The organism is Methylobacterium sp. AC433, assembly GCF_979253015.1.
This window is the reverse complement of sequence record NZ_CEEDBN010000002.1, coordinates 387203-443184: the sequence shown is the minus strand read 5'-3', so window position 1 is coordinate 443184 and position 55982 is coordinate 387203. Positions and strand designations below refer to the sequence as shown.

At 70.7% G+C, this 55982-nt stretch carries 53 protein-coding genes (2 of these 53 running past the window's edge); 28 read left to right on the top strand and 25 right to left on the bottom strand.

The window, feature by feature from the left end; genetic code table 11:
- The 4 genes in view from AC0IWM_RS05585 to AC0IWM_RS05570 are tightly spaced (at most 43 nt apart) and all read left to right on the top strand, a layout consistent with a single transcriptional unit that may run on beyond the window.
- Positions 1–633: the 3' portion of an extracellular solute-binding protein gene (locus tag AC0IWM_RS05585; RefSeq protein ID WP_471753442.1), read on the top strand. 1227 nt of this gene lie to the left of the window's left edge; 633 of the gene's 1860 nt are visible here — the last part of the coding sequence; its start codon lies off the left edge, out of view; the stop codon is at positions 631–633.
- 9 nt (positions 634–642) lie between these two features.
- A complete protein-coding gene (locus AC0IWM_RS05580; RefSeq protein ID WP_056212538.1) occupies positions 643–1746 on the top strand; it encodes a microcin C ABC transporter permease YejB in 1104 nt (367 codons plus the stop codon).
- On the top strand, positions 1743–2246 hold the full coding sequence (locus AC0IWM_RS05575) for a GNAT family N-acetyltransferase (RefSeq protein ID WP_471753441.1): 504 nt from the start codon (positions 1743–1745) through the stop codon (positions 2244–2246). Before AC0IWM_RS05580 ends, AC0IWM_RS05575 begins: the two co-directional genes overlap by 4 nt.
- Before the next feature lie 43 nt (positions 2247–2289).
- Complete coding sequence (locus AC0IWM_RS05570) at positions 2290–3180, top strand: alpha/beta fold hydrolase (RefSeq protein WP_471753440.1); 891 nt, start codon at positions 2290–2292, stop codon at positions 3178–3180.
- A gap of 4 nt (positions 3181–3184) precedes the next feature.
- Here the strand turns inward: AC0IWM_RS05570 and AC0IWM_RS05565 are convergent, their stop codons facing one another.
- The 4 genes from AC0IWM_RS05565 to AC0IWM_RS05550 are packed head-to-tail and all read right to left on the bottom strand — an operon-like array spanning position 3185 to position 10071.
- Positions 3185–5269 carry a hypothetical protein gene (locus AC0IWM_RS05565; RefSeq protein ID WP_471753439.1) on the bottom strand — a complete coding sequence of 695 codons (2085 nt, stop codon included), beginning with the start codon at positions 5267–5269 and terminating at the stop codon, positions 3185–3187.
- Between the two features lie 28 nt (positions 5270–5297).
- Entirely contained in the window at positions 5298–8117 is a 2820-nt protein-coding gene (locus tag AC0IWM_RS05560) for a DUF4159 domain-containing protein (RefSeq protein WP_471753438.1), read from the bottom strand.
- 10 nt (positions 8118–8127) lie between these two features.
- Complete coding sequence (locus AC0IWM_RS05555) at positions 8128–9063, bottom strand: DUF58 domain-containing protein (protein WP_471753437.1); 936 nt, start codon at positions 9061–9063, stop codon at positions 8128–8130.
- 3 nt (positions 9064–9066) lie between these two features.
- Positions 9067–10071, bottom strand: coding sequence for an AAA family ATPase (locus tag AC0IWM_RS05550; RefSeq protein WP_056466955.1), 1005 nt, complete (start codon positions 10069–10071; stop codon positions 9067–9069).
- A 258-nt stretch (positions 10072–10329) separates the two neighbouring features.
- Between AC0IWM_RS05550 and AC0IWM_RS05545 the strand changes: the two genes are divergently transcribed.
- The 4 genes from AC0IWM_RS05545 to AC0IWM_RS05530 are packed head-to-tail and all read left to right on the top strand — an operon-like array spanning position 10330 to position 13073.
- Entirely contained in the window at positions 10330–10908 is a 579-nt protein-coding gene (locus AC0IWM_RS05545; RefSeq protein WP_471753436.1) for a DUF1285 domain-containing protein, read from the top strand.
- Entirely contained in the window at positions 10905–11546 is a 642-nt protein-coding gene (locus tag AC0IWM_RS05540; protein WP_471753435.1) for a CoA pyrophosphatase, read from the top strand. Before AC0IWM_RS05545 ends, AC0IWM_RS05540 begins: the two co-directional genes overlap by 4 nt.
- Positions 11547–11580: 34 nt before the next feature.
- A complete protein-coding gene (locus tag AC0IWM_RS05535; protein ID WP_471753434.1) occupies positions 11581–11838 on the top strand; it encodes a DUF6111 family protein in 258 nt (85 codons plus the stop codon).
- Positions 11835–13073 (top strand): CCA tRNA nucleotidyltransferase, encoded by a 1239-nt coding sequence (locus AC0IWM_RS05530; RefSeq protein WP_471753433.1) that lies wholly within the window; start codon positions 11835–11837, stop codon positions 13071–13073. Before AC0IWM_RS05535 ends, AC0IWM_RS05530 begins: the two co-directional genes overlap by 4 nt.
- Before the next feature lie 21 nt (positions 13074–13094).
- Here AC0IWM_RS05530 and atpC read toward each other — a convergent pair whose 3' ends face one another.
- The 8 genes from atpC to AC0IWM_RS05490 all read right to left on the bottom strand — a co-directional run bounded on the left by atpC (position 13095) and on the right by AC0IWM_RS05490 (position 20180).
- Positions 13095–13496, bottom strand: coding sequence for an ATP synthase F1 subunit epsilon (atpC, locus tag AC0IWM_RS05525; RefSeq protein WP_056466941.1), 402 nt, complete (start codon positions 13494–13496; stop codon positions 13095–13097).
- Positions 13497–13577: 81 nt separating this feature from the next.
- Positions 13578–13826, bottom strand: a complete 249-nt coding sequence (locus AC0IWM_RS05520; protein WP_447678337.1) for a hypothetical protein — start codon at positions 13824–13826, stop codon at positions 13578–13580.
- Positions 13827–13830: 4 nt separating this feature from the next.
- Entirely contained in the window at positions 13831–15291 is a 1461-nt protein-coding gene (gene atpD, locus AC0IWM_RS05515) for a F0F1 ATP synthase subunit beta (RefSeq protein ID WP_471753431.1), read from the bottom strand.
- 45 nt (positions 15292–15336) lie between these two features.
- Complete coding sequence (locus AC0IWM_RS05510; RefSeq protein ID WP_056466933.1) at positions 15337–16212, bottom strand: F0F1 ATP synthase subunit gamma; 876 nt, start codon at positions 16210–16212, stop codon at positions 15337–15339.
- A gap of 115 nt (positions 16213–16327) precedes the next feature.
- Positions 16328–17857, bottom strand: a complete 1530-nt coding sequence (gene atpA, locus AC0IWM_RS05505) for a F0F1 ATP synthase subunit alpha (RefSeq protein ID WP_471753430.1) — start codon at positions 17855–17857, stop codon at positions 16328–16330.
- A 69-nt stretch (positions 17858–17926) separates the two neighbouring features.
- Positions 17927–18499: a F0F1 ATP synthase subunit delta gene (locus AC0IWM_RS05500; protein ID WP_471753429.1), complete on the bottom strand. Its 573-nt coding sequence runs from the start codon at positions 18497–18499 to the stop codon at positions 17927–17929.
- A gap of 259 nt (positions 18500–18758) precedes the next feature.
- Positions 18759–19469 carry a DsbA family protein gene (locus tag AC0IWM_RS05495; protein ID WP_471753428.1) on the bottom strand — a complete coding sequence of 237 codons (711 nt, stop codon included), beginning with the start codon at positions 19467–19469 and terminating at the stop codon, positions 18759–18761.
- 84 nt (positions 19470–19553) lie between these two features.
- On the bottom strand, positions 19554–20180 hold the full coding sequence (locus AC0IWM_RS05490; RefSeq protein ID WP_471753427.1) for a DsbA family protein: 627 nt from the start codon (positions 20178–20180) through the stop codon (positions 19554–19556).
- Between the two features lie 208 nt (positions 20181–20388).
- On the opposite strand from AC0IWM_RS05490, the gene AC0IWM_RS05485 reads away from it, so the two are divergent.
- Positions 20389–21630 carry an argininosuccinate synthase gene (locus AC0IWM_RS05485; RefSeq protein WP_056466919.1) on the top strand — a complete coding sequence of 414 codons (1242 nt, stop codon included), beginning with the start codon at positions 20389–20391 and terminating at the stop codon, positions 21628–21630.
- 44 nt (positions 21631–21674) lie between these two features.
- Here AC0IWM_RS05485 and AC0IWM_RS05480 read toward each other — a convergent pair whose 3' ends face one another.
- The 4 genes from AC0IWM_RS05480 to mtgA all read right to left on the bottom strand — a co-directional run bounded on the left by AC0IWM_RS05480 (position 21675) and on the right by mtgA (position 24789).
- Positions 21675–22571 (bottom strand): NAD(P)H-hydrate dehydratase, encoded by an 897-nt coding sequence (locus tag AC0IWM_RS05480; RefSeq protein WP_471753426.1) that lies wholly within the window; start codon positions 22569–22571, stop codon positions 21675–21677.
- Positions 22568–23332, bottom strand: coding sequence for a histidine phosphatase family protein (locus AC0IWM_RS05475; protein WP_471753425.1), 765 nt, complete (start codon positions 23330–23332; stop codon positions 22568–22570). The genes AC0IWM_RS05480 and AC0IWM_RS05475 overlap by 4 nt, the downstream gene beginning before the upstream one ends.
- Before the next feature lie 92 nt (positions 23333–23424).
- Entirely contained in the window at positions 23425–23991 is a 567-nt protein-coding gene (locus AC0IWM_RS05470; RefSeq protein ID WP_471753424.1) for a hypothetical protein, read from the bottom strand.
- A 99-nt stretch (positions 23992–24090) separates the two neighbouring features.
- Positions 24091–24789, bottom strand: a complete 699-nt coding sequence (gene mtgA / locus AC0IWM_RS05465; protein ID WP_471753521.1) for a monofunctional biosynthetic peptidoglycan transglycosylase — start codon at positions 24787–24789, stop codon at positions 24091–24093.
- A gap of 118 nt (positions 24790–24907) precedes the next feature.
- Between mtgA and AC0IWM_RS05460 the strand changes: the two genes are divergently transcribed.
- Positions 24908–25870, top strand: coding sequence for a polyprenyl synthetase family protein (locus tag AC0IWM_RS05460; RefSeq protein WP_471753423.1), 963 nt, complete (start codon positions 24908–24910; stop codon positions 25868–25870).
- Between the two features lie 62 nt (positions 25871–25932).
- A complete protein-coding gene (leuB, locus tag AC0IWM_RS05455; protein ID WP_471753422.1) occupies positions 25933–27039 on the top strand; it encodes a 3-isopropylmalate dehydrogenase in 1107 nt (368 codons plus the stop codon).
- Between the two features lie 89 nt (positions 27040–27128).
- Here the strand turns inward: leuB and AC0IWM_RS05450 are convergent, their stop codons facing one another.
- On the bottom strand, positions 27129–27536 hold the full coding sequence (locus AC0IWM_RS05450; RefSeq protein ID WP_056466896.1) for a hypothetical protein: 408 nt from the start codon (positions 27534–27536) through the stop codon (positions 27129–27131).
- A gap of 103 nt (positions 27537–27639) precedes the next feature.
- Positions 27640–28524, bottom strand: a complete 885-nt coding sequence (locus AC0IWM_RS05445; protein WP_471753420.1) for a hypothetical protein — start codon at positions 28522–28524, stop codon at positions 27640–27642.
- 229 nt (positions 28525–28753) lie between these two features.
- On the opposite strand from AC0IWM_RS05445, the gene AC0IWM_RS05440 reads away from it, so the two are divergent.
- The 5 genes from AC0IWM_RS05440 (at position 28754) to AC0IWM_RS05420 (ending at position 33005) form a co-directional block, all read left to right on the top strand.
- Complete coding sequence (locus tag AC0IWM_RS05440; RefSeq protein ID WP_471753419.1) at positions 28754–29767, top strand: LLM class flavin-dependent oxidoreductase; 1014 nt, start codon at positions 28754–28756, stop codon at positions 29765–29767.
- 268 nt (positions 29768–30035) lie between these two features.
- Entirely contained in the window at positions 30036–31070 is a 1035-nt protein-coding gene (locus AC0IWM_RS05435; RefSeq protein WP_471753418.1) for an aspartate-semialdehyde dehydrogenase, read from the top strand.
- Between the two features lie 501 nt (positions 31071–31571).
- Positions 31572–31850, top strand: coding sequence for a hypothetical protein (locus AC0IWM_RS05430; protein ID WP_471753417.1), 279 nt, complete (start codon positions 31572–31574; stop codon positions 31848–31850).
- A gap of 13 nt (positions 31851–31863) precedes the next feature.
- A complete protein-coding gene (locus tag AC0IWM_RS05425; protein WP_471753416.1) occupies positions 31864–32313 on the top strand; it encodes a hypothetical protein in 450 nt (149 codons plus the stop codon).
- Positions 32310–33005 carry a hypothetical protein gene (locus AC0IWM_RS05420; RefSeq protein WP_471753414.1) on the top strand — a complete coding sequence of 232 codons (696 nt, stop codon included), beginning with the start codon at positions 32310–32312 and terminating at the stop codon, positions 33003–33005. The genes AC0IWM_RS05425 and AC0IWM_RS05420 overlap by 4 nt, the downstream gene beginning before the upstream one ends.
- A 356-nt stretch (positions 33006–33361) precedes the next feature.
- On the opposite strand, the gene AC0IWM_RS05415 is transcribed toward AC0IWM_RS05420, so the two are convergent.
- On the bottom strand, positions 33362–34036 hold the full coding sequence (locus AC0IWM_RS05415; RefSeq protein WP_471753413.1) for a CatB-related O-acetyltransferase: 675 nt from the start codon (positions 34034–34036) through the stop codon (positions 33362–33364).
- 299 nt (positions 34037–34335) lie between these two features.
- Between AC0IWM_RS05415 and rimP the strand changes: the two genes are divergently transcribed.
- The 11 genes from rimP (at position 34336) to AC0IWM_RS05360 (ending at position 46307) form a co-directional block, all read left to right on the top strand.
- Positions 34336–35133, top strand: coding sequence for a ribosome maturation factor RimP (rimP, locus tag AC0IWM_RS05410; protein ID WP_471753412.1), 798 nt, complete (start codon positions 34336–34338; stop codon positions 35131–35133).
- A gap of 75 nt (positions 35134–35208) precedes the next feature.
- Positions 35209–36810, top strand: coding sequence for a transcription termination factor NusA (nusA, locus tag AC0IWM_RS05405; RefSeq protein ID WP_056466876.1), 1602 nt, complete (start codon positions 35209–35211; stop codon positions 36808–36810).
- 74 nt (positions 36811–36884) lie between these two features.
- Positions 36885–37628 (top strand): RNA-binding protein, encoded by a 744-nt coding sequence (locus AC0IWM_RS05400; protein ID WP_471753411.1) that lies wholly within the window; start codon positions 36885–36887, stop codon positions 37626–37628.
- 73 nt (positions 37629–37701) lie between these two features.
- Positions 37702–40617, top strand: a complete 2916-nt coding sequence (gene infB / locus AC0IWM_RS05395) for a translation initiation factor IF-2 (RefSeq protein WP_471753410.1) — start codon at positions 37702–37704, stop codon at positions 40615–40617.
- 102 nt (positions 40618–40719) lie between these two features.
- Positions 40720–41493: a DUF1868 domain-containing protein gene (locus AC0IWM_RS05390; protein ID WP_471753409.1), complete on the top strand. Its 774-nt coding sequence runs from the start codon at positions 40720–40722 to the stop codon at positions 41491–41493.
- A gap of 344 nt (positions 41494–41837) precedes the next feature.
- On the top strand, positions 41838–42272 hold the full coding sequence (gene rbfA / locus AC0IWM_RS05385) for a 30S ribosome-binding factor RbfA (RefSeq protein WP_471753407.1): 435 nt from the start codon (positions 41838–41840) through the stop codon (positions 42270–42272).
- Positions 42273–42404: 132 nt separating this feature from the next.
- Positions 42405–43433 carry a tRNA pseudouridine(55) synthase TruB gene (truB, locus tag AC0IWM_RS05380; protein ID WP_471753406.1) on the top strand — a complete coding sequence of 343 codons (1029 nt, stop codon included), beginning with the start codon at positions 42405–42407 and terminating at the stop codon, positions 43431–43433.
- A gap of 260 nt (positions 43434–43693) precedes the next feature.
- The gene (locus AC0IWM_RS05375) at positions 43694–45166 is read left to right on the top strand and encodes a pilus assembly protein TadG-related protein (protein WP_471753405.1); all 1473 of its coding nucleotides are present in this window, start codon (positions 43694–43696) and stop codon (positions 45164–45166) included.
- Positions 45163–45393: a TadE/TadG family type IV pilus assembly protein gene (locus AC0IWM_RS05370; protein ID WP_471753404.1), complete on the top strand. Its 231-nt coding sequence runs from the start codon at positions 45163–45165 to the stop codon at positions 45391–45393. Before AC0IWM_RS05375 ends, AC0IWM_RS05370 begins: the two co-directional genes overlap by 4 nt.
- A gap of 45 nt (positions 45394–45438) precedes the next feature.
- Entirely contained in the window at positions 45439–45744 is a 306-nt protein-coding gene (locus tag AC0IWM_RS05365; RefSeq protein ID WP_471753403.1) for a hypothetical protein, read from the top strand.
- Positions 45738–46307 carry a TadE/TadG family type IV pilus assembly protein gene (locus AC0IWM_RS05360; protein WP_471753402.1) on the top strand — a complete coding sequence of 190 codons (570 nt, stop codon included), beginning with the start codon at positions 45738–45740 and terminating at the stop codon, positions 46305–46307. Before AC0IWM_RS05365 ends, AC0IWM_RS05360 begins: the two co-directional genes overlap by 7 nt.
- Positions 46308–46320: 13 nt before the next feature.
- On the opposite strand, the gene AC0IWM_RS05355 is transcribed toward AC0IWM_RS05360, so the two are convergent.
- From AC0IWM_RS05355 to AC0IWM_RS05330, 6 genes are all read right to left on the bottom strand, one after another.
- Positions 46321–47493, bottom strand: coding sequence for a M20 aminoacylase family protein (locus AC0IWM_RS05355; RefSeq protein ID WP_471753401.1), 1173 nt, complete (start codon positions 47491–47493; stop codon positions 46321–46323).
- A 91-nt stretch (positions 47494–47584) separates the two neighbouring features.
- Positions 47585–48145 carry a Cu(I)-responsive transcriptional regulator gene (gene cueR, locus AC0IWM_RS05350; protein WP_471753400.1) on the bottom strand — a complete coding sequence of 187 codons (561 nt, stop codon included), beginning with the start codon at positions 48143–48145 and terminating at the stop codon, positions 47585–47587.
- Positions 48142–50631 carry a heavy metal translocating P-type ATPase gene (locus tag AC0IWM_RS05345; RefSeq protein WP_471753520.1) on the bottom strand — a complete coding sequence of 830 codons (2490 nt, stop codon included), beginning with the start codon at positions 50629–50631 and terminating at the stop codon, positions 48142–48144. Before AC0IWM_RS05345 ends, cueR begins: the two co-directional genes overlap by 4 nt.
- A 103-nt stretch (positions 50632–50734) precedes the next feature.
- Positions 50735–51730 (bottom strand): helix-turn-helix domain-containing protein, encoded by a 996-nt coding sequence (locus tag AC0IWM_RS05340; protein ID WP_471753399.1) that lies wholly within the window; start codon positions 51728–51730, stop codon positions 50735–50737.
- 209 nt (positions 51731–51939) lie between these two features.
- Positions 51940–54294, bottom strand: a complete 2355-nt coding sequence (locus tag AC0IWM_RS05335; RefSeq protein WP_471753398.1) for a PBP1A family penicillin-binding protein — start codon at positions 54292–54294, stop codon at positions 51940–51942.
- An 87-nt stretch (positions 54295–54381) separates the two neighbouring features.
- Positions 54382–55026, bottom strand: coding sequence for an HdeD family acid-resistance protein (locus tag AC0IWM_RS05330; protein ID WP_471753397.1), 645 nt, complete (start codon positions 55024–55026; stop codon positions 54382–54384).
- Positions 55027–55246: 220 nt separating this feature from the next.
- Here AC0IWM_RS05330 and AC0IWM_RS05325 point away from each other — a divergent pair, with 220 nt between their 5' ends.
- On the top strand, positions 55247–55982 hold the 5' portion of the coding sequence (locus tag AC0IWM_RS05325; RefSeq protein ID WP_471753396.1) for an HlyD family secretion protein. The gene runs 533 nt beyond the window's last position; only the first 736 of its 1269 coding nucleotides appear in the window; it begins with the start codon at positions 55247–55249; its stop codon lies beyond the right edge, outside the window.

The following is a 55982-nucleotide window of genomic DNA, read 5'->3' as shown; positions in this document are numbered from 1 at the left end:
CCGAGTTCCGACGGCTCGGGCCAGGACCGCGCCCTGCTCAGCCGCGCCGTGGCCCTGCTCCGCGAGGCCGGCTGCACCCGCGACGGCGGCGTCGTCCGGCTCCCCTCCGGCAAGCCGCTGGAGATCGAGTTCCTCGACAACGACCCGGTGTTCCAGCCGGTGACGCAGCCCTTCATCCGCAACCTTGGGCTGATCGGCATCCGCGCCAGCATCCGGCTGGTCGATCCCTCGCAGTACCAGGCCCGGGTCAAGGACTTCGACTTCGACCTCACCGCCCGCCGCTTCGGCAGCGGCCTCACGCCCGGCCCGGAACTGCGCGAGGCCTACGGCTCCCGCAGCGCCGGCACGCCCGGCTCGAACAACCTCGCGGGCATCGCGAGCCCCGCCATCGACGCGCTGATCGAGAAGGTGACCGAGGCCACGTCCCGCACCGACATGGTCCACGCGGCGCGCGCCCTCGACCGGGTCCTGCGGGCCGGCCGCTACTGGGTGCCCATGTGGTACAAGGCCGATCACCGGCTGGCCCTCTGGGACGTCTATGGCCGCCCGGCCAGGGGGCCGACCTACGATCTCGGTGTGCCGAGCGTCTGGTGGTACGATGCCGCCAAGGCGCGGCGCATCGGCCGAACCTGAGGGACACCCGTGCTCGGCTATATCCTGCGCCGCATCGCGCTCATGGTCCCGACGATCTTCGGGATCATGCTGATCACCTTCGTCATCGTGCAGTTCGCCCCCGGCGGCCCCGTGGAACGGGTGCTGGCGCAGCTCCAGGGCCAGAACGAGGGCAGCCTGTCGCGGGTGACCGGCGGGGCCGGCGACCTCGGCGGCGCCGCACGCAGCGGAGGCGGCGGGGAGGCCAATGCCCGCTACCGCGGAGCGCAGGGCCTCGACCCCGCCTTCATCAAGAAGCTCGAGCAGCAGTTCGGCTTCGACAAGCCGGCCCCCGAGCGCTTCGCCAAGATGATCTGGGACTACGTCCGGTTCGATTTCGGCAACAGCTATTTTCGCGACGTTTCCGTCCTGCAGTTGATCCGCGAGCGGCTGCCGGTGTCGATCTCGCTCGGCCTCTGGATGACGCTGATCTCCTACGCGATCTCGATTCCGCTGGGCATCCGCAAGGCGGTGCATGACGGCTCGCGCTTCGATCTCTGGACCTCGACCGTGGTCATCATCGGCTACGCGATCCCGAGCTTCCTGTTCGGCATCGCGCTGATCATCCTGTTCGCCGGCGGCTCCTTCGTGCAGATCTTCCCGATCCGGGGCCTGACCAGCGAGAACTTCGAATCCCTCAGCCTCTGGGGCAAGGTCGTCGACTATGCCTGGCACATGACCCTGCCGCTGGCGGCCCTGGTCCTCGGCGCCTTCGCGACCTCGACGCTGCTGACGAAGAATTCCTTCCTCGACGAGATCCGCAAGCAATACGTGCTCACGGCCCGGATGAAGGGCCTCTCCGAGCGCCGGGTGCTCTACGGCCACGTCTTCCGCAACGCCATGCTGATCGTCATCGCGGGCTTTCCGGCGGCCTTCATCTCGGCCTTCTTCACCGGATCGCTGCTGATCGAGACGATCTTTTCCCTCGATGGGCTCGGGCTCCTGTCCTTCACCTCCATCGTCGGGCGCGACTACCCCGTGGTGTTCGCGACCCTGTACATCTTCTCCCTGCTCGGGCTGGCGGTGAACCTGCTCTCCGACCTGATCTACACCTGGATCGACCCGCGCATCGACTTCTCGGCCCGGGCGACGTGACCGCCCTTCCCCTGGTCATCCGCCACGAGCACGCGGGCGATGCCGAGGCCATCGAGCGGCTCCATGCCCGCGCCTTCGGCCCGGGCCGCTTCGCCCGCACCGCCTATCGCCTGCGCGAGGGCACGGTGCCGGTGGCCGAGCTCTGCTTCACCGCCCTGGTGGCGACCTACCTCGTGGGGTCGGTGCGGGTGGGGCCGGCCGAGGCCGGCGGACCGCTGCTGGTGCTCGGACCGCTCACCGTCGATCCGAGCTTCGAGGGCCGCGGCATCGGCGCCGCCCTGATGACGGCCTGCCTCGACGCGGCGGCCGCCGCCGGCCACGGCCTCGTCATCCTCATCGGGGACGCGCCCTATTACGGGCGCTTCGGCTTCTCGCCGATCCCGCCCGGGCGCCTCGTGCCGCCCTCCCCCGTCGATCCGGCCCGCTTCCTCTGGCGCGAGTTGAAGGCCGGCGCGGCCGCGACGGTCTCGGGGAACGTCACCGCCCTGCGCCGGCGTTGAACCGCCGGAGGCGCCGATCGGGCGCCGGCAGGGACCAAACCCGATGGACGATTCGGCGATCCGGCACGACACGATCACGGCCAATGGCGTCGCGCTCCACGTGGCGCGGCTCGGGCGCGGCCGCCCCCTGGTGCTGCTGCACGGCTGGCCGGAATTCTGGCTGACCTGGGAGCCGGTGATGCGGCGCCTCGCCGACCGCTTCGAACTGATCGCACCGGACCTGCGCGGCTTCGGCGCCAGCGAGAAGCCCGACCTTCGGCCCTCCGACGCCGCCGGCGCCGACGTCCATGCCGCCGACGTCGTCGCACTGCTGGATGCCCTCGGCCTGGCCCGGGTCGGCATCGTCGGCCACGATGTCGGAGCCTACGTGCTCCAAGTCCTCGGGCGGACGGTACCGGAGCGGTTGAGCGGGCTCTTCGCCTTCGACTGCCCCTATCCGGGCATCGGCCCGCGCCTCGCCGCCCCCGAGATGCTGGCCGAGATCTGGTACCAATCCTACCACGTCAAGCCGTTCGCGGCGGCGCAGGTCGGCGCCTCGCGCGAGGGCTGCCGGCTCTATATCGGCCACTTCCTGCGCCACTGGGCCGGCGACAACCCGGCCGCCTTCGACGACGCGCTGGAGGCCTTCGTCGACAACTTCCTGGCTCCGGGCAACCTGCAGGGCGGCTTCAACTGGTATGTCAGCGCGCAGGCCGGACGTCTCGCCATGATCCGGGGCGAGGCCCCGCGCCTGCCGCCGGTCACCGTCCCGACCTGCATCCGCTGGGGCGATTCCGACCCGCTGTTCCCCTTCGCCTGGACCGACCGCCTCGGCGAGACCTTCTCGGATCTCGACCTCGCCGAACTGAAGGGCGTCGGCCACTTCCCGCATCGGGAGGATCCGGATCGGGCAGCCGCCGAGATCGCGCGGTTCTTCGAGCGGCTTCCGGGATGAGCCCTCAGGCCGCCCGGCCGCGTCGCCCTTCGACGAGCCACATCGCCAGCACGGCGGCCGCCAGGGCAGCCAGAGCCCACAGGCCGAGGGCCAGGGGATAGACCTCGACGCCGCGGATGTTCGCGCTGTCGCTCGGGCGGAAGCCGATCCAGTCGGCGCCGGCGAGTCGGCCGCTGCGCACGGATTGGAGGCGCGGCACCACGGTGCCGCCGCCGGCCTCGGCGACCCGACGGATGGAGCCGCCGGTGCCCTCGGCCAGGGCCTTCAGGCGCTCGGTGTCGCTGAAGACGTCGGCGAGTTCGCGCGGGTTCGGCGGACCGACGCTGACGAAGGCGACGAGGCTGCCCGAGCGCAGGGTGTGCAGGCCGAGTTCGGTCGCCTCGAAGGTCGCCGCGAACAGGCCCGGCTCGCCCTGCACGAGGGTCAGGGTTCGCTGGCTGCCGGTGGGACCCGTGACGGTGACGGGCTCCACCGTGTCGGCCATTGTCTGGCGCTCGACGCGGACCTCGCGGCCATGACCGGTGGTCTGAGCCCGCAGGGCCTCCTCCTCCAGGGCCGGCTCCTTCATGAGCCAGTGCCCGAGCCGGCGCAGCAGGTCGAGATAGGGGCCGCCCTCCTGGTAGCCGCGGGCCCAGAGCCAGGCGTGATCGGACAGCAGCAAAGCCACCCGGCCCTTCTCCTCGCGCGACAGGGCGAGCAGCGGCAGGGCGTTCGGCCCCTGCAGGATCGGCTGGATGCCGGGCTTCACCTGAGCGGAGACGATGCGCAGCCAGTCGCCCCAGGCCGGGGGCGAGGCCTCGGACCCGGGCAGCGCCCGGGTGACGGGGTGGCGGTTGCCGACGCCCGTGAGGGCCGCCTTGTAGGGCTGCTCGACCACGCGCCCATTGGGCTCGCCGGGCAGGATCGCGGCCAGGCGCGTGCGCGACAGGCTGGTGGGCGAGGCGAATTCGGGGCCGGCCGCGATCAGCAGGGCGCCGCCCTCGCGGACGTAGCGGACGATGTTGTCGAAATAGGCCGAGGGCAGCACGCTCTGGTTGGCGTAGCGGTCGAAGATGATCAGGTCGAAATCCTTGATCTTCTGGACGAACAGCTCGCGCGTCGGGAAGGCGATCAGGGAGAGTTCGGAGATCGGCGTGCCGTCCTGCTTCTCCGGCGGGCGCAGGATGGTGAAGTGGACGAGGTCGACGTTGGCATCGGACTTCAGGAGGTTGCGCCAGGTCCGCTCGCCCTGGTGCGGCTCGCCCGAAACCAGGAGCACCCGCAGCTTCTCGCGGATCCCCTCGATGGGCAGGACCGCGCGGTTGTTGATGGTGGTGAGTTCGCCCGGCAGAGGCTCCACCTCGATCTCGACCACGTTCGGGCCGCCGTGCTCGATCCGCATGGTCAGGGAGAAGGGCTGCCCTGTCGGGAAGGTCCGGCGGCCGACCTCCTCGCCGTCGCGGCGCACGGTGACGGTGGCGCTGCCCGTGCCGCCGCGCTCCATCACCTCGGCCCGGATGGTGAGGTCGCGCCCGACGATGCCGAAGCGCGGCGCCTCGATGAGCTTGATCTGCCGGTCGCGCTCGTCCGGATGGCCGGTGACCAGGACGTGGAGCGGGCCCTTCAGCCCCAGGGCCGCCACCGAGGCCGGGATGTCGTGCACGACGCCGTCGGTCAGCATGACGACGCCCGCCAGCCGCTCGGCCGGCACGTCGGCCAGCGCCTGCGACAGGGCGGTGAACAGCCGGGTGCCCTCGTCGCCCTCCTTGGCGTCGGGCACGTCGATGAAGCGCGGCTCGATGTTGGTCAGGGCTCCGAAGCGGCGCTGCAGCTCGGCGCGGACGGCGTCGGTCATGGCCGGACGGTCGCCGAGCGCCTGCGAGCCCGAGCGGTCGACCACGATCGCGGCGATGTCCTTCACCGGCTCGCGGTCCTCGCGCACCAGGGACGGATTCGCGATCGCCAGGAGGACCAGGGCCAGGGCGAGCGCCCGGAGGATCGCGGTGCCCCCCCTTGCAAGGAAGGCCAACCCGGCGAAGACCGCGACGAGGATTCCGAGGCCGATCAGCACCGGCCAGGGCACCAGGGGGGTGAAGCTGAGGCTCAGCATGGGCGCGGGGCCTCCGGTGCAGGGTACGTCACTGGCCCAACCGCTCCAGCAGTGCCGGAACGTGGACCTGATCGGCCTTGTAGTTGCCGGTGAGCGTGTAGATCACGAAGTTGATGCCGCCGCGGAAAGCCATCTCGCGCTGACGCTGGTCGCCGCCGACGATGGGGTAGAGGGGCTCGCCGCGCTTGCCCACGGCCCAGGCGGCGGCGAGGTCGTTGCTGGTGATGACGATGGGCGAGACGCCGTCGCCGGCCCGGGCCGGACGGCGCTCGGAGCCCTCCCCGGCCGGCGGCAGGGTCTCGACCCAGGTCTGGCCGGTGGCGTAGCGGCCGGGGAAGTTGTCGACGAGGTAGAAGGCCTTTGTCAGCACGTGGTCCGGCGGCACCGGCTCGAGCTCGGGCACCTCCAGGGTCGCCAGCATCTTGCGCAGATAGGCCCCCTCGGGCGTCGGCGGACCGCCCGGCCGCGCAGTTAGCGCGTCGCGGGTGTCGAAGATCACGGTGCCGCCGTTGCGCATGAAGGCGTCGATGCGCCGGATCGCGGTCTCGCTCGGCTGCGGCCGCCCGGCGACGATGGGCCAGTAGATCAGCGGATAGAAGGCGAGCTCGTCCTTGGCGGGGTCGATCCCGATCGGGTCGCCGGGCTCCAGGGCGGTGCGGCTCGCCAGCATCTGGGTTAGGCCGGAGAGGCCGGCCCGGCTCGCGGTGTCCGCCGCCTCGTCGCCGGTCACCACGTAGGCGAGCCGGGTCGCCAGCGCCGAGTCGAAGGCGCCCGCACGGGCCGGGGCGGCCGATTGGGCCTGCACCGGCTGGGGTGCGCCGACCAGGGCACCAAGGGCGAGGCCGGCCAGGAGGATCGCGGCAGGGCGCGAAACGAAGCCCCGGGCGCGCCGGAGGAAGCCGCCGAGCCAGAGGCCCGCGAGGGTGTCGAGGATGAGGAGCATCAGGGCCAGGGTGAAGAGGGTGGCTCGCAGGTCGAGGGTCTCGGCACCGGCGAGCGACCCGAGGCGGGCACCGGACAGGGCCGCGAAGTCGAGGGGCTTCAGACGGTCGGTCACCCCGAGGGCGTTGACCGCGATGCCGCCATCGGCCGGTCCGTAGAAGCCCGGCGGGTGCTCCAGGGTGGCACGGTCGCCGGTATCGGCGGAGACCGCGGTGGCACCGGCCGGCGGCGCTCCGAGGGCGCCGAACCCGTCCAGGGTGAGGCGCGGCGCGAGCACGGCGGTCGGCCGTGCGGCGGCATCGCCCGCCGGCAGGGTCTTGGCGCCGGCGAGGTTCACCACCCGGCGCAGCATGTCGATGAACAGGCCCGACAGGGGCAGGTTCGACCAGGTGGTGTCCGCCGTGACGTGGAAGAGCACGACGAGGCCCTGGCCGCGCTTCTGCGCCGTGACGATGGGAGTCCCGTCCTGGAGCGACGCCCAGGTCCGGCCCGGCAGGTCGCCGTCGGGCTCGGCCAGGATCTGCCGGCGCACGCCGATATCGGCGGGGGGCGTCAGTCCGGCGAAGGGGCTCTCGGGAGCGAAGGGGGCCAGGGTCCTGGGGCTGTCCCAGGAGAGGGTGCCGCCCAGGGTGCGCCCGCCGCGGCGCAGGCGCACCGGCACCAGGGGATCGTTGCCGGCGGCGAGGCGTGGTCCGGCGAAGCGCAGCAGGAGGCCGCCCTCGTCGACGAACTGCTCGACGCGCGCGAGGGTCGGCCCGTCGAGGGCGCCGACATCGGCCAGCACGAGGACGGAGACCTGGTTGTCGAGGAGCTGCGTGATCGAGTCCGCGATGCCCTTGGCGCCGCGCGGCTCCTGCACGTCGGCATAGGGGCTAAGGGCGCGCGAGAGATAGTAGGTGGGCGCCAGCAGCGGCTGGGCCTGATCGCTGGTTCCGCCGAAGACGAGGCCGACGCGGCGGCGCTTGCCGCGCTCGTCGACCAGGGTCACGGCACCGGCCGAGCGCTCGGCCGCGACTTCGATCCGGCTGATGCTGTTGCGCAGTTCCACCGGCAGGTCGAAGCCAACCTCGGTCTCGGTGGCGTCGGGCGCGAAGGTGAAGGCGTGCTCGGACAGAGGCAGGCCCTTCTGGTCGACGGCGCGCACGAGACCGGTGTCGCGACCGTTCGGTGCCGCCCGCAGGACATGCGCTGTGAGCTGGCCGCTGGCCTCCGCGGCCGAGAGCGCGAGCGCCGGCGGCCGGTCGGCCTTCAGGATGGTGAGCGAGGCCCCGGTCCGGCCGACGAGGTCGGCGAGGCTCTTGCCGAAAGCGTCCTCGCCCGGTCCCGCGACGCCGTCGCTGATCCACAGGATCGCCGTGCTCGGGCTGCGCTCGAGAAAGGCGGCGAGCGTCGGCAGGTGCGCGGCGCGGTCGGCGAGATGGGGACGCGGGGCGATCGCCCGCAGGCGCTCCAGGGCCGCGGCCGGAACCTTGGATTCGAGGGCGGCCGCCGGCTCGGCCAGGGCGGTCACCGCCACGGGCCGGCCGTCGCGGGCGGCGCCCTCGATCGCGTCGGTGGCGACCCGCAGACGGTCGCGCCAGTCGTGGGCGGCGGTGAAGCCGTTGTCGAGGACGACGAGGAGCGGGGTGCGCCCGGTCACGGCGCCGGTTCCGGAGGGATTCCAGACCGGGCCGGACACCGCCAGGATCAGACAGGCGGCGGCGAGAATCCGCAGGATCAGCAGCCAGGGGGGCGTCCGCGCCGGCGTCTCGCGCTTGCCCAGCAGGTCGGCCATGATCCGCAGGGGCGGAAAGTCGATGCGGCGCGGGCGCGGCGGGGTCACCCGCAGCAGGAACCACAGGGCCGGCAGGGCGACGAGCGCGGCGAGAGCCAGAGGCGCGGCGAAGGTGAGGGGCAGTCCGAGCATGCGGCGATCCTCAGCCGGTCCCGCGCGCCGCGGCGACGAGGGTCAGCAGGCGCAGGGCCGCCTCGCTCGCCGGACGGTCGGTGCGATGGATCGTCAGGGTCCAGCCCTGGGTCCGGGCGATGTCCGCGAGGCGGTCGCGATGGGCCGCGATTCTCACCCGGTAGGCCTCGCCCCAGGCGCCGGCATCGCCGACATTGAGGCTGAGCTTCGACTCGAGATCGTGCAGGACCGCCTGTCCGGAGAACGGAAACGTCTCCTCGACGGGATCGACGATCATCACGAGGTGCCCCCGGGTGCCCCGGCCGGCCAGCCGATCCACCGAGGCTTTCACGGCCTCGGGCGGCGACAGGAAATCGCTGATCAGTACGGCCTCGTCGAACCGGCCCGGGGTCGCGGGCGGCGGCGCGTCGTCCTCCTGCCCCTTGGCATCGGCGACGAGGGCCTGGGCCATGGTCTCGACGATGCGGCGCGAGGCGGTCGCGCGGGTGAGGCCGAGCAGACCGGTGCGCTCGCCGCCCTCCACCAGGGCGTCGGCGAGCGCGAATCCCAGAACGAGCGCGCGCTCCACCTTCGGCGCCTGCGCCAGATGCGAGGAGAACCCCATGGAGGCCGAGCGGTCGATCCAGAACCAGATGTTGTGGGTGGCTTCCCACTCGCGCTCGCGCACGTAGAGCCGGTCGTCGCGGGCCGAGCGGCGCCAGTCGATGCGCGCTGCGGCCTCGCCGGCGACGAACGGCCGGAACTGCCAGAAGCTCTCGCCCGGTCCGGCCCGACGGCGGCCATGGATCCCGTGGGCCAGCGTCGAGGAGACCCGGCGGGATTCGAGGATCAGCCGCGGCATCCGCGCGGCCAGGGCCAGCGCGCTCTCGGTCTCGCGGCGTCCGGGATTGCGGGCGCTCCGGTCGAGGACCTGGGTGGCGCCGCCGCCGGGCCGGGAAATCGCCATGCCCTAGAGCTTGCCGGCGAGCTGGGCGATGAGGCCCGGGATGGTCTCTCCGTCCGCGCGGGCAGCGAAGCTCAGCGCCATGCGGTGCTTCAGCACGGGCTCGGCCAGGGCCTTCACGTCGGCGACGGAGGGGGCGACGCGGCCCTCGATCAGGGCGCGGGCGCGCACCGCCAGGGTCAGCGCCTGGCTGGCGCGGGGACCCGGCCCCCAGAGGAGCTTGCCCTTGAGCGCGGGGTCGCCGCCCTCGGGACGCGCGGAGCGCACGAGGTCGAGGATCGCATCGACCACCGCGTCCCCGACGGGCAGGCGGCGCACGAGGCGCTGGGCCGTGAGCAGCGCCTCGGTGGACATCACCGCCTGCGGCTTGTGCTCGTCGACGCCGGTGGTCTCGATCAGGATGCGGCGTTCGGCGGCGCGGTCGGGATAGCCGACATCGATCTCCAGCAGGAAGCGGTCGAGCTGGGCCTCGGGCAGCGGATAGGTGCCCTCCTGCTCGATCGGGTTCTGGGTGGCCAGCACGTGGAAGGGGCGCGGCAGGTCGTGGCGCTCGCCCGCCACCGAGACGAAGTGCTCCTGCATCGCCTGGAGCAGGGCCGACTGCGTGCGCGGGCTGGCGCGGTTGATCTCGTCCGCCATCAGGAGCTGGGTGAAGACCGGACCCTTCACGAAGCGGAACGAGCGATGGCGATCGGCATCCTCGTCGAGAATCTCGGTGCCGAGGATGTCCGACGGCATCAGGTCCGGCGTGAACTGCACCCGGCGGGCATCGAGGCCGAGGACGGTGCCGAGGGTCTCGACGAGCTTGGTCTTGGCGAGGCCGGGCAGACCGACGAGGAGGCCGTGGCCGCCGGCCAGGATCGTCACCAGGGCGAGGTCGACGACCTGCTCCTGGCCGAAGATGACCTTGTGGATCGCCTCGCGGGCCTGCCCCACCGAACCGAGACAGGCTTCCGCCGTGGCGACGATGCCGTCATCGAGGGTGGTGGCCGGCTGGGAGCCCTGAATCATGCGTGTCGGTCCTGGCTTCTCCGCGTCGGCCGTCGAGGGTCGCGCGCGGCGGGAATGCGCCATCGAGGGGCGGGCCTGGCGTCGGCCGTCTGCCCGGGAGTGTGGCGCCCTTTGCGCCACGCTGGCAAGGTCGGCGCGACGACGCAGGGTTCAGGCCGACGCGAGCGTCCTCCGAACGACGCTCGGAGGACGTGATCGCGCCGGGAGGACGTCGCGCCGCCGTTCCCCCGTCGTCCGGATGCGCTATCTTGTGATCGCATGACCGACCCAGTCCCGCCCGCCGCCGATCCGACGATCGACCGCCTCAGCGCCGCCCTAGGCGATGCGGCGCGCCGTGGCCCGCCGCCGGTGGAGCGCTGGAATCCGCCGTTCTGCGGGGCGATCGACATGCGGATCGCCGCCGACGGGACCTGGCACCACGATGGCGCGCAGATCCGCCGCCCGGCCCTCGTCAAGCTGTTCGCCTCCATCCTCCGGCGCGAGCCCGATGGCGGCTACGTCCTAGTCACCCCCGTGGAGAGCGTCGGCATCACGGTGGAGGATGCGCCTTTCGTCGCCGTGGAGATGGCGGTCGAGGGCGACGGTCCGGGACGGCGCATCGCCTTCCGCACCAATGTCGACGACCTCGTGCCGGTGGATGCCGGCCATGCCCTGCGCTTCGAAAAGGATGCGGGCGGCGGCCTGCGCCCCTACGTCCATGTCCGCCGCGACCTCTGGGCGCTGCTGACCCGGGCGCTGACCTACGACCTCCTCGCCCTGGCCGAGGAGCAGGATGGCTGGCTCGGCGTCGCGGCCGGTGGCGCCTTCCACCGCATCGCCCCCGCCGAGAGCGCATGAGGCAGCCCGACGCGCTGGCCGACCTCGTCGCGCGGGCCACCGCTCGTCTGTCAGCGGAGCCGCCCGGTGACGGCGCTCCGACCGCGAACCCGCGCGGCGACCACGACCTCGACGGGGCCGACGCGGCGGTGGTGCCGGAGCGCCCACACCGGCGCGCCGCGGTGCTGGTGCCCGTGCTGCCCCGGGCGGGCGGCCCCAGCGTGCTGTTCACCGTGCGGGCCGCACACCTGCGCGACCATTCGGGGCAGATCGCCTTTCCGGGCGGAAAGATCGAGCCCGACGATCCGAGCCCGGCCGATGCCGCCCTGCGCGAGGCGCGCGAGGAGGTCGGCCTTCCCGCCGAGGCGATCCGCGTCCTCGGCTATCTCGATCCCTATCTCTCGGCGACCGGCTTCCTGGTCCTGCCCGTACTCGGCCTCGTCGACCCGAGAGCAGGCCTGAGCCTGAACGCGGACGAGGTCGCCGCCACCTTCGAGGTTCCCTTGAGCCACCTCCTCGATCCGAGCCAGCGCCGCATCGAGAGCGCGGTCTGGCGCGGACGGCAGCGGCGCTACTACGCCATCACCTACGGGGATTTCCGGATCTGGGGCGTCACGGCCGGGATCGTCAACAACCTGCAGGAGCGCCTCTTCCCGTGACGCCGCGCCCGCTCACCCGCCCCCCGAGACAATCATGATTCGCCGCGTCCTCGAAGAACTCCTGATCTTCCTCTCCCCGTTCCTGCTCTTCGCGGTATACCTCGCGGTCCGCGGGCGCCGGCCGGACCACGGTGCGCATTGGGACGGGCAGGCCTTCCGCCTGACCCTGGCGGGCCTCGTGCTGGTCATCGTGTCCCTGGTGGCGACGGGTCTGTTCAGCGAGCACCATCGCGGCGGCTACGTACCGCCGCATCTGGAGAACGGGCAGGTCGTGCCCGGGCGCTTCCAGTGAGCGGGCACGCCCTCGACGAAGCGGGCCTCGCGCGCCTCCTCGACAGGCCGGAAGTCCGACGCGTCCTCGCCGCCCTGGCAGCCGAGGGCGAGGCCACCCGCCTCGTCGGCGGCTGCGTGCGCGACGCCCTGCTCGGACGCGCGGGCGACGACATCGACCTGACCACGACGCTGCGGCCGCCGGCCGTGATGACGAAGGTCGAGGCGGCCGGCCTGCGCGCCATCCCGACCGGGATCGAGCACGGCACCGTCACCGTGCTCGCGGGAGAGGCCGCCTTCGAGGTCACGACCCTGCGCGAGGATGTCGAGACCGATGGCCGCCATGCCGTCGTGCGGTTCGGCCACGACTTCGCCCTCGATGCGCAGCGCCGGGACTTCACCATCAACGCGCTCTCCCTCGCACCCGACGGCACGCTCCACGACACCACGGGCGGAATCGAGGACCTGAAGGCCGGCCGGGTGCGCTTCATCGGCGAGGCCCGGACGCGCATCCGAGAGGACGCCCTGCGCATCCTGCGGTTCTTCCGGTTTCATGCCCGCTACGGGGCCGGACCTCCCGACCCGGAGGGCCTGTCGGCCTGCATCGCCGCTCGGGACGCCCTGGACTGCCTCTCGCGCGAGCGCATCCGAGCGGAATTGCTGAAGCTGCTGTCGGCCCCGGGCGCGCCCGCTGCCGTCGAGACCCTGAGCGAGACCGGGCTGCTGATGCGGCTGATCGGCGGCCTCGGCGATCTCGGCCGCTTCATCCGCGTCGTCGCCCAGGGCACCGGAACGTCGGCGATCGAGCGCCTAGCCGCGCTGGCGATGTGGTCCGACGTCGATGCCGGGCGTCTGGAGGCCGACCTGCGGCTCTCGAAGGCCGAACACGCGGCGCTGGCGGCCTATGGACGGGCTCTCGGAGCCCTGCACGGACGCGCCACGATCGACGCCACCGAGATGCGCCGGTTGGCGGCCGACCACGATCGGGCCGCCCTGGGACTGGCATCCGGGGCGACCCGGCGAGAACGGAATCCGGTCGTCACATCGGAGGCCGGGAGCTATCTCGACGATCTCGTGAGCGGCCGGGTGACGGCCCCGAAGTTTCCCCTCACGGGCGCCGATCTGGTGGCGCGAGGACTTCGGCCCGGTCCGGAGATCGGCCGGCGACTCGCCCGGGCGCGCGCCCTGTGGCTGGATCTCGGCTGCCCGGAGGATGCGGCCGCGCGCGAGACCCTGCTCGAGCGCGCGACCGGGTAGGAACTCGAACGCCGTCAGCCCTCAGAAGTTGAGGGCGACCTTGGCGTCGCGCAACTGGACGATCTGGCCGGTGAGTTCGTCCTTCTTGGCGAAGTCCTCGGTGGCGTCGCGCAGCATCTCGACGGCCTCGATGTCGCGATCGAGGGATTCCGGCGAGATTTCCTCGAAGGGATTCGCACGCTCGGCGATGACCGTCACGGAGGTCGGCCCGATATCGGCGAAGCCGCCGCGGACCAGGACGCGCTTGCCTGTGTGACCGGCCTCGTTGATGACGATGACGCCGACCTTGAGGGCTGTGAGCACGGGAGCGTGGCCGGGGAGAACCGTCATCTCGCCCTCGATGCCGGGCAGCTGCACGGCCTCGATCTGACCGGAATACAGCGTCCGCTCGGGGCCGACGAAATCGAACTGGAAGGTGGCCATGAGGTCGAGGATCCCGGCTCGGGTTGTCTGTGCGGAGTGACGGCGCGCCGTGCCCGGAAGGCGCGCGCCGCCTGTTCGTCGTCAGGCCCGGCGGCGATCGGCGACGAAGCCGATCCCGAGGCCCAGCACCGCGCCGATGACGGCGAAGATGCCGATATGCTGCATCTGGCCCGTGGTCAGGGAGCCGCCGCGGGTTCCCGCCGGCGTATCGCCCTGAACCTCGAGGCTGAAAGAGCCGATCTTGATCTCGGCAGCCTCGGGCCGGGTGAGATACCCGGCGAGACCGCCGACCACGAGACCGACGAGGAGGAGAACGACCTTCGCGTTCAAGACCTCAGGCCGCCGCAGCGATCTTCTTCGCCTTCTCCTTGGCGTCCTCGATCGTGCCGACCATGTAGAACGCCGCCTCCGGCAGATCGTCGTACTCGCCGTTCACGAGGCCCTTGAAGCCCTTGATCGTGTCGGCCAGCGGGACCTGGATGCCCGGCGAGCCGGTGAAGATCTCGGCCACCGAGAAGGGCTGCGAGAAGAAGCGCTCGATCTTGCGGGCGCGGGCGACGGTGAGCTTGTCCTCCTCCGAGAGCTCGTCCATGCCCAGGATCGCGATGATGTCCTGCAGGGCCTTGTAGCGCTGCAGGGTCTGCTGAACCTTGCGGGCGACCTCGTAGTGCTCCTCGCCGAGGACGGCGGGGTTGAGCATACGCGAGGTGGAGTCCAGCGGATCCACGGCCGGGTAGATGCCCTTCTCGGCGATCGAGCGCGACAGCACGGTCGTGGCGTCGAGGTGAGCGAACGAGGCGGCGGGCGCCGGGTCGGTCAGATCGTCGGCCGGCACGTAGATCGCCTGCACCGAGGTGATCGAGCCCTTGGTGGTGGTGGTGATGCGCTCCTGAAGGGCGCCCATGTCGGTGGCCAGGGTCGGCTGGTAGCCCACCGCCGACGGGATGCGGCCGAGGAGCGCCGACACTTCCGATCCGGCCTGGGTGAAGCGGAAGATGTTGTCCACGAAGAACAGCACGTCCTGGCCCTGGTCGCGGAAATCCTCGGCGATGGTCAGGCCGGTGAGGGCGACGCGCGAGCGGGCGCCCGGGGACTCGTTCATCTGGCCGTAGACCAGGGCGCACTTGGAGCCTTCCGCCGAGCCGTTATGCTCCTTGGGGTCCATGTTCACCTTGGACTCGATCATCTCGTGGTAGAGATCGTTGCCCTCGCGGGTGCGCTCACCGACGCCGGCGAACACCGAGTAGCCGGAGTGCACCTTCGCGATGTTGTTGATGAGCTCCATGATCAGCACGGTCTTGCCCACGCCGGCGCCGCCGAACAGGCCGATCTTGCCGCCCTTGGCGTAGGGCGCGAGCAGGTCGACGACCTTGATGCCGGTGACGAGGATCTGGGACTCGGTGGATTGCTCGGAATAGGCGGGCGCCGGCTGATGGATGGCGCGCAGCGTGTCCGACTGGATCGGGCCGGCCTCGTCGATCGGCTCGCCGATGACGTTCATGATGCGGCCGAGCGTGTTGAAGCCGACCGGGACCATGATGGCCTCGCCGGTGTCGGTGACTTCCTGGCCGCGAACCAGACCTTCCGAGGTGTCCATGGCGATGCAGCGCACGGTGCTCTCGCCGAGCTGCATGGCGACTTCGAGAACGAGGCGGTTGCCGTTGTTCTTGGTCTCCAGGGCGTTCAGGATCTCGGGCAGGTGGCCGTCGAAGTGAACGTCGACCACGGGGCCGATGACCTGGGTGATCTTGCCGACCTTGCTCGAGCCGGCGCCGGGGATCGCGGTGTTCGCCATGTTACGGGTCCTTTGGATACGTTGCGGTCAGGGCGTCGGGTGCGCTTAGAGCGCTTCGGCGCCCGAGATGATCTCGATGAGTTCCTTGGTGATCATGGCCTGACGCGTCCGGTTGTAGATCTGCGTCTGCTTCTTGATCATTTCGCCCGCGTTGCGCGTGGCGGAGTCCATGGCGCCGGTGCGGGCACCCTGCTCGGAGGCGGCGTTCTCCAGGAGCGCGCGGAACACCTGGACGGTGAGGTTGCGCGGGAGCAGCGTGTCGAGGATGGCCTCCTCGCTCGGCTCGAACTGGAGCGCGGCGTCGGGGGCTGTCGCGCCGGTCTCCGGCAGCTCGGCCGGGATGAGCTTCTGCGCCGTCGGGATCTGGGAGATCACGGAGCGGAAGCGGGAGTAGAACAGCGTCGCGACATCGAACTCGCCGGCATCGAAGCGCGCGATGATGCTGTCGGCGATCTCGGCGGCGAACTCGTAGTCGACCGCCTTGTTGCCGCGCAGGTCGCGGTTCTCGATGATCTCGTCGCGGAACTGGCGACGAAGCAGGTCGTAGCCCTTCTTGCCGACGGTGATCATCTTCACCGTCTTGCCCTCGGCCACGAGCTTGCGGGCATGCTCACGGGCGAGACGCGCGATCGACGAGTTGAAGCCGCCGCACAGGCCGCGATCGGCGGTGCAGACGACGAGCAGGTGGGTCTTCTCCGAGCCGGTGCCGGACAGGAGCCGGGGACCCTGCACGCCGCCGACGAGGTTCGCCGCGAGGTTGCCGAGTACCTGGGACATCTTCTCGGCGTAGGGACGCGCGCTCTCGGCGGCCATCTGGGCGCGCCGCAGCTTGGCGGCGGCGACCATCTGCATCGCCTTGGTGATCTTCTGCGTGCCCTTCACCGAGGTGATGCGGTTCCGCAGATCCTTCAAACTCGCCATGGGGTGACTTCCAGATCCATCCGCTGCCGCTCAAGGCGAGGCGCCCGAACGACCCGGGCGCCTGCTCTCACTGAGGTCCGGCCACCCGGGGGCGGCCGGTCGTGCTGTCGAAGCTCTACGCCAGGGACTTGGCGACGCTCTCGACGACGCCCTTCAGCGTCTTGGCGCTGTCGTCGGACAGATCCTTCGAGTCGCGGATCTTGGTGAGGAGGTCGGCGTGCTTGGTGCGCAGGGCCGAGAGCAGGGCGTCCTCGAAGGGACGGACCTTGTTCAGCGGCAGGGCGTCGAGGTAGCCGTTCACACCGGCGTAGATCACGGCGACCTGCTCTTCCATCTTCAGCGGCGAGAACTGCGGCTGCTTCAGGAGCTCGGTCAGGCGCGAGCCACGGTTCAGGAGCTTCTGGGTCGAGGCGTCGAGGTCCGAGCCGAACTGCGCGAAGGCGGCCATCTCGCGGTACTGCGCGAGCTCGCCCTTGATCTTGCCGGCGACCTTCTTCATCGCCTTCGTCTGGGCCGAGGAGCCCACGCGAGAGACCGAGAGGCCGACGTTCACCGCCGGGCGGATGCCCTGGTAGAACAGGTCGGTCTCGAGGAAGATCTGGCCGTCGGTGATCGAGATCACGTTGGTGGGGATGTAGGCCGAGACGTCGTTGGCCTGAGTCTCGATGACCGGCAGCGCGGTCAGCGAGCCGTTGCCGGCGGCGTCGCCCATCTTGGCGGCGCGCTCGAGCAGGCGCGAGTGCAGGTAGAACACGTCGCCCGGATAGGCCTCGCGGCCCGGCGGGCGGCGCAACAGCAGGGACATCTGGCGGTAGGCCACGGCCTGCTTGGAGAGATCGTCGTACACGATCACGGCGTGCATGCCGTTGTCGCGGAAGTACTCGCCCATGGCGCAACCGGCGAAGGGCGCGATGAACTGCATCGGCGCGGCGTCCGACGCGGTGGCGGCGATGACGATCGAGTACTCGAGCGCGCCGTTGTCCTCCAGGGACTTCACGAACTGGGCGACGGTGGAGCGCTTCTGACCGATGGCGACGTAGACGCAGTAGAGCTTGGCGTTCTCGTCGGTGCCGGCATGGGCCGGCTTCTGGTTCAGGATGGTGTCGAGGGCGATGGCGGTCTTGCCGGTCTGGCGATCGCCGATGATGAGCTCGCGCTGGCCGCGGCCGACGGGGATCAGGGCGTCGATGGCCTTGAGGCCGGTGGCCATCGGCTCGTGCACCGACTTGCGCGGGATGATGCCCGGGGCCTTCACGTCGACGCGGCGGCGCTCGGTGGTGGCGATGGGGCCCTTGCCGTCGATGGGGTTGCCGAGGGCGTCGACGACGCGGCCGAGCAGCGCCTTGCCGACCGGCACGTCCACGATGGCGCCGGTGCGCTTGACGGTCTGGCCTTCCTTGATGTCGCGATCGGACCCGAAGATCACGATGCCGACGTTGTCCTGCTCGAGGTTGAGGGCCATGCCGCGCACGCCCGACTCGAACTCGACCATCTCGCCGGCCTGGACGCTGTCGAGGCCGTAGGCGCGGGCGATGCCGTCACCGACGGACAGAACCTGACCGACCTCGGTGACCTCGGCTTCCTGGCCGAAGTTCTTGATCTGATCCTTCAGGATCGCGGAGATCTCGGCGGCGCGGATGTCCATCGTCGGGCCTCTTGTCTTGGATTGAATGAATGGGGTTGGGAACGGGAAGCGGTCGGACCTCGAAGGTCCTTACCGGGCTTCCCGCATCGCGAGGCGAATACCGTTGAGCTTGGTGCGCAGGGAGGCGTCCACCATGCGGCTGCCGATCTTGACCACGAGGCCACCGATCAGGCTGGGGTCGATCCTGAGGTCGAGGTCGATCTCGGAGCGCGCCACGTCGCGCAGGGAGGCCTTGATCTCCTCGACGACGGCGTCGGAGGGACGCTCGGCGACGGTCACCTCGGCGCGCACGATGCCCTTCGACTCGCGCACCAGGGTGCGGAAGGCGCGGATCATGTCGGGGAGCGCGAACAGGCGGCGGTTGGCGGCGGCGAGGCGGATGAAGTTGCCGCCGATGCCGCCGATGCCGGACTTCTCCAGGAGGGCGACGATGGCGGCCTCCTGCTCGGCGCCCGAGAAGACCGGGCTGCGCACGAAGCGGCGCAGGTCGGCGCTCTCCTTCAGCATCGCGTCGAACTTGTCGAGGCTCGCCGCGACGCCATCGACGTCGCGCTCGTCACGCGCCAGTTCGAACAAGGCCGACGCGTAGCGCGCCGCTACGCCTGCAACCGGGGAACCCGCCTCGGAACCGTTCTGCGCCACGCGCCGCTCTCTCTTCAATCCTGCCTGAGGGCTCCGGCCGTGTCGCACCGTCGTCGGCGCGGGCTTTCGAAACCGTCAGGATTGGGAACGTGCCGGTCTGCGCGGGCCATGAAAAACCCGCCCTTCCGGCGCGGCGAGGGCCTAGCATGCGTGTCCGGGGGGCGCAAGACGACGGAACTTGCCCCGGAGTGTTGTGCAACGCGAGATGCCGAACCCTGTTCCGATGCGGGCAAACGGTGGCGAAGGTGAGGCCGCGGTCTCAGCAGGTGATCCGGTCGCAGCGGCGGGTCGCAGCGACCATCCGGGCCAGCGCCTTCGGACCGGGATGGCCGAGGAGGCCGGTGTTGCCGAGGACGTAGGAAGGAGTCGCGGTGAGGCCGAGATCTGCCGCCATGCGCATCTGCGCCTTGAGAGCGAGGCGGACCTCCTCGCTGTCGGCGATGCTCTCGATCTCGGCGGCGGGCACACCGAGCTTGGCGGCGGCCTGGAGGGCCCCGGGTCCATCGATCTTGCCGGGCTTACCGAGCAGGGTCCGGTACAGGCTCCAGGCCGCGGCCGAGCCGAGCTTGCGCTGGATCGCCAGGGCGACCTTGGCGGCCTGGGCCGACTGCACAGCGAGGATCGGGTTGTTGATCAGGCCGATTCGCAGCGACGGGTCGCTCTCGCTGAGCGAGACCATGTCGGCCGCCGCCTTCCGGCAGTACGGGCAGTTGTAGTCGAAGAACTCGTAAAGGGTCGTCTCGGCCTCCGCCGGGCCGACATAGGTCACGCCGCGCAGGGCCGGGATCTCGCCGACGATCTCGCCGGGCAGGCGCATGTTGGCGACCGGGCGGCCCTCGTCGTTGTCGACCTTGAAGGCTTGACCGTAGCCCTGGGCGAGGCCCGTCCCCGCGGTCCCGAGGCCGGAGCCGAGGGCGGCTGAGGCGAGGAGGAAGCGCCGGCGGTCGAGGCCCGGTGTCGCGAAGCTCATGGGGCGGCCCTGGAAAGGTGGGGACGGGAAGCGTGGGAACGGCCCGGCTTCTAGACCCGCCGGCTCCGGACCGCCAGACGCGCCTCAGCGCATCGCCCCGGGCCGGTCGCCCGCCGCCCAGGCGAGGGCCTGTTCCAGGCGGTCGTTGCCCCAGAACAATTCGCCGTCGTCCGTGAGGAAGGTCGGCGCGCCGAAGATGCCGCGCGAGCGGGCCTCCTCGCCGTTGACGCGCAGGCGCCCCTTGTTCGTTTCGGCCGCGGCCTGTTTCAGGATGATCGTGCCGTCGAGGCCGAGACCGTCGAGGATCGACACCACGGCGGGCGGCTCGGCGATCGACTGTCCGCGGCCGAACTCGGCCTCGTAGACCGCCTTCGAGAACGGGACGAGCCAGTCGTGGTCCATGCCGTAGGTCGCCGCCCGGGTGGCGCTGAGGCTGTTCTGCGGAAAGGGATCGGGACGCTTGACCGGCGGCAGCCCGAGGCGGGCCGCCTCACGCTCGACGTCGCGCCACATGTGGCGGCCCTTGGCGGCGTAGAGGTTGAAGGGTGAGGAATTCCAGCCCTGTGCGGCGAAGATCGGCCCCACCAGGAAGGGGCGCCAACGGATCTCGACGCCGGAGGCCGCCGCCAGGGCCTCGACCCGCATCGCCGAGAGGTAGGAATAGGTCGATGCGAACTCGTACCAGAATTCGAGGGTCGGCCTGCGCGGCATGCGTCGAATCTCCGGGATCGAGAATGGTCGTCAGTGTCGCCCGCCCGGGGGCTCGCGACAAGGCGCTTCCCGACCACGGCCACGCTGAGCGAACGCGTCCGACGGCACGGCGGTTGCACGGCCCCGCGCTCCGCTGATAAGCCGCCGCAATCACGCCGCAGATGCGCACGACGCCGAAGCGCACGATGCCCGAACCGGAAGCGAGCCCATGACCGACGCGAACCCGAAGCCCGTCAACAAGGTCGTGCTCGCCTATTCCGGCGGCCTCGACACCTCGATCATCCTGAAGTGGCTGCAGACCACCTATGGCTGCGAGGTCATCACCTTCACGGCCGATCTCGGCCAGGGCGAGGAGTTGGAGCCGGCGCGCAAGAAGGCCGAACTCCTCGGCATCAAGCCCGAAAATATCTTCATCGAGGACCTGCGCGAGGAATTCGTGCGGGACTACGTGTTCCCGATGTTCCGCGCCAATGCCCAGTACGAGGGCGTCTATCTCCTCGGCACCTCGATCGCCCGACCGCTGATCGCCAAGAAGCAGATCGAGATCGCCGAGAAGCTCGGGGCGGACGCCGTCTGCCACGGCGCCACCGGCAAGGGCAACGACCAGGTCCGGTTCGAGCTCGGCTACTATGCCCTGAAGCCCGATGTCACGGTCATCGCTCCCTGGCGCGAATGGGACCTGAAGAGCCGCGAGCAGCTCATCGCCTTCGCCGAGCAGCACCAGATCCCGATCTCCAAGGACAAGCGCGGCGAGAGCCCGTTCTCGGTGGACGCCAACCTCCTGCACGCTTCGTCGGAGGGCAAGGTTCTCGAGGATCCCGCCGACGAGGTGCCGGACTACGTCTACTCGCGCACCCGCTCGCCCGAGGAGGCGCCGGACACGCCGACCGTGATCACCATCGGCTTCGAGAAGGGCGATGCGGTCTCCATCGACGGCGAGCGGCTGTCTCCCGCGAGCCTGCTCGCCAGGCTCAACCAGCTCGGCCACGACAACGGCATCGGTCGCCTCGACCTCGTCGAGAACCGCTTCGTCGGCATGAAGAGCCGCGGCATGTACGAGACCCCTGGCGGCACCATCCTGCTGCCGGCCCACCGCGCCATCGAGTCGATCACGCTGGACCGGGGTGCCGCGCACCTCAAGGACCAGCTGATGCCGCAATACGCGGAGCTGATCTACAACGGCTTCTGGTTCTCGCCCGAGCGCGAGATGCTGCAGGCCCTGATCGACAAGAGCCAGGAGATGGTCACCGGCGAGGTCCGGCTGAAGCTCTACAAGGGTGGCGTCCACGTCATCGGCCGCACCAGCCCGAACTCGCTCTACGACCAGGACCTGGTCACCTTCGAGGAGGGCGCGGTGGCCTACGACCACCGCGATGCGGCCGGTTTCATCAAGCTCAATGCCCTGCGCCTGCGCACGCTCGCCCAGCGCAAGAAGAAGCTCGGCGCCTGAGGGCTGAAGGGGCTGGGCCGGTCCCCTCCCCCGAGGGGATCCGGCTACCCGATCGGGCCTGCGGAGAACGCCCGCAGGATCTGCGGCACCTCGCCCGAGATCTCCCGGGCGAGAAACCCCACCGGCCCGACCGATCGGGCCAGCCGGGCGCCCGCTTCGCCGTGGAGGTAGACGCCCCACAGGGCGGCCGTCAGCGGATCGGCGCCCCGGGCGAGGATGCCGGTGACGAGGCCCGCGAGGGCGTCGCCCGAACCGGATGTGGCCAGTCCGACGCCGCCGCCGCCGAAGTGCCAGCGCGCGCCGTCGAGGGCGACGATCCAGCTCTCGGCCCCCTTCATGACCACCACGGCCCGCAGCATCTCGGCGGCGCGCAGGGCCGCATCCAGCGGATCGGCCTCGACCGCCTCGCGCTCCCAGCCGAGGAGCTGCGCCATCTCGCCCGCATGCGGCGTCAGCACCGGCGGCGTCTTGAGGGCGCGGATCGTCCCGGCATGGGCGGCAAGACCGCAGATCGCCCCCGCATCGAGCACGTAGGCGGTCTCGTCCTGATCCGCGAGGAGCGTGCGGACCAGCGCCGTGGTGACCTCGCAGGTGTTCATGCCGGGCCCGAGCAGGACCGCGTCGCAGCGCCGGGCGGCCATGGCGATGCGCGGCGCCGCCGCCTCGGCCGCGATCTCGCCCGCATCGGTTTCCGGGAGACCGATCACCATGGCCTCCGGCACGGCCAGCGCCAGCGCCACCGCGACGGACTCGACCGAGGCGATCTTGAGCTTGCCCGCGCCCGCCCGCAGGGCCGCGACGCCGGCGAGGAGGACGGCGCCCGGCACCTCGGCGCAGCCGCCGAGGACGAGGACGCTGCCGCGATCGTCCTTGCTGCCGGCCTCCGGGGTCGGGAGCGGGCGCTCCCGCAGGCACGCCGCGTCGAGTTCGGTCACGGTCATCGCACGTCCTCCGTCAGCGAGGGTTCGGCAGTGACGGGGGCGCCGGCCCGCTGCACCGGAGCGACGAAGTTGTAGCGCGCGAGGTGCAGGCGGCCGGTGGACCCCTCCTCCGCCTGGAAGGCGTACTCGGTTACGGAGCAGTTCAGCACGTCGCCCTCCGCATCGATGCCGAGGATCTCGGCCTCGCTGAGGTTTTCGATGAGGTAGCGCAGGCAGAGCACCACCACCTGGTGGGCGACGATCAGGACGCGCTTCTCGCCATGATGCAGGGAGACCGTATCCATGGCGCTGCGCAGGCGCAGGACGACGTCGCACCAGCTCTCGCCGCAGGTCGGGCGGTAGTAGAACTTGCCCAGGCGGGCCCGCAATTCGGCCTGCTCGGGATGGAGCGCCTCGATGCCCGTCCGGGTGAGGCGGTCGAGGAGGCCGAGTTCCTTCTCGCGTAGCCGCTCGTCGACGTAATCGCCCGGCGCATCCGGCGCCACGCCGCCGGCCTGGCGGATGCCTGCCACGGTCTGGCGTGCCCTGAGGTAGGGCGAGGTCAGCACCACGTTCGGGCGCTCGGCCTCCGGCATCTCGGAAAACCAGCGTCCGAGCGCCTCGGCCTGCTGCCCGCCGCGATCGCTCAAGGGGACGTCGACGTCACGCTCGGCGATGTCGATGCGCTCGAGCCCCGCGTCATGAGCGGCGTCGCGCGCGACATTGCCCGCACTCTCGCCGTGTCGGACGATCCAGATCCGGCTCGGCCAGCGTTGCAGCATCCGTCGTGGTCCTCGGCTTGTTCCACCTCGGCAACGTTCCTGCGGGCCGACCCGTTCGCTCCCTGCGTCGTTCCAGACGCAACGGGCGCGCGTCAGGCCGGCTGCCAGCCCGCATCGCTGCGGGTGAAGTCGCCCGGACCGAGATCGGCGTAGCGCAGGAAGATCTGGAGCACCGGCTGCATCTCGCGGTGCTCGGCCGGCAGATCGGTACCCGGGCCGTAGGGAGCGTCCGTGTCCACGGCCGGCACGTCGCGGACATCATCCCAGCGGATCGCCAGGGCCCGGACGCGGGCGACCTGCTCCGCCGTCACGTCGAAGGTGACGTGCTCGGGCGTCTCGCCTGTGGCCTCGTCGCGAAAGACGTCGCCGACGTCGTCGGAGGCGAGCTTGGCCAGGGTGTTGTGGTAGGCGTAGCGCCCCGGCTTCAGGACGGCGCTGGCGGTGAACACCGCGAGGGCGTCGCCCAGTGCCCGGTGCTCCGCGTCGGCGCCGTCGTCGTCGCCGGTGACGTTGAAGATGTCGCCGTCGCGGTCGGTGCTGCCGTAGGGCGCGTCGGGATGGACGATGGGCGCGCCGACGCCCTCGGGGTTCCAGGCCACCACCATCCGGCGAATCAGCGCGATGCGCTCCAGGGTGAGTTCGAAGGTCGGCTGGGTCATCGTCGGTCTCTCGCCCGCGGGGCGGCTGGGCCTGGTCGCCGGGAAATCTGAATTGTCGGCAGGTCTGGGTCGGCAGGTAGCCGATCCGGTCGCCCCGGGCTACCGTTTCAGGCAGCCCATCAGGCCTGAGACGCCGCTCATCCGTGCCTGGATGCGGGCGGCCTGGGCCCGCACGCCGCGGGACGGAAGGGCGGGATTGCGCAGGATCGGGTTCGGCAGCACGGCGGCGAGCAGGGTCGCCTCCCCGCGGGTCAGGGCGCGGGCCGGCTTGCCGAACCAGCGCTGCGCCGCTGCCTCGGCACCGAACACCCCCTCCCCCCACTCGGCGATGTTGAGGTAGATCTCCATGGTGCGCGCCTTGCCCCACAGGGTGTCGGCCACCAGGGCCAGGGGGATCTCCAGGGCCTTGCGGATCACCGAGCGGCCCGGCCACAGGAAGACGTTCTTCACCGTCTGCATCGGGATGGTCGAGGCGCCCCGGCTCGGCCCCTCCTCGTCGTCGACGACGTCGCGCAGGGCGCCCCAGTCGACACCGTTGTGCAGGCAGTAGCGCTGGTCCTCCGAGGCGACGACCGCCTGGACGAGGTAGGGTGAGATCGCGTCGAGGCCGACAGCCTGCCGGTCGACGGACTTCAGCGTCAACCATCGTCCCAGCATCAGGGTTGAGGGCGGGGTCAGCGCACTATAGACGAGCGCGAGCGACAATAAGAGGACGAGGCCGATGACGGGGAGGAGCAGGATGAGATTGACGATCCGCCGCAAGCCTCCGCTCCGCCGTCGGCCGGATGCCTCGCGCATCGGCATCGGGCGCGCCGAAACCTGCCGCAACGGCCGCTCCGCGCTCTCCTCCCGATCCTGAATTCGAACCTCCCCCCACCCACGACACGACCACGTCTGACCGAAGGCCCGACCGAACATGACCTCAACGCAAGGATCCCACGCTTCGGTCAAGGCGGATGCCCCGGTCGACGCGTTTTCCCACAGGCTTGCCACGGTCGCGGACACGGTGGAGGCCTATCTCGCCGAGCGCCTGACCCCGGAGACGCAAGCCGGCGAGATCACGCGGCCGGTCCGCCTGATGGAGGCGATGCGCCACGCCGTCCTCGGCGGCGGCAAGCGCCTGCGCCCGTTCCTCGCGATCGAGACCGCCCGGATGCTCGGCGGCTCCGAGACCGGAGCCCTCGCGGCCGGCTCGGCCATCGAGCTGGTGCACTGCTACTCCCTCGTCCACGACGACATGCCGGCCATGGACGACGACGACCTGCGCCGGGGCAAGCCCACCGTGCACAAGGCCTATGACGAGGCCACCGCGATCCTGGTGGGCGACGCCCTCCAGACCCTGGCCTTCGAGATCCTGGCCGATTCCGCGTGGCAGTCCGACCCGGCCGTGCGCGCCGACCTCGTCCTCGGCCTCGCCAAGGCCTCGGGCCTCGGCGGCATGGTCGGCGGCCAACTCCTCGACCTCGGCGCCGAGGGCCGTTTCGGACCCGTGTCGCTCGGCGTCGACGATACCCTGCAGATGCAGGCGATGAAGACCGGCGCGATCCTGGCCTTCTCGGTGGAGGCTGGCGCGATCGTCGGCGGCGCCACGCCGGACCAGCGCAGGGCGCTGCTGCGCTACGGCCATGCCCTGGGCCAGGCCTTCCAGATCGCCGACGACATCCTCGACCGGGAGGCCTCGGCCGAGACCATGGGCAAGGCCACCGGCAAGGACAAGGATGCCGGCAAGGCGACCCTCGTCGACCGCCTCGGCCTCGACGGGGCGCGGGCCGAGTGCGACCGCCTCGTGGGCGTCTGTGAGGCGGCCGTGGCGTCCTGGGGCGACAAGGCCGAGACCCTGCGGCAGGCGGCGCGGTTCACGGTGGCGCGCAAGGTCTGACGCCAGATCCGACGGCAGGCCGACCGCTTCCGTCCTCCGAACATCCATCGCGAGTTGATCCCATGACCTCCTACAAGCTCCTCCTCCTCCCCGGCGACGGCATCGGCCCCGAGGTGATGGCCGAAGTCGAGAAGGTGATCGGCGCCCTGGACGCGCTGGGTCTCGCCCAATTCGAGATCGAGCGCGACCTCGTCGGCGGCAGTGCCATCGATGCCCACGGCAAGCCCCTGACGGACGAGGCCCTGGCCCGGGCCGATGCCGCCGACGCCATCCTGCTCGGCGCGGTGGGCGGCCCGAAATGGGCCGATGTCGCCTACGAGATCCGGCCCGAGGCGGGCCTCCTGCGCCTGCGCAAGGATCTCGGCCTCTTCGCCAACCTGCGTCCGGCCATCTGCTACCCGGCCCTCGCCGATGCGTCGGCCCTGAAGCGCGAGCTGGTCGAGGGCCTCGACATCATGATCGTGCGCGAACTCACCGGCGGCGTCTATTTCGGCGAGCCGAAGGAGATCACCACCCTGCCCGACGGCTCGAAGCGCGCCGTCGACACGCAGGTCTACACCACGGCCGAGATCGAGCGGATCGCCCACGTGGCCTTCGATCTCGCACGCAAGCGTTCGGGCCGGGTCGCCTCGGCCGAGAAGCACAACGTGATGAAGTCGGGCGTCCTCTGGAAGGAGGTCGTGACCCGGGTCCATGCCGAGTACGGCGACGTCAGCCTCGAGCACGTGCTCGCCGACAACTGCGCCATGCAGCTGGTCCGACGTCCGAAGCAGTACGACGTGCTCGTCACCGACAACCTGTTCGGCGACGTACTCTCGGACGTGGCGGCGATGCTGACCGGCTCGCTCGGCATGCTGCCCTCCGCGTCGCTCGGCGCCGTCGACGCCAAGGGAAGCCGCAAGGCCCTCTACGAGCCCGTCCACGGCTCGGCGCCGGACATCGCCGGCAAGGGCTACGCGAACCCGATCGCCATGATCGGCTCGCTCGCCATGTGCCTGCGCTACTCGTTCGGCCTCGGCGAGGCGGCCGACCTGCTGGACGCGGCCGTCACCCGCACCCTCGCCTCCGGTGCCCGCACCCGCGACATCGCCGCCGAGGGCGTCACGCCCATCAGCACGGCCGAGATGGGCGACGCGATCATCCGCGAGCTGACGCACGCCGCCGGCTGACCGCAGCCCGCGGTATCCGAAGACACGACACGCCAAACGAAAACGGGCCCCGTGAGGGGCCCGTCGCATGTCCGGCCTGGGAGCTGGACTTAGTAGGGATTGCCGAAGCGCGAGACGTACGAGGTCGGGTCGATCGCGTCGACGGCCGAGAAGTCGACGTTGCGGATCGCGCTGGAGCGGGCGCCGATGAACGGGCCGTTGGTGATCGGATCGGGCAGGATGCCGCCACCGAAGCGATCGTTGCGACCGTAGGGCGGCGAGTTCAGGTAGCTCGCCGTTATGAACTGCGGGTTGGTCGCCGGGTTGCTGACCGAGCCGTTGTTCGCCTCGACCACGTTGCCGGCATCGAGCCAGCTGCGCGGACGGATGCGGATCGGCAGCGGCTGGCTGACGCGGTAGCCGGCCGGCGCGTAGCGCCCCTGGGCCTCGGCGGCGGTGTTCGCGCCGACGGCTGCGAGCGTGAGGGCACCCATCAGGGCAATCGAGACAGAGCGCATGACGCACCTTCGTTGAAGCTGTGGGACTGTAGGCCGGGCTTCCTTAAGAAACTGCGGCCTCCGTATGGGGGGAAGACGTGCCAGCGCGGCCGAGGTTCCCGGATTATGGCCGCGCTTCGCGAGATCGCCGCAGTTTGGCCTCATTTTTTCGTGTGCCCCGATCGGAGATCGATCCCGTCTCGGACCCGATCTCCCGCACGGGGACCCGCGTGCCCTGCGGCGCGCAGCGCGGATCGCGCCGGGCCTCGACCATCGCGAAGGCGGCCTCCATCTCCGGCCAAGCTGGACCGTTCAGCGCGACCTTGTCGAGGAGGCAGGCGATGGCACGGGGCTCGGGTGCCTGACCGAGGGGAGCGCAGAGCCAGCCGTCGAGGCGGAGCGCCCCGCCCCCCAGGCTGGCGAAACCGGTGCAGGTCCGCTTGCCCTCGCCGCCGAGGGTCACGTCCAGGGTTTCCATCGGGCCGAACTTAGTCTCGAGCGTACCCCGCTCGCCGGTGCGGATCACCGCGAGGGCCTGACCGTCCGCGGCCCGCCGGGCCAGGGTCACGAACAGGCCCAGGCCCGGATCACGGTCGGAGGCCTCGGACAGGATCAGGCGCAGGTAGGGTGCCTCGATCGTGTCGAAGCCCCCCTGGACCACGACATCCTCCCGCCGGCCGCTCATCGGATTGCGGCGCGCTGCCTCCGCGCGGGGCGGCTCGATCGCCTCGCGGTCGTCGAGGCGGAAGCGGGGGGCCGACAGCGCGAGCGGCATCGCCGGCCGGACGGCCAGTGCGGAGGCGGGCACGAAGCCGGATCCGCCCTGGGCCTCTGGCGAGGGCGCGTCGGGGTGGGGTCGCTCCTGCAACACGAGGACGCTCAAGGCTGCGATCGCGGCGCTCGCCACGACGACCCGTACCGCGCGGCGCACCGTCAGGAGCGGACGCCGCCGCTCCGCCCTGGCCGTGACGACCTGTCTGACGCCGTCCTGCTCGAGAACCGTTCGCATCGCCTTCCGGGGTTGTCCGGCGGCCGCGCACCGCCCGCGCCGATCCTGCCCCGCTCCCCGACAAGTCCGGGTTTCCGAAGGTGCGGCGTATGCCGGCTTTCGGGCGACAGGGTGAATCCTTGGTATCGACCCATGCGGGCGGCACATGCCGGCCCCGGCTTGCAGCGGGCCGTGCCCATCGCGATCTGAGGAGCCGGGGCTGTTGCTTGAGACACAGATTAAGGAATCCATGATCCCCCTTTCCGTCCTGGACCTCGCCTTCGTGCCCGAGGGCGCGACGCCCGCGGACGCTCTGCGCAACAGCGTGGACCTCGCCCGCCATGCGGAGGCGCACGGCTACCGTCGCTTCTGGCTCGCCGAGCACCACAACATGATCGGCGTCGCCAGCGCGGCGACCGCCGTCGTGATCGGGCACGTCGCGGCCGGTACTCGGACGATCCGCGTCGGCGCGGGCGGTATCATGCTGCCGAACCACGCGCCCCTGGTGATCGCCGAGCAGTTCGGCACCCTGGAGACCCTGTTCCCCGGGCGGATCGACCTCGGCCTCGGGCGTGCCCCCGGCACCGACGCGCGCACCACCCGGGCCTTGCGGCGCTCGCCCGACGCCGCCGACACGTTCCCGCAGGACGTTCTGGAGGTGCAGGCGCTCCTCGGCGATCCTCAGCCAGGGCAGGCGGTCCAGGCTGTTCCGGGAACCGGCCTGAAAGTGCCGCTGTGGATCCTCGGTTCGAGCACGTACGGCGCGCAGCTCGCCGCGATGCTGGGACTCCCCTACGCCTTCGCCTCGCACTTCGCGCCCGAGCAGCTGTTGCCGGCGCTCGCCATCTACCGCGAGCGCTTCCAGCCCTCGGCCCAGCTGAGCCGGCCGCACGCGATGATCGGCATCAACGTGGTGGCGGCCGAGACCGATTCCGAGGCGCGCCGGCTGTTCACCTCGGCCCAGCAGCAATTCACCAACCTCGTGCGCGGCACGCGCGGCCTCCTGCGTCCGCCCATCGACGACATCGAGACCTACTGGGCGCCGCACGAGAAGGCCCAGGCCTCGCGGATGCTGGCGCGCGCCCTCGTCGGCTCGCGCGAGACCGTGCGGCAGGGTCTCGCCCACCTGATCCGGGAGACCGGCGCCGACGAGATCATGGTCGCGGCGGCGATCCACGACCCGGCGGCCCGGCGGCGCTCCTACGCGATCCTGGCGGAGGCGCGGGACGCCCTCGGCTCCGCCCCGACTGCCCTGGTGGCGTGATCGGGGCGCCCGACCCTTGACAGCGGCGGGAGCGAGGCGTCTTGCTCCCGCGCTTGGCGACTCATGCTGCGATGCGGTGGTCGCCAGATAGAGCGGACCGGGATCGGGCCGCGAAAACCTTCGCGGCCGGCAGGCCGCCGGCCACGGCAGGTGGCTCGGCGCACGGCAGGGAGGCTTGAGAACGGCGCCGGACCCGGACGCTGCGGCTCGCCAGACCGGCGGGCGCCGCCCCGGCCCTCGGCGCCCGCGCAGAGCGGAGTGATGAGCAATGGGTTACAAGGTCGCCGTCGTGGGTGCCACGGGCAATGTGGGCCGCGAGATGCTGGACATCCTGTCCGAGCGCGCCTTTCCGGCGGACGAGGTGGTGGCGATCGCCTCGCGCCGCTCGGCCGGCCAGGACGTGTCCTTCGGCGACAAGATCCTGAAGGTGAAGGCGCTCGATTCGTACGACTTCTCCGACACCGACATCTGCCTGATGTCGGCCGGCGGCGAGACCTCGAAGGAATGGTCGCCCCGCATCGGCCAGTCCGGCTGCGTCGTGATCGATAACTCCTCGGCGTTCCGCTACCATCAGGACGTGCCGCTGATCGTGCCGGAGGTGAACCCGGACGCCATCAACGGCTTCTCCAAGCTCAACATCATCGCCAACCCGAACTGCTCCACGGCGCAGCTCGTGGTCGCGCTGAAGCCCCTGCACGACGCCGCCACGATCAAGCGCGTGGTGGTGGCGACCTACCAGTCGGTCTCCGGCGCCGGCAAGGACGCCATGGACGAGCTCTTCCAGCAGACCCGCTCGGTCTTCACGGCCGGCGAGATCAAGGCCGAGAAGTTCCCCAAGCGCATCGCCTTCAACGTCATCCCGCACATCGACGTGTTCATGGAGGACGGCTACACGAAGGAAGAGTGGAAGATGGTCGCCGAGACCAAGAAGATGCTCGACCCCAAGATCAAGCTCACCGCCACCGCCGTGCGCGTGCCGGTGTTCATCGGCCACGCCGAGGCGGTCAACGTCGAGTTCGAGCGTCCGATCACGGCCGAACAGGCCACCGCGATCCTGCGTTCGGCCCCCGGCCTGATGGTGGTCGATAAGCGCGAGCCCGGCGGCTACATGACCCCGCACGAGGCCGCCGGCGAGGACGCCACCTACGTCTCCCGCATCCGCGAGGACGCCACGGTGGAGAACGGCCTCTCGTTCTGGTGCGTCGCCGACAACCTGCGCAAGGGCGCAGCCCTCAACACCGTGCAGATCGCCGAGATGCTGGTGAACCGGAAGCTGCTGAAGCGGCAGCAGGCGGCCGCCTAAGCCTGACTTTTCCCGAGATCGGCCGCTGAATCCTCAGTGGCCGCCGACGTTGCGACCGACGCCGTCCCACCCCGTGGGGCGGCGTTCTGCGTTCGCAGGCCCACAGGACGATTGTTCTTGAATTTTTTCCTATGACTCGATAGGAGAAAGAACATATCCTGAACACAGGTGGTCGCGATGTCAGATTCCCAGCGTCGGACGCCGTCCAGTCCCGCCACCGAACTGCGTGATCTCCGCCTGCTCCTCGCGGTTCTCAGGATCGAGACGAAGCCGGTCCGGCTCCTGCGCTCCCTGAGCCACAAGTACGATCCCGATCAACCACGGGCTCCGGCCGGACAAAGCGACGGTGGACGCTGGGTCTCGGACGGAGGCGGCTCCGGTGACCTAATCGGTTCACTGCCCCGAACGGGCGGCTGGTGGGCGTCCCTGGACGGCGATCCGGATGCGGGGACGCCGCAGAGGACGCGGCTCGACGGCGGCGGTGAGGTTCTATCGATCCGGGTGCGCTCCAGTCGGGACGAGTGGGACGAACAGCACGCCGTCGTCACCCCGGACGGCGACAGCCGCGTCTTCGAGAACACGGGCGATGTCCAGACGATTCGCGACGGGCAGACCGGCGAAGTCATCTCGCATTCGACCTTCACGACGGATCGCGCAGCGTCCGATGCGACGATCCAGCCGGCTTTCTTTCCGGCTGCGCCCTTCGTCGTCGCGCCGGCCGTCGCCGCGACGCTCGGCGGGGCTCGGCAAGAAACCGGGCTCGATTGCCCTACGGTATGATTTCGAACCGGACATGGACAGGAAGTTTCCGGTCGTATGGGTCGGCAAAGTCGATCAAAAGGTTCTCGACCAATTCTGCCCGCACAACCAGGAAGTCCAGGCCGTCACGGACGAGGCGACGCGGCGGCTAGCAGCGTTGCACCCGAAACTCGACAAGACGAGACTCGGAAGTCTTATTCATTACGATATTGGACAAACATGCAAGGTGCGAGACTATCCGGAGATCAAAGTTGAATATTCTCTCGATAAAGAGACGAGAGACAACGCAGATTACGGCGCGAGAGATTCGGTGCGACTCGATCTCTATGAACTGGCACCGGATCAGATGGTCTGCGTGTATGATCCGAAGACAGGCAAGGAGGGCCTTCACCCGAAGCGGGCGCTCGTTCTGGCCAGAACCGCCAAGCGGCATTTTCCCACATCGCGAGGGATCGTCATGATCCAGGTCCGGCCTCGACCATGACGACCACCCGACAGATCAAAGTCCTGACGGCGCCGCTGCTCGCGCGAAACCCTGATCTCGTGGATGCCAGAAGGAACATCCTGTGGCTTACGCCGATCGACCACGTCGGGCGGCTGATCCTGATCGATCGAACCTCCCACCCGGATAGTTTTGTCGTCAGCTGGCATATCGTCCAGTTCTTCATGCCCGGAACAACATCGTGGTTCAGCCTGGGACGCTGCGGCGATCGGATTGCCCGGTCCAAGCAGTTCCTGGGGGGACTCAGCTGGAGTTGGTCCGATCCGACGATCTACCAAGACTTCGTCATTCGCGTTGAGGCGGATATCCTGCCGTTGTTCCGGTCCCTGGATACGACGCGCAAGTGTCTGGAATTCCAACGCGGCGATCCGCACCGGAACGGCTTCTTGGACCATTACTGGCATCTGGGTGCCTGCCTCGCACTGGGCGAGATCGAAAAGGCGCAGGCGCTTTTCTCCCCGTTGCGCGCTTACCGTGTCGGCGGGCCACCCGCGGAAAATGCTGCGGAACAGCGTGTTTTCGAACGCTTGCGTGCATTGGAGCAGCCGCTGCGCTCCGGGGACCGCGCGGCACTCTGTGCCCTCCTTGCACAATGGGAAGCGGAAAACCTCATCGGAAGCCCTTTGGAGCGTTACTGGCTGCGGACTGCGTTTCCGGTGGAGGGCGTCGGTTAGGTCGTGGCGACCCAGCGCCGATTCGAGCCCGATCGCGATGGAGCGCCTCACCCGACATCCGTCTTTGGCGCTGCCACGTCTCCGACCTCGATCGTCCGCAGGAACGCCGGACCCCAGCGTCGTCCCGCCCTCACCACACCACATTTGGAGTCGGACAACGACTTCCGTGGGTCTGTGCATTCGCAGCAAACGGCCAGCTTGCAATCCTTCGGGCGGCACATCGCGCGTGACAGCGGCTTTGGTCGCGACCATGGTGCCAGCGCCATCGATGAAACGCGCGCGGTGATCGTCGCACCGGTCCAGCCAAGCCAGACATCATCGACATGATGCCGAACCGATGACGACAAAGCAGCAAATCAAAGGTCTGTACGCGCCATTACTCCGAGCCAACCCGGATCTGGTCCCGCCACATCCCCACCGCTGATCGCCGGCAGGCAGCGCGTGATCCGCTCGGGCGTCCAGTCCCACCACGCGAGAGCGAGCAACCGCTCCGCCACCTCCGGTGGCACCCGCATCCGCACGACGACGGCCGGGTTGCCGGCCACGATGGCGTAGGGCGGCACGTCGCGGGTCACCACGGATTTCGCCGCCACGACGGCGCCGTGGCCCACCGTGACGCCCGGCAGGATCGTGCAATCGTGGCCGAGCCAGACATCGTGGCCGACGACCGTGTCGCCGCGATTCGGGAAGGCGGTTTCTTGCGGAAAGCGCCCGGCCCAGGCGCCGCCGAAGATGGCGAAGGGGTAGGTCGAGGGCACGTCGATCCGGTGGTTGCCGCCGTTCATGAGGAAGCGCGTGCCATTCGCAAGGGCGCAGAAGCGGCCGATACGAAGGCGGTCGCCCAGGAAGGCGAAGTGGTAGAGGATGTTGTCAAGGAAGGCCTGCGGTCCGGCGGGGTCGTCGTAATAGGTATAGGCGCCGACCTCGACGTTCGGCGGCAGGGCGAGGTTGCGCAGGAAGGTGATCCGGGGCTGGCCCGGTACCGGGTGGAGCGCATCCGGGTCTGGACCGTAGCGCGGGTCGTGGGGCATGGCGGGGCTCCGGCGGCGGACGCGGGTCGTCCGGTCGGGTCCCAAGATAGCCGGCGTCCCGTCTCTTGGGCGATGCCTTCGGGTGGTGTCGTCCGCGGGATGTTTGCGCGAACCCAGGGTCGGGCGCTTCGAAACATCTTGAAAATCGAGGCGAACCGGCCTAACTTCAAATCCATCAGTTCTGGTTGCAGTTGTGAGACTGCGGTTCGGGAGTGGGCCCCACCGGGTCCGCTCTTTTTTATTGCCGCAATGCCTCCCGCGCCGGATCGCCTCGGACAAGGCCGGACTTCAAGCGCAGCATGGCGGACAACCACAACAGCGAGCTCACCGAGAAGCGCCTCATCACCGAGACCGGTGTGGCCGCGCGCGTGGTGCAGGTCATCGAGGGCTCGATCCAGGGCCTGGGCTATCGCGTGGTCCGGGTGAAGGTGACGAGCGCCAACGGCTGCACGGTGCAGATCATGGCCGAGCGGCCCGACGGCACCATGACGGTGGACGATTGTGAGGCGGTGAGCCGGGCGATCTCGCCACTGCTCGATCTCGACGACCCGATCGGCAAGCCCTACTACCTCGAGATCTCCTCGCCGGGCATCGACCGGCCGCTGGTGCGGGCGGTCGATTTCGCGCGCTGGACCGGCTACGAGGCCAAGGTCGAGCTCGCCGTGCCGATGGACGGCCGCAAGCGTTTCCGCGGCATCATCGGCGCGCCGAACCCCGACGGGCTCACCGTACCGATCGACCTGCCCGACGTGAAGGAGGGCCTGCCGAGCCGCATCGACCTGCCGCTGCGCGACCTCGGCGACGCCTACCTGGTGCTCACCGACGAGCTGGTCCGCGAGTCCCTGCGCCGCGGCGGTCCGCCCGTCCTCGACGACGAGGCCGACGACGCGGAGGAGGACGTGGGGGAGAGCGAAGCCGAACCGGCCCCCGCCCCGCTCAAGAAGAAGATTTCCCGTCCCCTGAAGCCGAAGGCCTCGCAGCGGCCGAAGCCCGTGAAGGTCGAGACCGAGGAAAGTCTCGCCGTCAAGGCCCGGAACAGGGCCAAGCCCGTCCGCACCAAGGCGGTGCGGGTGAAGGAAGACGGCAAGCTCCACTAACACGCCCGAATCCCCACCGCGCCGAGCGGCGAAGGGGATCGCGACGGAACACGACGAAGAGAAGGACGAAAACCGATGGCTGTCGTCAGCGCCAACAGGCTCGAACTCCTGCAGATCGCCGAAGCGGTTGCCCGCGAGAAGGTGATCGATCGCTCCATCGTCATCGACGCGATGGAGGAAGCCATCGCAAAGGCCGCGCGCTCCCGCTACGGCGCCGAGACCGACGTGCATGCCGAGATCGACCCGAAGACCGGCGCCCTCCGTCTGTCGCGCCACCTCGTCGTGGTCGATCAGGTCGAGAACGACGCCCGCGAGGTCACGCTGGAGCAGGCCCGCCGCTACAACCCCGGCGCCCTCGTGGGCGACGTCATCTCAGACACCCTGCCGCCCTTCGACTTCGGACGCGTCGCCGCCCAGTCGGCCAAGCAGGTCATCGTCCAGAAGGTCCGCGACGCCGAGCGCGATCGCCAGTTCGACGAGTACAAGGACCGTATCGGCGAGGTGGTGAACGGCCTCGTGAAGCGGGTCGAGTACGGCAACGTCATCGTGGATCTCGGCCGCGGCGAGGGCATCGTCCGCCGCGACGAGATGATTCCGCGCGAGACGTTCCGTCCGGGCGACCGCATCCGCTCCTACCTGTTTGACGTGCGCCGCGAGGTGCGCGGGCCGCAGATCTTCCTCTCGCGCTCGCATCCGCAGTTCATGGCCAAGCTCTTCGGCCAGGAAGTACCGGAGATCTACGACGGCATCGTCGAGGTGAAGGCGGTGGCCCGCGACCCGGGCTCCCGCGCCAAGATCGCGGTGATCTCGCGCGATGGCTCGATCGATCCGGTCGGCGCCTGCGTCGGCATGCGCGGCTCCCGCGTCCAGGCGGTCGTCGGCGAGCTCCAAGGCGAGAAGATCGACATCATCCCGTGGTCCGAGGATCAGGCGACCTTCATCGTCAACGCGCTGCAGCCGGCGGAAGTCGTGAAGGTGGTGCTCGACGAGGAGGCCGACCGGATCGAGGTGGTGGTGCCCGACGACCAGCTCTCCCTGGCCATCGGCCGCCGCGGACAAAACGTGCGCCTGGCCTCGCAGCTCACCGGCTGGGACATCGACATCCTGACCGAGGCCGAGGAATCCGAGCGCCGGCAGAAGGAGTTCGCCGAGCGCACCGCGATCTTCATGGAAGCCCTCGACGTCGACGAGACCGTGGGTCAGCTCCTGGCGGCGGAAGGTTTCCGCAACGTCGAGGAGATCGCCTATGTCGAGCCGGGCGAGCTCGCCAACATCCAGGGCCTCGACGAGGAGAGCGGCACGGAGATCCAGGCCCGCGCCCAGGATCACCTGGCTCGCGTCGAATCGGAGTTCGATGCCAAGCGCCAGGAACTCGGCGTGCAGGACGAGTTGCGCGAGATCGACGGCATCACCACGCCGATGCTGGTGGCCCTGGGCGAGAACGAGGTGAAGACGATCGAGGATCTGGCCGGCTGCGCCACCGATGATCTCGTTGGCTACACCGAGGGGCGCGGCCCCGAGGCCAAGCGCCACGCCGGCTACCTCGACGGCTTCGAGATCTCGCGGGCCGAGGCGGAGGCCATGGTCATGGCCGCTCGCGTCCATGCCGGCTGGATCGAGGCCCCGGCGGAGCCTGAGGCGACCGAGGCCACGGACGAGGAGCCGGCCTCGGCCTGAGGCGGCGAACCGACGATCCCCGCGGCCATGGATCGCGGGGACGTGTTCCTGTTGAAGAGAGCATTCGACGCCGCATGACGGGCGAGACCGCAGATGTGACCGACGACGCCGTCGAGCCCGATCCGAGCACGCTGCTCGATGCGGGGCTGGGGCGGGGTCGCGCCAATGCAATGCGCACATGCCTCGTCACCCGGGTGTCTCAACCGCCGGCGGCCCTGATCCGCTTCGTTCTCGGGCCCGACGGCACCGTGGTGCCCGACCTGCGGGCCCGCTTGCCCGGCCGCGGTGCTTGGCTCACGCCGACCCGCGCCGTGGTCGACGCGGCGGTGAAGCGGCGCGCCTTCCAGCGAGCCTTCAAGACCAAGGACACGGTCGCGATCGACCTCGCCGACAGGATCGCGGAGGGCCTTCGAGCAGACCTGCGCCAGTCGCTGTCGCTGGCCAACAAGGCCGGCTGCGTCGTGGCCGGCTTTGCCAAGGTCGAGTCCGCCATCGGCGACAAGGCGGGCGTGGCGGCGGTGATCCAGGCCTCCGATGGCAGCGCGGACGGTCGGCGCAAGATCGTCGCGGCATTGCACCGGCGGCATGGCAGTGCCATATCGTGCATACCCGTCATCGATGACCTGTCCAACGAAGAATTGGACATGGCCTTGGGTCGGGATCATGTGATACATGCGGCTCTCGTCGCAGGAGTCGGAGCTTCCGGCTGCCTTGCGCGTTGGCGTCGGCTCCGCTCCTTCGAAGGTTTGGCGACGACGGCCGAGGAGGCCGGCTCCGCCCGCAATGGGCAGGCCGTTTCCGATCTGCACGACGATTGAAGTGACGGATCTACCCGGCGCACAGCAGTTTGCCGGTTCACGGGACGATGGAAACCCTCAGGGTTTGGACTGAATGAGCGATACGAACAATCCGGGCGACAAGACGCAGGCGAGACCCCCTTCGAAGCCGCTGTCCTTGAAGCGTCCGATCGAGCAGGGAACGGTGCGTCAGAGCTTCTCCCATGGCCGCTCCAAGCAGGTCGTGGTCGAGACGGTGAAGCGCCGTGTCATCGGCGCGGCTCCGGCCGCCCCCGCGCGGGAGACGACGCCGGTTGCCCCTGCGACGCGGGTGGCTCCCCCGCCGCCGGCCGCGCCGCGGCAGGCCCAGCGGTCCGCCAACGGCGTCGTGCTGCGCACCTTGAGCGAGCAGGAGAGCAACGCCCGCGCGGCCGCCCTCGCCGACGCCAAGCGCCGTGAGGCCGAGGCGCAGAAGCGTGCCGAGGCGGAAGCCGCCGCCGAGCGCGAGCGCCTGGCCGCCGAGCAGCGCGAGCGCGAGGCCGCCGAGGCGAAGAAACGCGAGGAAGAAGCCCGCCGCCGCCAGGAGGAAGAGGAGCGCCGCACCGCCGAGGAGGCGCGCCGCGCAGCCGAGGCCGCCGCGCAGGATGCGGCGAAGGCCGAGGCAGCACCGGTTGCCGCTCCGACCGTGTCGAAGACCGCCCCGATGCCGGCGGCCCCGACCATCGTCCGCTCGGCGCCCCCCGTCGCCGCCGAGCCCGCCGCGGAGCGCCCCGTTCCGGCTGTCGCACCGGCCCGGCCTGCCGCTCCCGCGGCGCCGGCCCGTCCGGCTGCGCGTCCGCCGCTGACGGCACGGCCCGCCACGGCTGAGCCGCGCAAGACCATCACGGCCGATGTGCGCAAACCGCGCGACCTGAACTTCATGGCTCGTCCCGCTCCGGCGCCGGAGCCGGAGCCCACCGCACCGACCGCGGCCACCGCCGCGCGTCCGGCAAGCGGCGCCGCGCCGGCCCGCACCGCCGGCCGGCCGCAGGCTGCCGAGGAGGAGAGCGAGCAGAAGCGCGTCATCCGCCGTCCCGGCATGCCGCTCAAGATCATCACGCCGCCCAAGACCCCGAAGCAGCCGGGCGGCGACCGAAACCGCGGCCGTCTCACGATCGCCACCGCCACCTCGGGCGAAGACGAGCGCACGCGCTCCGTCGCCTCGTTCCGCCGCCGCCAGCAGCGCATGAGCGGCAACCGGCAGGTGGAGCAGAAGGAGAAGCTCTCCCGCGAGGTCACGATCCCGGAGACGATCACGATCCAGGAGCTCGCCAACCGCATGTCGGAGCGGGCGGTGGACGTCATCCGTCTGCTGATGAAGCAGGGCCAGATCCACAAGATCACCGACGTGATCGATTCGGATTCGGCTCAGCTCATCGCCGAGGAACTCGGCCACACCGTGCGCCGCGTCGCGGAGTCGGACGTCGAGGAAGGCTTGTTCAGCGATGAGCCGGAACTGGAGGAGGATCTCGATCCGCGTCCCCCGGTCGTCACGATCATGGGCCACGTCGACCACGGCAAGACCTCGCTCCTCGACGCGATCCGCAAGACCACCGTGGTCTCCGGCGAGGCCGGCGGCATCACGCAGCACATCGGCGCCTACCAGGTCGCGGCGCCCAGCGGCGACATGGTCACCTTCATCGACACTCCCGGCCACGCGGCCTTCACCTCCATGCGCGCCCGCGGTGCCAAGGTGACGGATATCGTCGTGCTCGTGGTGGCGGCCGATGACGGCGTCATGCCCCAGACGGTCGAGGCGATCTCCCACGCCAAGGCCGCCGGCGTGCCGCTGATCCTGGCGATCAACAAGATCGACAAGCCCGAGGCGAACCCCCAGCGGGTCCGCACCGAGCTTCTGCAGCACGACATCCAGGTCGAGTCGATGGGCGGCGAGACCCTCGAGTTCGAGGTTTCGGCCAAGACGGGTGACGGTCTCGAGGAACTGCTCGACGGCTTGCAGCTCCAGGCCGAGATCATGAACCTGCGCGCCAACGAGACGCGCGACGGCGAGGGCACGGTCATCGAGGCCAAGCTCGACCGCGGTCGCGGCCCGGTGGCCACGGTCCTGGTCCAGCGCGGCACCCTGTTCACCGGCGACATCGTGGTCGCCGGCGCCGAGTGGGGCCGCGTGCGCGCCCTCATCGACGACAAGGGCGAGAACGTGCCCTACGCCGGGCCGTCGGTCCCGGTGGAGGTGCTCGGCTTCAACGGCACCCCGGATGCGGGCGACCGCGTCGTGGTCGTTCCGAACGAGGCCCGTGCCCGCGAGGTCACGGAGTATCGTGCCCGTCAGAAGCGCGAGCGCATCGCCGCCCGCACCGGTGGCGCGAACCGCTCGCTCGTGGACATGATGCGCGACCTCAAGGAGGGCGCCGGCCGCAAGGAACTGGCTCTCGTCGTCAAGGGCGACGTGCAGGGTTCGGTCGAGGCCATCAACGGCGCGCTGGAGAAGCTCGGCAACGACGAGGTGTCGGCGCGCATCCTGCTCGCGGGCGTCGGCGGCATCACCGAGTCCGACATCACCCTGGCGGAGGCCTCGAAGGCCGTCGTCATCGGATTCAACGTGCGGGCCCACAAGGAAGCGCGCGAGTCGGCCGAGCGGAACGGTGTCGAGATCCGCTACTACAACATCATCTACGACCTCGTGGATGACATTAAGTCGACCCTGTCGGGCATGCTTCCGCCGACGCTGCGCGAGGAGCGTCTCGGCGAAGCCCAGATCCTGCAGATCTTCGACGTGTCGAAGGTCGGCAAGATCGCCGGCTGCCGCATCACCGACGGTGTGGTCCAGCGTGGTGCCCATGTCCGCCTGATTCGCGACAGCGTGGTCATCCACGAGGGCAAGCTCGCCCAGCTGAAGCGCCTGAAGGACGACGCGAAGGAAGTCACCGCAGGCTACGAGTGCGGCATGTCCTTCGAGAACTTCCAGGACATGCGGGCCGGCGACACCATCGAGTGCTACCGGGTCGAGGAGATCCGCCGGACGCTCTGAGCGGGTGATTCGGTTCGGAATACCAGCGGGGTCGCGACGAGGTCGCGGCCCCGCTCTCGTTTCGGTCCTGTGCGGACACCGGACCGACAAGGGATCCCGGCGATGCCGCAGGCTCCGCCCTCCCGCAGACGGGCGCTCGCCATCGGCGCCGGCGCGGCACTGGTAACCGCGCTGCCGGGCCGCGGCGAAGCACGCGGGCGCCCGCCGGCCATCGGAACGAAGTTCGATTCGGACGGTCGGGTCCGGCCCTGGCCCGGCAACACGATCATCTGCTTCGCGCGAACCGAGCCTGGACTCCGGCAGGCCCTGGCCACCCTCCGGGACGCGGCGCGGGCCGAACCGGTGATGCGGGCATTCGCCCTTCTGCTGGAGCCGAGCCTCCACATGACGCTGCTCGCCGGCCTCGACGCGCATCACCGGCGTCCGCCATACTGGCCGGCCTCGCTGGAAGCCGACGCGCCGCTCGCGCAGGCGAATGCCTGGTGTCGCGACCGCCTGACCGGATTTCATACGGGCGGGGGCCGGTTCCGCATGCGCCCGGCGCATCCCGCGACGGGCGGCCCCGTGACGGATTTCAGCGTGCCTCTGTCACCGGCGGATGCGGGAGAGGCCGCGCGCCTGCGCGACCTTCGCGCGCGGTTGTGCGACCGCCTGGAGATCCAGCCGCCCCATCGCGACGCCTATCGCTTCCACATCACCCTCGGTTACCTGCTCGACCGGCTCACGTCGGACGAAACCTCCGAGGTCGCCCGGCTGTCCGGCGCCTGGCTGGCGCGATTCGCGGACGCGGTGCCGGAATTCCGCATCGGACCTCCCATCCTCTGCAGCTTCGAGGACATGGCGTCCTTCACCCCCATGCTGACCTTGGCGGACTGAGCCGGCCTGCGCTCGCGACGGCCGAGCGACGCCCGGATCAGCCGGACCGGGAGGGACCCAACGGGTTCGGCATGAGCCGGTCGGGATGAGCCGGTCGGGATTCCGCGCGACCCGGCCCGCCACGGCGCGCGCGCAGGCACCCCGACGCGGAAACCTGCACGACAGGCCTATGTCCCGGCGGACGATCTGCGCTAAGAGGGTCGCCTTCGACGTCCGCTTCGTTCCCGCCGGCCCGGCGTCTTGCGTGCGGCGGACCCTCGATGTTCCAACTCAGCGACGTCTCGTCCGCGGCTCCGGCGCGCGGGTGCCGAACCGCTTCGCCGACAAGACGAACAGAATTCTTCATGGCCCAGAAACAGACCTCCACCGGACCTTCGCAGCGCCAGCAGCGCGTCGCCGAGCTGATCCGCCACGCCATCGCCGAGGTTCTCCAGCGCGGTGACATCCAGGACGCGGTGCTGAGCGCGCACGTCATCACGGTGCCGGAGGTGCGGATGTCGCCGGACCTGAAGCTCGCCACCGCCTACATCATGCCCCTCGGCGGCCTCGACGAGGCGCCGGTCCTCGCGGCCTTGGCGCGCAACAAGAAGGCGCTGCGCCAGGAGGTCGCCCGCCGGGTGAACCTGAAATACGCGCCCGACCTGCGCTTCCTGCGCGACGAGACCTTCGACGAGGCCGACCGGATCGACGCCCTGCTGCGGACTGATAAGGTGCGCCGTGATCTCGAATCACCGGCCGTGGAGAAAGAGGACGGCGCGTCGGACCCCGACGCGGCCTGACGCCCACCGCGCGGAAGCGGTGCAGACTCTCCGGCCCGAGGCGGCGGAGACATCGAACAGCGTACCCCGAACGGGACGGAGGACGGCGCAGGCGTGCCGCCCTGCCCCTATGATCATCGACCGAGGACCCCCATGATCAACGAACCGACCGTCGAGCGCACCGAGGGCTCAGCGCCGCCGAACCCGGCGGACCGGCCCATGGCCGCCGAGGGCCGTCGTCCGCCGCGGGGCGCGCCGCGCCCGGACCGGCCGAAGCGCCGCGACGTCAACGGCTGGGTGATCCTCGACAAGGGCGTCGGCATGACCTCGACCCACGCGGTCGCGGTGGTGAAGCGCGCCTTCAACGCCAAGAAGGCGGGCCATGCCGGCACCCTCGACCCGCTGGCCTCCGGCATCCTGCCGATCGCGCTCGGCGAGGCGACCAAGACGGTCCCCTTCGTGATGGACGGGCGCAAGGCCTACGTCTTCACGGTGACCTGGGGCATCGAGACCGACACCGACGACGCCGAGGGCCGGCCGGTGGCCACCAGCGAGGCGCGCCCGACCCGGGAGGCCGTGGAGGCGGCGCTGCCGACCTTCATCGGCGCCATCGAGCAGGTGCCGCCGCGCTACTCGGCGATCAAGATCGCGGGCGAGCGCGCCTACGACCTCGCCCGCGACGGCGAGGAGGTCGTGCTGGTGGCCCGCCCGGTGCAGATCGACCATCTGGCAGTGGTCGAGCACAGCCCCGAGCGCACCGTGATCGAGGCCGCCTGCGGCAAGGGCACCTATGTCCGGGCCATCGCCCGCGACCTCGGCCGCCTGCTCGGCTGCTACGGCCACGTCTCGGCCCTGCGCCGCACCCGTGTCGGCCCCTTCACTGAGGCCGATTCCTGCCAGGTCGCCGCCCTCGAGGAAGCCGGGCCGGACGGCAATGCCGGCCATCTCCATCCGGTCGAGACCGCCCTCGACGCGGTGCCGTCGGTGCCGGTGTCCCGGGACATGGCCCTGCGCCTGATGCGCGGCCAGCCGGTGATCCTGCGCGGGCGCGACGCCCCGGTGGAGGGCAAGGCCTTCGCCACCTGCGGCGGCATCCTGGTGGCGGTGGGCGACGTCGAGCGCGGCGAACTGGTGCCGCACCGGGTTTTCCACCTCGGCGGAACGGCCAACCGCCCGGCCTGATTTCCCCATGTGTCTTAGGTCATGAATCGGCGGCTCTGGGATTTGGAGTCCAAAAGCCTCGATACGGCCAAGCAACCGAAGCGGAAGATCTCGGATCCGCTTCGGTTGTTACTCAGGCTGGATCCGGCATCTTCTGAGAGCTCATCTTAAGCGTTTTGTAAATTTTCGACGCCACAGGTCGTGGCATGCTTCAGCCCACGACTCGTTCGCGCTGCAACATCTTCCGACGCTTCCGCGATGACCGAAACGGTGCCATCGCGTTGATCTTCGCTCTCGCCTCGATCCCGCTCCTGATGTTCGCCGGCACCGTGATCGACTTCGGCGTGAAGTCGATGAACCGTCAGGCGGCGCAGGACGTCACCGACGCCACGGTTCTCTCTCTCGCCAAGCTGCCGACGACATCGACCGACGCGGAGCTGGCGAGCAAGGCCGATGCGCAGGTGCGGGCCGCCCTGAAGAAGACCCCCATCGACGACCTCCTGGTCCGGGTGCGGCGCAACGGGGACGACATCACCGTCACGGCCACCGGCACCTCGCCGACGAGCCTGACCCGGCTGGTCGGGCTCACCGGCATCCCCATCTCGGTGAGCAGCACCGGGCGCCGCGCCTCGGGCAATCTGGAGATCGCCCTCGTCCTCGACAACACGGGCTCGATGGAGGGCGCGAAGCTCACGAACCTCAAGGCCGCGGCCAAGGACCTCGTCTCGACCCTGTTCAAGGAGGTCGATCCGGCGAAGCCGAACGCCCTGCGGATCGGCATCGTCCCGTTCTCGATGACGGTGAATGTCGGCCCGGGCAACGCGGGCGCGGCCTGGATCGACAAGGACGCCCGGTCCTCGGTCCATTCGCAGATCTTCGTCTCGGCGGCGAACCGGCTGACCCTGTTCCAGCAGATGGGCGTCGCCTGGGGCGGCTGCGTCGAGGGCCGGCCGATGCCCTACGACGTGCAGGAGACGCCGCCGAGCGCGAGCACCCCCGACACGCTGTTCGTGCCCTACTTCGCTCCGGACGAGGCCGATACGGAATCGTCCCGGACGCCGATGTGGAACAGCTACATGGCGGACGGCGTGAGCTCGGGCACCCTGCGTAACCGTCAGGGGCAGGTGTCCAAGTACCGGACCGGCGGGATCCAGCGGACGGGCCGGATCGACAAGGATAGCGACAACTATCTCTACGGTCCGAATTCCGGCTGCGAGCTGCAGCCGATCACCCGCCTGACGACGTCCCAGTCCAGCCTCAACACCGCGGTCGACGCGATGACGGTCCGGGGCGACACCAACATCCCGATCGGGCTGGTCTGGGGCTGGCACGTCCTCTCGCCCAGCGGTCCCTTCGCGGAAGGGGCGGCCTACACCGACAGGACCACCCGCAAGTTCGTGGTGCTGATGACCGATGGACAGAACCAGTCGGCGACCCGCTCCTACAGCTCGAACACCTCGTATTACTCGGGCATCGGCTACATCTGGCAGAACCGGATCGGCACGACCTCGGACGATTCCACGGCGCGGCGCAACGCGATCGATGGCCGGCTCGCGACGCTCTGCACCAACATGAAGAGCGCGGGCATCGCGATCTTCACCGTCCGCGTCGAGGTCTCCGAGGGCACCAGCGACATCCTGAAGAACTGCGCCTCAGGCAGCGACAAGTTCTACGACGTCCAGAATGCCTCCGACCTGACCGACGCCTTCAAGGCCATCGCCGCCCAGATCAGCGAATTGCGGATCGCTCGATGAGGCCGGGCGCGGAACATTGCTTCGCGACGCTGCGCCGGCTCGCGACGCTGCGGCGGCTGGGGCGGGACGCGCGCGGGGTCGCGGCGGTGGAGTTCGGCCTCGTGGCGGTGCCCTTCATGCTGCTCCTCGGCGCGATCATCGAGGCGGCCCTGCTGATCCTGGCCCAGCAGCTCCTCGACGACGCCCTCGACCGGGGCGGCCGGGCGGTCTTCACCGGCGTGTACTAGGACGGGGCCGGCACCAAGCCGCCGGCCGCCCGGCTGGTGGCCGAGATGTGCAACGGCCCGGTGCTGTTCGACTGCACGAAGCTGAAGGTCGAGATGACCACCGCCGCGACCTTCAGCGCGAACTCCGCCGCTGCGCCCTACGACCCGAAGACCGGCACGGCCTCGCCGACCTTCGGCACGCGCTTCGCCTGCCCGCAGGGCAGCGACATCGTCACCATCCGCGCCGCGGTGGTGATCCCCCGCTTCTTCGGCTTCACGGGGCTCGCGGCGGCGCCGATCTCGGCGAGCGAGCAGATGATCACCGCGACCACGGTGTTCCGGGCGGAGCCCTATCCGGCGGGGACATGCTGAGGTTGCGCCGGCCCCTGCGCGCCTTCGCGCGGGACCGCCGCGGCGTCAGCGCGGTGGAATTCGCGCTCGTGGCGCCGATCATGATCGTCGTCTTCATGAGCACGATCGAGCTGCCGCGCGCCTACGCAACGAAGCAGCGCCTCGTCCGCGCGACCCGCGCCATGGCCGACCTGATCTCGCGGGGCAGCCTCACCAGCGTCGACGACATCTACGCGGCGGGCCGGGCGATGATGTACCCGACGGATGCGAGCGGGTCCGGCATCGTCCTGACGGCGGCGGGCGTCTACCAGCTCTCCAACAAGGCCTACCAGGCGCGGGTCTGCTCCAGCACCGCCGACAAGGCGACGCGGCGCGCGGTCAATTCGATCCTCGGCGACCCGCCGCCCTCGGAGGCCGCGATCAACGCGCGCTACATGATGGCGGAGATGACCGTGCGCTACGTGCCGGTGTTCAACCTGTTCCCGGCCCTGTCCAACCTGACCCTGTCCCAGACCACGACCTGGCCGGTCCGCTCGGTGACCGGCGCACCGGTGGTCCTGCCCGGCGGTGCGGCCTGCCCGTGAGCCGCGGGCGGGCCTAGTCGCGGATCGGCAACCCGGTCTCGATCACCCGTGCCCAGAGCGACGCCCCGTAGGGGGCCGCGGCGTCGTTGAAGTCGTAGTCGGGGTGGTGCAGGCCGGCGCTGTCGCCGTTGCCGAGGAAGATGTAGGCGCCGGGGCGATGGGCGAGCATGTAGGAGAAATCCTCGGCCGCCATCAGGGGCGCCACGGCCCGGTCGATGCCTGCCTCGCCGACGAGCTCCGCCGCCACGCCGGCGATGAAGTCCGTCTCCGCCGGATGGTTCTCGGTGACGGGGTAGCCGCTGTTGAAGTCGATGGCGCCCGTGGCGCCGAAGCCCCGCGGGACATGGGTGACGATCTCGGTGATCCGGTCCTGGATTAGGCGCCGCATCGGCTTCGAGAGCGCCCGCATGGTGCCCCGCAGGACCACGCATTGCGGCAGCACGTTGAAGGCCTCCCCCGCCTCCAGGGCGCAGACCGAGACCACCGCGCTCTCCAGGGGATCGACGTTGCGCGACACCACCGATTGCAGCGCCGTGATCACGTGGCTCGCCACCAGCACGCTGTCGACGGCGTTGTGCGGCTGGGCGGCGTGCCCGCCCCGGCCCTCGATGGTGATGGTGAAGCGGTCGGTGGAGGCCATGATCGGGCCGGGCCGGATGGCGAAGGTCCCCAGGGCCTGGCCCGGGATGTTGTGCATGCCGTAGACGGTCTCGACGCCGAAGCGCTCCATCAGCCCGTCGCGGACCATGGCCTCGCCGCCGCCGCCGCCCTCCTCGGCCGGCTGGAAGATCAGCACCGCCGTGCCGTCGAAGTCGCGGGTCTCGGCGAGATACTTCGCGGCCCCCAGCAGCATCGCCGTGTGCCCGTCATGCCCGCAGGCATGCATCTTTCCCGGCACCGTCGAGCGGTAGGGCAGGTCGCGCGCCTCGTGGATCGGCAGGGCGTCCATGTCGGCCCGCAGGCCGATGGCCCGGTTCGAGCCGTGGGCGCGGCCCCGGATCACGCCGACGACGCCGGTGCGGCCGATGCCGGTGGCGACCGTGTCGCAGCCGAAGGCCCGCAGCTTGTCGGCGACGAAGCCGGCGGTGCGGTGGACGTCGTATTGCAGCTCGGGATGCGCGTGGAGATCGTGGCGCCAGGCGGCGATCTCGTCCGCGAAGGCGGCGATCCGGTCGAGGACGGGCATGGACAGCGACTTTCGAGAGGCGACGGCTCTCAAGGGGACGCGCCGGGGTTGCGACGCCACCTGCGCAGCAAACAAGAGGCCAGGGACGCGGTCAACGCGTCCGGCGCCGGGAAGGCGGCGCTTCGGGATCGCGCTCCCCATGCCGCGGTGTCGCGGCGGGCCCGCCATGCCGCGGTGTCGCGGCGGGCGCGCCTTCGGGATCGCGTGGCGCGCCGGGCGCGCCCTGCTGGCCGGATGGCGCGCCCTGGGGACCGGCGGCGAGGTCGTCGAGGATCGGGCAGTCGGGCCGGGCATCGCCGCCGCAATGGGCGGCGAGGTCCTCCAGGGTGCGCGCCATGCCCTCCAGCGCGTCGATCCGCCGGCGCAGGTCCGCCACGTGGTCGAGGGCGAGGCGCCGCACCTGGGCGCTCGCCCGCGCGCGGTCGTGCCAGAGGGCGAGCAGCGCCCGGATGTCCTCCATGGTGAAGCCGAGGTCGCGGGCCCGGCGCACGAAGCGCAGGGCGTGCAGGTCGGCCGCCGTGTAGAGCCGATAGCCGCCCGCGGTCCGCTCCGCCGGCGCCAGCAGGCCGGTCTCCTCGTAGTAGCGGATCATCTTGGCCGAGACGCCGGTGGCGCGGGCGGCCTCACCGATGGTGACGGCGCCCGCGCTCATGTCGCTGCCCTCGCCGCGCCGCCGGCCCGGCGCAGGCGCAGGGCGTTGGCGAGGACGAAGACGCTCGACAGCGCCATGGCGCCGGCCGCGAGCACCGGCGAGAGCAGCGGCCCGCCGACGGCGTGGAGCAGGCCCGCCGCCACCGGGATCAGCGCCACGTTGTAGGCGAAGGCCCAGAACAGGTTCTGGCGGATGTTGCGCATCACCGCCCGCGAGAGCCGGAGGGCGGTGACGATGCCCGAGAGCGCCCCGGACATCAGCACCACGTCGGCCGACTCCACCGCGATGTCGGTCCCGGTGCCGATGGCGAGGCCGACATCCGCCTCGGCGAGGGCGGGGGCGTCGTTGATGCCGTCGCCGACGAAGGCCACCGCGCCGTGGCGCGCGCGCAGGGCCTGCACGGCCGCGACCTTGCCGCCGGGCAGGATCTCGGCGGACACGGTCGCGATGCCCAGGCTCCGCGCCACCGCCTCGGCCGCCGCGCGGCCGTCGCCGGTGACCATGGCCACCTCGAGGCCGCGGGCCTGCAGGGCCGCCACGGCCTCCGCCGCCCCGGGCTTGACCGGATCCGCCACCGCGACCAGGGCGGCGAGGCGCCCGTCGACGGCGATGCAGAGCGGCGTGCGGCCCTCCTGGCCGAGGCGGGCCGCCTCGGCGTCGAGCGCCCCGGCGGGGATTCCGAGGCGGTCGAGGAAGCGGCGCGCGCCGACGACGACGGCGCGGCCGTCGACGGTGCCGGCGATGCCGTAGCCGGGCTCCGCTTCGAAGCCCGTCACGGCCCCGAGCGCCAGGCCCCTGTCCGCGGCCGCCGCCACGATGCTGCGGGCGACGGGGTGCTCGGAGCGCGATTCGAGGCTCGCGGCGAGGCGCAGGGCCGCGTCCGCCGCGAAGCCCGGCGCGGCGACGAGGTCGGTCAGGGTCGGGCGGCCGAGGGTGAGCGTGCCGGTCTTGTCGAGGGCGACGACGCGCACCTCGCGCAGGCGCTGGAGCGCGCCGCCGTTGCGGAACAGCACGCCGAGCTCGGCCGCGCGGCCGGTGCCGACCATGATCGAGGTCGGGGTGGCGAGGCCCATGGCGCAGGGACAGGCGATGATCAGCACCGCGATGGCGTTGACCAGGGCGAGGCCGAGGGACGGGCTCGGGCCGAAGGCGAGCCAGCCCGCGAAGGTCGCCGAGGCCGCCGCGATGACGGCGGGCACGAACCAGCCCGTCACCCGGTCGACCAGGGCCTGGATCGGCAGCTTGGCGCCCTGCGCCGCCTCGACCATGCGGACGATCCGGGCCAGCACCGTGTCGCCCCCGACGGAGGACACCCGCAGGTCGAAGCTGCCATGGGTGTTCAGGGTGCCGCCCACCGCCCCGTCGCCGGGCGCCTTGGCCACCGGCACCGGCTCGCCGGTGATCATGCTCTCGTCGACGTAGCTCGACCCGGAGACCAGGACGCCGTCGGCGGCGATGCGCTCGCCCGGGCGCACCCGGACAACGTCCCCGATCTGCAGGCTGGCCTGCGCCACCTCCGTCTCGGCCCCGTCGCGGATCACCCGGGCGGTGGCGGGGGCGAGACCGATCAGGCGCGCGATGGCCTCGCCGGTGCGCCCCTTGGCCCGGGCCTCCAGGGTCCGTCCGAGGAGGATCAGCGTGACGATGAGGGTCGCGGCCTCGAAATAGAGATGCGCCGTGCCGGGCGGGAGCCGGTCCGGTGCCAGCATGGAGACGAGGGAGTAGAGGTAGGCGGCGCCCGACCCGAGGGCCACGAGGGCGTTCATGTCCGGATGGCCGCGGACCAGGGCGGGCAGGCCCTGGCGGAAGAAGCGGGCGCCGGGTCCGGCGAGCACCAGGGTGGCGAGCCCGGCCTGGAGCCATCCGGCCCAGGCCCCGAGCGCGCCGTGGACCGCGTGCGCGAAGGCCGGCACGAGGTGCCCGCCCATGTCGAGGACGACGACCGGTGCCGACAGCACGGCCGCCGCGACGAGGTCGCGCCGCAGGGCCTCGCCCTCCCGCGCCCGGCGGGTCTCGCCGGCCGCGGCCGGCGCTTCGGCCGGGGCCTGCACCGCGTAGCCGGCCTTCGCGACGGCCGCTTCCAGCTCGGCCCGCGCCACCAGCCCCTCGGGGTGACGCACTTCGGCCCGGCCGGTGGCGAGGTTGACCGTGGCCGTCGTGACGGCCGGGACGGCCGCGAGGACGCGCTCGACCCGCCCGACGCAGGAGGCGCAGGACAATCCGTCGATCGCCAGGGTGGTGACCGCCTCCGGCACGCCGTAGCCCGCCCGCGCGACGGCCTCGACGGCCGCTTCGCCCGGTCCCGGAAGGCGCAGCTCGGCCCGCCCGGTGGCGAGGTTGACCGAGACCTCCGAGGCTCCGGGCAGCGCCCGGAGCGCGCGCTCCACCCGCCCGACGCAGGCGGCGCAGGACAGCCCCTCCACCGGAAAGCCGAGGCGGCGGCCGGGTGCGGGGATCGTGGCGTCGAGGGTCGGGCGCTTGTCCATGTCCCCCATGTGGGGCTTCCCATGGTGGGAAGGTCAAGGGGGTCGGCGGAGGCATTCCGTGCCGGTCCCGGGCCTCGCGCCACCGCGGCGAGACGAACGGCCGCTAGGCCGAAGCGCGCGATGACAGGTTCAGGTCCCGGTACCAAGCGTCCATGCGATCGACCCTCAGATCCTGCGCGTTCGTGCCGGCCGCTCCGCGAAGTTCGCCCCGAAGCCGGTTCGGCGCGACACCGTAGAAATCCTTGAAGACGCGCGAGCAGTGACTCATGCTCGCAAAGCCGAAATCGAAAGCCAGGGCCTTCATCGGACGGCCCTCATACGGAGTCAGGAGCGCGGACCTGAGCCGGGCGACGCGGCGCCGGATGATCTCGCGCTCGATCCCTCCGGACCTCTGGAACGTCCGATACAAGGCGCTCCGCGACAGGCCGATGCCGCGCGCCACGGCCTCCACGTCGAGGTCCTGGCGGCCCAGGTTGGCGTCGATGAACAGTTCCGCCCGGAGCCGCCGGGACCGGTCCATCTCACCTTCGTCGACGCGCCCCTGGCCGGTCAGCCCGGTGGTTCCGACCAATCCTGCCAGAAGATCCGCGATCATGAGCGCGCTCTCGGCGCTCGGATCGGCCCCGAGACCGGACGCCTGGCGCGCCAGGGACAGGACGGCCGCCCCCAGGGGACCGGAATCCCGCGGCAGGATCCGCCCGTGCAGGCGTCGGGCGTCGGGGAGCACGGCATCGAGGAGTTCACGCGGCAGGGTCACGGTGACGTAATCGGCATCCTCGACCAAGGTCCGTTGCGGCAGTGTCGCATCGAACAGGATGGCGTCCCCCGGCGCGAGCTTCCGCTCCTCGGCCAAGGGGCCGCCGGCCATGCGGCCCGACCGTAGAACCTGCAGGTGGAAGTGCTCGAAACCGTCGCGCCGGATCTGCATGGGGTCGCGTCGGTGCTCGACCCCGATCAGCTGGCGGTCGAACAGCGTGCAGCGGGGAAAGCTGTAGGCCGTCACCGCGGATTGGAACGCGTCGCCCAGCCGGTAGGTGGTCGAGCCGCTTGCCCGGACGAGGTCGTGGTAGGTCCCGAAGGCGTTTGGAACGTCCTTCATCAGAACCGTCCGGTGCGGCACGATCTGGACGGCAGCCTCTGGAATCGACCTGTCTTCCCTGATCAAAGCGACCGCCCCCCGCAGATCCGCACGGGACCGCCCGGGAGATGCGACCCACATCCGTTCGCGAGTGAGCCTCGAGATAGGTCATCGACGGCGCGGTGCAACCACGGGACCGAAACTCAGGCCCGCTCGAGCACAGCCTCCCCCTATCGCCGCCGGCCCCAGATGCCGGCGCGCTCGGAGCGAGCCTGCTCCTCGGCGGCGAGGAGGTCGGCCGGCGCGTCCTCCGCAGCGCGGGCGCCGCCGGCCGTGAGGATCAGGGAGGCGAGGTCGTCGCCGTCGATCTGGCAGCGGAGTTGCTCGGCGGCGGCATCGGCACCGGCCGGCGGCGCGCAGGTCACCTCGCGGCGGCGCAGGTAGCGGGCGAGCTGCCGGGCCAGCGCCCCGCCCTCCCCCTCCACACCGAGGAGGCGGACGGTGCGGCCCCGGAAGGCCAGGGTGCCGGTATCGACCACCTCCGGCACGCCGCGCAGGCCGGGGGCCGCGGCGTTGGTGGCGACCTCACGGGCGGGCGCCGGCTCGGCCCGGGCGGCGGAGGGGCGCTTGCGGCCCTTGGCCAGCTGCGCCGTCGCCCGCTGGACGAAGTCGTGGAAGATGCTCGCCGGAAGATCGCCGCCGCCAACCCGGTTCATGGAGGCATTGTCGTCGTTGCCGACCCAGACGCCGACGACGAGGTCCGGGGTCATGCCGATGAACCAGGCATCGCGATAATCCTGGGTCGTCCCGGTCTTGCCGCCCACCGGCAGGCCGGCGACCCGCGCGCCCTTGCCGGTGCCGCCATCCACCACGGCCTGGAGGGAATCGAGCATCATCGCGCGGGCCTCGGTGGGAATCGCGGCGCCGCCCTTCGTCTCGGCGCGGAGGTAGAGCGGCTGCGGCTGGGCGCCCCGGATGGCGTGGACGCTGTGCGCGTCCACCGGGGCGGCCCCGGCCAGCACCCCCGCATAGGCGCGGGTCATCTCCAGGAGCGTCACCTCGGCCGAGCCCAGGGCCAGGCTCGGCACGTTGGGCAGGTCCGAGGTCACGCCCATCCGGTGGGCGGTGGCGATCACGGCCGGGATGCCGACCTCGTCGGCGAGCTGGGCCGCCACGGTGTTGATCGACTGCGCGAAGGCGCTGCGCAGGGGCACCGCGCCCTTGAACCGGCCCGTGGAATTCTGCGGCTCCCAGTCGCCGATCTGGATCGGCCGGTCGACCAGCACCGTGTCGGGGTTGAAGCCGTTCTCGTAGGCCGTGAGGTAGACGAAGAGCTTGAACAGCGAGCCCGGCTGGCGCTTGGCCTGGGTGGCGCGGTTGAACTGGCTGTCCTCGTAGTCGCGCCCGCCCACCATGGCGAGGATCGCGCCCTCCTTGTTGAGCACCACCATGGCGCCCTGCCCGGCCTTCTTCTTGGCCCCTTCGGCATCGAGGCGGCGGGCGACGACCCCCTCGGCGAGGCTCTGCAGGTCGAGGTTGAGGGTGGTGCGCACGGTGACGTCGCCGGGCGCGTCGGCGAGCTTCTTCGACTCCGCCGAGACCATGTCGAGGAAGTAGTTGGTGCCCGGCGGGGTCTCGGGGGGCGTGCGCAGCGTGATGGTCTGGGCGCGGGCCTTGTCGGCCTCGGCCGCGGTGATGGCGCCGGTCTCGACCATGGCCTGCAGCACCACGTCGGCGCGCTCCTTGGCGCCGCCGAAGTTCCGGGTCGGGGCGAGCTGCGAGGGCGCGCGCACGAGGCCGGCCAGCATCGCGGCCTCGGGCAGGGTCAGGGCCTTCGCGCCCTTCCCGAAATAGCGCCGGGCGGCGGCGTCGACGCCGTAGGCCCCGGCGCCGAAATAGGCGGTGTTGAGGTAGCCGAGCAGGATCTCGTCCTTCGACATCGTCGCCTCGACGCGCAGGGCCAGGAACGCCTCCTGGATCTTGCGGCGCAGGGACTTCTCCTGGTTCAGGGAGATCAGCCGGGCATATTGCTGGGTGATGGTGGAACCGCCCTCGCGCACGCCCCCGCCGACGGCGTTGCGGTAGACGGCGCGCAGGAGGCCGCGCGGGTCGATGCCCCAGTGCGAGCGGAAGCGCCGGTCCTCGATGGCGATGATGGCCTGTCCCAGGTGGGGCGGCATCTCCGCCGCCGTCAGCTTCTGGCCCTGGAACGCCCCGCGGGTCGCGAAGACCCGGCCGTCATCGGCCTCGACGGTGAGCGCCCGCTGGCCCGCCTCCGGCGCCACGCCGCCCAGCGGCGGCAGGGTGGCGAAGCTGTAGAGCACGAGCCCGGCCAGGAACAGCGTCGGCAGCAGGACGGCCGCCAGGGCGGCGGCCAGCCAGGGATGGCGGCGCGGGGGGCCGGGCGCCGCCCCCAGGGCGAGCACGCCGAGCTGGCGTCCGAGGATGCGGGCCGCCGCCGCGGCTTCCCGCGCCGCGGCGCGCGTGTCCTCGGTATCCGGCCCGCCGGCGGTCCGTGGCTCGGGGGCCGGCTGGGGCGGGTCGACCCGCTCGGGGCGCGGGCGGTCCGGGTCGGGGGAGGTCATCGCGGGCCATGGTCACGGGGGGCGGCGCTCAGCAGGCGAGCGCCGCGCGGTGTCCGATCGGTTCTAGACCATCTCCCGCGGGCAAAGCTACGCCGTTCCGGGACGCCCCAGGGGACCGGGCCGGCCCGCTTCCGCGTGGCGGCCGCGCAGGCGGAAGGCCAGGATCACCAGCAGGAGCCCGAAGACCATCGTGTAGCTGCCGACCCACCAGGCCAGGACCAGCGCCGACATCCCGGGATCGATCAGCAGCGCGATCCCCAGCAGGATCGAGACGGCGCCGCCGAGCACCAGCCACCAGCGCCCGTAATGGGCATGCAGGCGGAACCCCGCCGCGACCATCAGGCCGCCGGTGACGAGGGCCCAGAACGCCACGAGGTAGACGAAGGCCCAGACGGCCGCCGCCGGCACGAGCACCGCCGCGACGCCGACGACGATGTCGAGGAGACCTTCGAGGAGGAGGAAGCCCCAGCGCTCGTGGCGCTGCGCCGCCCGCACCGAGGCGACGATTCCGACGATGCCGTCGACCAGCATGTAGGCGGCGAAGAACAGTACCAGCGACAGCACGAAGGCCCCCGGCGCCACGAAGGCGATCAACCCGAACAGGATCGCGACCGCGCCGCGCAGGGCCATCAACCACCAGTTGCGGGCCAGCACCGTGCTCATCGCGTCGAGGCGATCGATGCCGCCCGGACCGGCGGCACCCGGTGGGGTCAGGGGAGAACCGGCCGACATACGCACCTCCTGTGGCTGGCGGACAAACCCGATCCCGTCCGGCACGCCCGAGAACGCACACCGGATTTCCGGCGTTCCGTCCGGCCGCGGAGGGTGCCCGCAAACGTGATCCGCACCGGGAACAATCGCCCGCGCTACTTCTTGTTGTCGCCGAGGCGGGAGTTTCGGGCGGTGCGGTCTTCGATCGCGCGGCCCCTGGATGCGTGCGGACGATCAGTCGATGCTTCAGGATCAGCAGACCGTGGGTCTCCGGACCGCACGCGACGATGCGGCGCGGCCCCTCGACCCGAAGGAGAAGGTCCCCGCCGCGGGCGAGGCGCCCGGAGAGGCCCGGACGCGGGACGACGGACAGGGCGCACCCGGACGCTCCGGCGGCGGCGGGACCGGCGCGGAGGCCGGGTCTTCCGGCGACGGAACGTCCTCGGACGATCGGGGTTCGGACGGCCCGTCGGAGAAGAAGCCGAACGTCCTGCGCCGGCATCCGTTCTGGGCGCTCGGTATCGCGGTCGCGGTGGTGGCCGTGGCGGCCGGCGCCTACGTCTACTGGCTGACCCGCCTGCACCCCTTCGAATCCACCGACGACGCCTTCGTCGATGCGCGGCAATTCTCCATCGCGCCGAAGGTCGCCGGCTACATCGTCAACGTGCCGGTCACCGACAACCAGCATGTCGAGACCGGGGCCGTCCTGTTCCAGATCGACCGGCGCGACTACGAGGTGGCCCTGGCGCAGGCCCGGGCGCAGGTCGCCTCGGCCGAAGCCTCGATCCGCAACTTCGAGGCGCAGATCGAGGGCCAGAAGGCTCAGGTGGCCGCCTCCGAGGCGGAGGTGACGCAGGCCGAGGCGTCCCTGAAATTCGCCCGCGAGGACGCGGCCCGCTACCGGGACCTCGCCGAGAAGGGCGCCGGCACGATCCAGCGCTCGCAATCCTCGTCCTCGACCCTCGACCAGCAGCAGG

What these genes read in the sequence shown, in the direction of transcription:
- AC0IWM_RS05570 (WP_471753440.1), top strand. Translation starts at nt 2,290, where the DNA reads ATGGACGATTCGGCGATCCGGCACGACACGATCACGGCCAATGGCGTC.
- AC0IWM_RS05565 (WP_471753439.1), bottom strand. Translation starts at nt 5,269, where the DNA reads ATGCTGAGCCTCAGCTTCACCCCCCTGGTGCCCTGGCCGGTGCTGATC.
- AC0IWM_RS05560 (WP_471753438.1), bottom strand. Translation starts at nt 8,117, where the DNA reads ATGCTCGGACTGCCCCTCACCTTCGCCGCGCCTCTGGCTCTCGCCGCG.
- AC0IWM_RS05555 (WP_471753437.1), bottom strand. Translation starts at nt 9,063, where the DNA reads ATGGCGATTTCCCGGCCCGGCGGCGGCGCCACCCAGGTCCTCGACCGG.
- AC0IWM_RS05550 (WP_056466955.1), bottom strand. Translation starts at nt 10,071, where the DNA reads ATGATTCAGGGCTCCCAGCCGGCCACCACCCTCGATGACGGCATCGTC.
- AC0IWM_RS05545 (WP_471753436.1), top strand. Translation starts at nt 10,330, where the DNA reads ATGACCGACCCAGTCCCGCCCGCCGCCGATCCGACGATCGACCGCCTC.
- AC0IWM_RS05540 (WP_471753435.1), top strand. Translation starts at nt 10,905, where the DNA reads ATGAGGCAGCCCGACGCGCTGGCCGACCTCGTCGCGCGGGCCACCGCT.
- AC0IWM_RS05535 (WP_471753434.1), top strand. Translation starts at nt 11,581, where the DNA reads ATGATTCGCCGCGTCCTCGAAGAACTCCTGATCTTCCTCTCCCCGTTC.
- atpC (WP_056466941.1), bottom strand. Translation starts at nt 13,496, where the DNA reads ATGGCCACCTTCCAGTTCGATTTCGTCGGCCCCGAGCGGACGCTGTAT.
- atpD (WP_471753431.1), bottom strand. Translation starts at nt 15,291, where the DNA reads ATGGCGAACACCGCGATCCCCGGCGCCGGCTCGAGCAAGGTCGGCAAG.
- AC0IWM_RS05510 (WP_056466933.1), bottom strand. Translation starts at nt 16,212, where the DNA reads ATGGCGAGTTTGAAGGATCTGCGGAACCGCATCACCTCGGTGAAGGGC.
- atpA (WP_471753430.1), bottom strand. Translation starts at nt 17,857, where the DNA reads ATGGACATCCGCGCCGCCGAGATCTCCGCGATCCTGAAGGATCAGATC.
- AC0IWM_RS05495 (WP_471753428.1), bottom strand. Translation starts at nt 19,469, where the DNA reads ATGAGCTTCGCGACACCGGGCCTCGACCGCCGGCGCTTCCTCCTCGCC.
- AC0IWM_RS05490 (WP_471753427.1), bottom strand. Translation starts at nt 20,180, where the DNA reads ATGCCGCGCAGGCCGACCCTCGAATTCTGGTACGAGTTCGCATCGACC.
- AC0IWM_RS05485 (WP_056466919.1), top strand. Translation starts at nt 20,389, where the DNA reads ATGACCGACGCGAACCCGAAGCCCGTCAACAAGGTCGTGCTCGCCTAT.
- AC0IWM_RS05480 (WP_471753426.1), bottom strand. Translation starts at nt 22,571, where the DNA reads ATGACCGTGACCGAACTCGACGCGGCGTGCCTGCGGGAGCGCCCGCTC.
- AC0IWM_RS05475 (WP_471753425.1), bottom strand. Translation starts at nt 23,332, where the DNA reads ATGCTGCAACGCTGGCCGAGCCGGATCTGGATCGTCCGACACGGCGAG.
- AC0IWM_RS05470 (WP_471753424.1), bottom strand. Translation starts at nt 23,991, where the DNA reads ATGACCCAGCCGACCTTCGAACTCACCCTGGAGCGCATCGCGCTGATT.
- mtgA (WP_471753521.1), bottom strand. Translation starts at nt 24,789, where the DNA reads ATGCGCGAGGCATCCGGCCGACGGCGGAGCGGAGGCTTGCGGCGGATC.
- AC0IWM_RS05460 (WP_471753423.1), top strand. Translation starts at nt 24,908, where the DNA reads ATGACCTCAACGCAAGGATCCCACGCTTCGGTCAAGGCGGATGCCCCG.
- leuB (WP_471753422.1), top strand. Translation starts at nt 25,933, where the DNA reads ATGACCTCCTACAAGCTCCTCCTCCTCCCCGGCGACGGCATCGGCCCC.
- AC0IWM_RS05450 (WP_056466896.1), bottom strand. Translation starts at nt 27,536, where the DNA reads ATGCGCTCTGTCTCGATTGCCCTGATGGGTGCCCTCACGCTCGCAGCC.
- AC0IWM_RS05445 (WP_471753420.1), bottom strand. Translation starts at nt 28,524, where the DNA reads ATGCGAACGGTTCTCGAGCAGGACGGCGTCAGACAGGTCGTCACGGCC.
- AC0IWM_RS05440 (WP_471753419.1), top strand. Translation starts at nt 28,754, where the DNA reads ATGATCCCCCTTTCCGTCCTGGACCTCGCCTTCGTGCCCGAGGGCGCG.
- AC0IWM_RS05435 (WP_471753418.1), top strand. Translation starts at nt 30,036, where the DNA reads ATGGGTTACAAGGTCGCCGTCGTGGGTGCCACGGGCAATGTGGGCCGC.
- AC0IWM_RS05425 (WP_471753416.1), top strand. Translation starts at nt 31,864, where the DNA reads ATGGACAGGAAGTTTCCGGTCGTATGGGTCGGCAAAGTCGATCAAAAG.
- AC0IWM_RS05420 (WP_471753414.1), top strand. Translation starts at nt 32,310, where the DNA reads ATGACGACCACCCGACAGATCAAAGTCCTGACGGCGCCGCTGCTCGCG.
- AC0IWM_RS05415 (WP_471753413.1), bottom strand. Translation starts at nt 34,036, where the DNA reads ATGCCCCACGACCCGCGCTACGGTCCAGACCCGGATGCGCTCCACCCG.
- rimP (WP_471753412.1), top strand. Translation starts at nt 34,336, where the DNA reads ATGGCGGACAACCACAACAGCGAGCTCACCGAGAAGCGCCTCATCACC.
- nusA (WP_056466876.1), top strand. Translation starts at nt 35,209, where the DNA reads ATGGCTGTCGTCAGCGCCAACAGGCTCGAACTCCTGCAGATCGCCGAA.
- AC0IWM_RS05400 (WP_471753411.1), top strand. Translation starts at nt 36,885, where the DNA reads ATGACGGGCGAGACCGCAGATGTGACCGACGACGCCGTCGAGCCCGAT.
- infB (WP_471753410.1), top strand. Translation starts at nt 37,702, where the DNA reads ATGAGCGATACGAACAATCCGGGCGACAAGACGCAGGCGAGACCCCCT.
- AC0IWM_RS05390 (WP_471753409.1), top strand. Translation starts at nt 40,720, where the DNA reads ATGCCGCAGGCTCCGCCCTCCCGCAGACGGGCGCTCGCCATCGGCGCC.
- rbfA (WP_471753407.1), top strand. Translation starts at nt 41,838, where the DNA reads ATGGCCCAGAAACAGACCTCCACCGGACCTTCGCAGCGCCAGCAGCGC.
- truB (WP_471753406.1), top strand. Translation starts at nt 42,405, where the DNA reads ATGATCAACGAACCGACCGTCGAGCGCACCGAGGGCTCAGCGCCGCCG.
- AC0IWM_RS05370 (WP_471753404.1), top strand. Translation starts at nt 45,163, where the DNA reads ATGAGGCCGGGCGCGGAACATTGCTTCGCGACGCTGCGCCGGCTCGCG.
- AC0IWM_RS05365 (WP_471753403.1), top strand. Translation starts at nt 45,439, where the DNA reads ATGTGCAACGGCCCGGTGCTGTTCGACTGCACGAAGCTGAAGGTCGAG.
- AC0IWM_RS05360 (WP_471753402.1), top strand. Translation starts at nt 45,738, where the DNA reads ATGCTGAGGTTGCGCCGGCCCCTGCGCGCCTTCGCGCGGGACCGCCGC.
- AC0IWM_RS05355 (WP_471753401.1), bottom strand. Translation starts at nt 47,493, where the DNA reads ATGCCCGTCCTCGACCGGATCGCCGCCTTCGCGGACGAGATCGCCGCC.
- cueR (WP_471753400.1), bottom strand. Translation starts at nt 48,145, where the DNA reads ATGAGCGCGGGCGCCGTCACCATCGGTGAGGCCGCCCGCGCCACCGGC.
- AC0IWM_RS05345 (WP_471753520.1), bottom strand. Translation starts at nt 50,631, where the DNA reads ATGGACAAGCGCCCGACCCTCGACGCCACGATCCCCGCACCCGGCCGC.
- AC0IWM_RS05340 (WP_471753399.1), bottom strand. Translation starts at nt 51,730, where the DNA reads ATGAAGGACGTTCCAAACGCCTTCGGGACCTACCACGACCTCGTCCGG.
- AC0IWM_RS05335 (WP_471753398.1), bottom strand. Translation starts at nt 54,294, where the DNA reads ATGACCTCCCCCGACCCGGACCGCCCGCGCCCCGAGCGGGTCGACCCG.
- AC0IWM_RS05330 (WP_471753397.1), bottom strand. Translation starts at nt 55,026, where the DNA reads ATGTCGGCCGGTTCTCCCCTGACCCCACCGGGTGCCGCCGGTCCGGGC.